53 protein-coding genes (1 of these 53 only partly in view) are annotated in these 54,714 nt (G+C 77.2%); 23 read left to right on the forward strand and 30 right to left on the reverse strand.

All coding sequences use genetic code 11. The annotated features are described in order from the left end of the window. The 3 genes in view from LQU92_RS05365 to LQU92_RS05375 are tightly spaced (at most 4 nt apart) and all read right to left on the reverse strand, a layout consistent with a single transcriptional unit that may run on beyond the window. On the reverse strand, window positions 1-714 hold the 5' portion of the coding sequence (locus LQU92_RS05365; protein ID WP_230778392.1) for a biotin carboxylase N-terminal domain-containing protein. 1,011 nt of this gene lie to the left of the window's left edge; the window shows 714 of its 1,725 coding nt (coding positions 1-714); its start codon is at window positions 712-714; its stop codon lies off the left edge, out of view. A 4-nt stretch (window positions 715-718) separates the two neighbouring features. Beyond that, window positions 719-2,278 carry a 5-oxoprolinase/urea amidolyase family protein gene (locus tag LQU92_RS05370; protein WP_308071583.1) on the reverse strand — a complete coding sequence of 520 codons (1,560 nt, stop codon included), beginning with the start codon at window positions 2,276-2,278 and terminating at the stop codon, window positions 719-721. Beyond that, complete coding sequence (locus LQU92_RS05375) at window positions 2,275-3,039, reverse strand: LamB/YcsF family protein (RefSeq protein WP_230778395.1); 765 nt, start codon at window positions 3,037-3,039, stop codon at window positions 2,275-2,277. Before LQU92_RS05375 ends, LQU92_RS05370 begins: the two co-directional genes overlap by 4 nt. 279 nt (window positions 3,040-3,318) lie before the next feature. Here LQU92_RS05375 and LQU92_RS05380 point away from each other — a divergent pair, with 279 nt between their 5' ends. Beyond that, a complete protein-coding gene (locus LQU92_RS05380) occupies window positions 3,319-4,203 on the forward strand; it encodes an ROK family protein (protein WP_230778410.1) in 885 nt (294 codons plus the stop codon). Window positions 4,204-4,222: 19 nt separating this feature from the next. Here the strand turns inward: LQU92_RS05380 and LQU92_RS05385 are convergent, their stop codons facing one another. Continuing rightward, window positions 4,223-5,449, reverse strand: coding sequence for an MFS transporter (locus tag LQU92_RS05385; protein ID WP_230778414.1), 1,227 nt, complete (start codon window positions 5,447-5,449; stop codon window positions 4,223-4,225). 397 nt (window positions 5,450-5,846) lie between these two features. Between LQU92_RS05385 and LQU92_RS05390 the strand changes: the two genes are divergently transcribed. From LQU92_RS05390 to LQU92_RS05405, 4 genes are all read left to right on the forward strand, one after another. Beyond that, window positions 5,847-6,161: a cytoplasmic protein gene (locus tag LQU92_RS05390; RefSeq protein WP_230778417.1), complete on the forward strand. Its 315-nt coding sequence runs from the start codon at window positions 5,847-5,849 to the stop codon at window positions 6,159-6,161. Window positions 6,162-6,283: 122 nt separating this feature from the next. Beyond that, window positions 6,284-6,604 carry a putative quinol monooxygenase gene (locus LQU92_RS05395; RefSeq protein ID WP_230778420.1) on the forward strand — a complete coding sequence of 107 codons (321 nt, stop codon included), beginning with the start codon at window positions 6,284-6,286 and terminating at the stop codon, window positions 6,602-6,604. Window positions 6,605-6,874: 270 nt separating this feature from the next. Beyond that, entirely contained in the window at window positions 6,875-8,416 is a 1,542-nt protein-coding gene (locus tag LQU92_RS05400) for an alpha/beta hydrolase (RefSeq protein ID WP_230778435.1), read from the forward strand. A gap of 238 nt (window positions 8,417-8,654) precedes the next feature. Next, window positions 8,655-9,308: a hypothetical protein gene (locus LQU92_RS05405; RefSeq protein ID WP_101850993.1), complete on the forward strand. Its 654-nt coding sequence runs from the start codon at window positions 8,655-8,657 to the stop codon at window positions 9,306-9,308. A gap of 127 nt (window positions 9,309-9,435) precedes the next feature. Here LQU92_RS05405 and LQU92_RS05410 read toward each other — a convergent pair whose 3' ends face one another. Continuing rightward, entirely contained in the window at window positions 9,436-10,413 is a 978-nt protein-coding gene (locus LQU92_RS05410) for an EamA family transporter (RefSeq protein ID WP_230778449.1), read from the reverse strand. Between the two features lie 84 nt (window positions 10,414-10,497). On the opposite strand from LQU92_RS05410, the gene LQU92_RS05415 reads away from it, so the two are divergent. Continuing rightward, the gene (locus tag LQU92_RS05415) at window positions 10,498-11,676 is read left to right on the forward strand and encodes a sorbosone dehydrogenase family protein (protein ID WP_230778466.1); all 1,179 of its coding nucleotides are present in this window, start codon (window positions 10,498-10,500) and stop codon (window positions 11,674-11,676) included. 69 nt (window positions 11,677-11,745) lie between these two features. On the opposite strand, the gene LQU92_RS05420 is transcribed toward LQU92_RS05415, so the two are convergent. The 6 genes from LQU92_RS05420 to LQU92_RS05445 form a co-directional block, all read right to left on the reverse strand. Then, the gene (locus LQU92_RS05420; protein WP_230778469.1) at window positions 11,746-12,042 is read right to left on the reverse strand and encodes a DUF1540 domain-containing protein; all 297 of its coding nucleotides are present in this window, start codon (window positions 12,040-12,042) and stop codon (window positions 11,746-11,748) included. Between the two features lie 128 nt (window positions 12,043-12,170). Further along, entirely contained in the window at window positions 12,171-13,211 is a 1,041-nt protein-coding gene (locus LQU92_RS05425; RefSeq protein WP_230778472.1) for a siderophore-interacting protein, read from the reverse strand. A 10-nt stretch (window positions 13,212-13,221) separates the two neighbouring features. Continuing rightward, window positions 13,222-14,130 (reverse strand): ABC transporter ATP-binding protein, encoded by a 909-nt coding sequence (locus tag LQU92_RS05430; RefSeq protein WP_230778477.1) that lies wholly within the window; start codon window positions 14,128-14,130, stop codon window positions 13,222-13,224. Then, the gene (locus LQU92_RS05435; RefSeq protein ID WP_230778480.1) at window positions 14,127-15,197 is read right to left on the reverse strand and encodes an iron chelate uptake ABC transporter family permease subunit; all 1,071 of its coding nucleotides are present in this window, start codon (window positions 15,195-15,197) and stop codon (window positions 14,127-14,129) included. Before LQU92_RS05435 ends, LQU92_RS05430 begins: the two co-directional genes overlap by 4 nt. Continuing rightward, window positions 15,194-16,279, reverse strand: a complete 1,086-nt coding sequence (locus LQU92_RS05440) for an iron ABC transporter permease (RefSeq protein ID WP_230778483.1) — start codon at window positions 16,277-16,279, stop codon at window positions 15,194-15,196. Before LQU92_RS05440 ends, LQU92_RS05435 begins: the two co-directional genes overlap by 4 nt. 13 nt (window positions 16,280-16,292) lie before the next feature. Then, entirely contained in the window at window positions 16,293-17,372 is a 1,080-nt protein-coding gene (locus tag LQU92_RS05445) for an iron-siderophore ABC transporter substrate-binding protein (protein WP_230778486.1), read from the reverse strand. Between the two features lie 229 nt (window positions 17,373-17,601). On the opposite strand from LQU92_RS05445, the gene LQU92_RS05450 reads away from it, so the two are divergent. From LQU92_RS05450 to LQU92_RS05470, 5 genes are all read left to right on the forward strand, one after another. Next, window positions 17,602-19,086, forward strand: coding sequence for a pyridoxal-dependent decarboxylase (locus LQU92_RS05450; protein WP_230778489.1), 1,485 nt, complete (start codon window positions 17,602-17,604; stop codon window positions 19,084-19,086). After that, window positions 19,086-20,384 carry a lysine N(6)-hydroxylase/L-ornithine N(5)-oxygenase family protein gene (locus tag LQU92_RS05455; protein ID WP_230778492.1) on the forward strand — a complete coding sequence of 433 codons (1,299 nt, stop codon included), beginning with the start codon at window positions 19,086-19,088 and terminating at the stop codon, window positions 20,382-20,384. The genes LQU92_RS05450 and LQU92_RS05455 overlap by 1 nt, the downstream gene beginning before the upstream one ends. Further along, window positions 20,381-22,819, forward strand: a complete 2,439-nt coding sequence (locus LQU92_RS05460) for a GNAT family N-acetyltransferase (RefSeq protein ID WP_230778495.1) — start codon at window positions 20,381-20,383, stop codon at window positions 22,817-22,819. The genes LQU92_RS05455 and LQU92_RS05460 overlap by 4 nt, the downstream gene beginning before the upstream one ends. A 64-nt stretch (window positions 22,820-22,883) precedes the next feature. Further along, complete coding sequence (locus LQU92_RS05465) at window positions 22,884-23,984, forward strand: hypothetical protein (RefSeq protein WP_230778500.1); 1,101 nt, start codon at window positions 22,884-22,886, stop codon at window positions 23,982-23,984. A 48-nt stretch (window positions 23,985-24,032) separates the two neighbouring features. Continuing rightward, the gene (locus LQU92_RS05470; protein ID WP_230778502.1) at window positions 24,033-25,040 is read left to right on the forward strand and encodes a DNA topoisomerase IB; all 1,008 of its coding nucleotides are present in this window, start codon (window positions 24,033-24,035) and stop codon (window positions 25,038-25,040) included. Window positions 25,041-25,089: 49 nt separating this feature from the next. Here the strand turns inward: LQU92_RS05470 and LQU92_RS05475 are convergent, their stop codons facing one another. Both LQU92_RS05475 and LQU92_RS05480 read right to left on the reverse strand, forming a co-directional pair. Then, window positions 25,090-26,325, reverse strand: a complete 1,236-nt coding sequence (locus tag LQU92_RS05475) for a VCBS repeat-containing protein (protein WP_101850985.1) — start codon at window positions 26,323-26,325, stop codon at window positions 25,090-25,092. A gap of 190 nt (window positions 26,326-26,515) precedes the next feature. After that, complete coding sequence (locus LQU92_RS05480) at window positions 26,516-26,755, reverse strand: PLDc N-terminal domain-containing protein (protein ID WP_058857875.1); 240 nt, start codon at window positions 26,753-26,755, stop codon at window positions 26,516-26,518. Window positions 26,756-26,870: 115 nt separating this feature from the next. Here LQU92_RS05480 and LQU92_RS05485 point away from each other — a divergent pair, with 115 nt between their 5' ends. Further along, window positions 26,871-27,659, forward strand: a complete 789-nt coding sequence (locus tag LQU92_RS05485) for a DUF6544 family protein (RefSeq protein WP_230778505.1) — start codon at window positions 26,871-26,873, stop codon at window positions 27,657-27,659. Between the two features lie 30 nt (window positions 27,660-27,689). Here the strand turns inward: LQU92_RS05485 and LQU92_RS05490 are convergent, their stop codons facing one another. From LQU92_RS05490 to LQU92_RS05500, 3 genes are all read right to left on the reverse strand, one after another. After that, on the reverse strand, window positions 27,690-28,226 hold the full coding sequence (locus tag LQU92_RS05490; RefSeq protein WP_101850983.1) for a flavodoxin domain-containing protein: 537 nt from the start codon (window positions 28,224-28,226) through the stop codon (window positions 27,690-27,692). 91 nt (window positions 28,227-28,317) lie between these two features. Beyond that, a complete protein-coding gene (locus LQU92_RS05495) occupies window positions 28,318-29,967 on the reverse strand; it encodes a DUF4389 domain-containing protein (RefSeq protein WP_230778507.1) in 1,650 nt (549 codons plus the stop codon). Window positions 29,968-30,046: 79 nt separating this feature from the next. Further along, window positions 30,047-31,045 carry a zinc-binding alcohol dehydrogenase family protein gene (locus LQU92_RS05500; RefSeq protein ID WP_230778510.1) on the reverse strand — a complete coding sequence of 333 codons (999 nt, stop codon included), beginning with the start codon at window positions 31,043-31,045 and terminating at the stop codon, window positions 30,047-30,049. 211 nt (window positions 31,046-31,256) lie between these two features. Here LQU92_RS05500 and LQU92_RS05505 point away from each other — a divergent pair, with 211 nt between their 5' ends. After that, entirely contained in the window at window positions 31,257-32,084 is an 828-nt protein-coding gene (locus tag LQU92_RS05505; protein WP_230778515.1) for a VOC family protein, read from the forward strand. Between the two features lie 125 nt (window positions 32,085-32,209). Here the strand turns inward: LQU92_RS05505 and LQU92_RS05510 are convergent, their stop codons facing one another. The 3 genes from LQU92_RS05510 to LQU92_RS05520 form a co-directional block, all read right to left on the reverse strand. Continuing rightward, the gene (locus LQU92_RS05510) at window positions 32,210-32,467 is read right to left on the reverse strand and encodes a hypothetical protein (RefSeq protein ID WP_101850980.1); all 258 of its coding nucleotides are present in this window, start codon (window positions 32,465-32,467) and stop codon (window positions 32,210-32,212) included. Between the two features lie 118 nt (window positions 32,468-32,585). Next, a complete protein-coding gene (locus LQU92_RS05515) occupies window positions 32,586-32,957 on the reverse strand; it encodes a CrcB family protein (RefSeq protein WP_101850979.1) in 372 nt (123 codons plus the stop codon). Beyond that, a complete protein-coding gene (locus LQU92_RS05520) occupies window positions 32,954-33,361 on the reverse strand; it encodes a CrcB family protein (protein ID WP_101850978.1) in 408 nt (135 codons plus the stop codon). The genes LQU92_RS05515 and LQU92_RS05520 overlap by 4 nt, the downstream gene beginning before the upstream one ends. Window positions 33,362-33,448: 87 nt before the next feature. Here LQU92_RS05520 and LQU92_RS05525 point away from each other — a divergent pair, with 87 nt between their 5' ends. Next, window positions 33,449-34,519: an FUSC family protein gene (locus tag LQU92_RS05525; protein ID WP_230778523.1), complete on the forward strand. Its 1,071-nt coding sequence runs from the start codon at window positions 33,449-33,451 to the stop codon at window positions 34,517-34,519. Window positions 34,520-34,534: 15 nt separating this feature from the next. Here LQU92_RS05525 and LQU92_RS05530 read toward each other — a convergent pair whose 3' ends face one another. After that, window positions 34,535-35,266 carry a GAF and ANTAR domain-containing protein gene (locus tag LQU92_RS05530; RefSeq protein WP_230778525.1) on the reverse strand — a complete coding sequence of 244 codons (732 nt, stop codon included), beginning with the start codon at window positions 35,264-35,266 and terminating at the stop codon, window positions 34,535-34,537. Window positions 35,267-35,375: 109 nt separating this feature from the next. Here LQU92_RS05530 and rlmC point away from each other — a divergent pair, with 109 nt between their 5' ends. After that, window positions 35,376-36,503, forward strand: a complete 1,128-nt coding sequence (gene rlmC / locus LQU92_RS05535) for a 23S rRNA (uracil(747)-C(5))-methyltransferase RlmC (RefSeq protein WP_230778527.1) — start codon at window positions 35,376-35,378, stop codon at window positions 36,501-36,503. Here rlmC and LQU92_RS05540 read toward each other — a convergent pair. Then, window positions 36,467-37,282: an ABC transporter ATP-binding protein gene (locus tag LQU92_RS05540; RefSeq protein ID WP_101850974.1), complete on the reverse strand. Its 816-nt coding sequence runs from the start codon at window positions 37,280-37,282 to the stop codon at window positions 36,467-36,469. The genes rlmC and LQU92_RS05540 overlap by 37 nt on opposite strands. 2 nt (window positions 37,283-37,284) lie before the next feature. Continuing rightward, on the reverse strand, window positions 37,285-38,391 hold the full coding sequence (locus LQU92_RS05545; protein WP_230778536.1) for an ABC transporter permease: 1,107 nt from the start codon (window positions 38,389-38,391) through the stop codon (window positions 37,285-37,287). A 246-nt stretch (window positions 38,392-38,637) separates the two neighbouring features. Here LQU92_RS05545 and LQU92_RS05550 point away from each other — a divergent pair, with 246 nt between their 5' ends. Beyond that, a complete protein-coding gene (locus LQU92_RS05550; RefSeq protein ID WP_230778545.1) occupies window positions 38,638-39,921 on the forward strand; it encodes a sensor histidine kinase in 1,284 nt (427 codons plus the stop codon). After that, the gene (locus tag LQU92_RS05555; RefSeq protein WP_230778547.1) at window positions 39,918-40,544 is read left to right on the forward strand and encodes a response regulator transcription factor; all 627 of its coding nucleotides are present in this window, start codon (window positions 39,918-39,920) and stop codon (window positions 40,542-40,544) included. The genes LQU92_RS05550 and LQU92_RS05555 overlap by 4 nt, the downstream gene beginning before the upstream one ends. Before the next feature lie 58 nt (window positions 40,545-40,602). Here the strand turns inward: LQU92_RS05555 and LQU92_RS05560 are convergent, their stop codons facing one another. From LQU92_RS05560 to LQU92_RS05580, 5 genes are all read right to left on the reverse strand, one after another. Beyond that, window positions 40,603-41,463 carry a hypothetical protein gene (locus LQU92_RS05560; RefSeq protein ID WP_230778550.1) on the reverse strand — a complete coding sequence of 287 codons (861 nt, stop codon included), beginning with the start codon at window positions 41,461-41,463 and terminating at the stop codon, window positions 40,603-40,605. A 316-nt stretch (window positions 41,464-41,779) separates the two neighbouring features. Further along, a complete protein-coding gene (locus LQU92_RS05565; protein ID WP_230778565.1) occupies window positions 41,780-43,189 on the reverse strand; it encodes an MBL fold metallo-hydrolase in 1,410 nt (469 codons plus the stop codon). 137 nt (window positions 43,190-43,326) lie between these two features. Then, the gene (locus tag LQU92_RS05570) at window positions 43,327-44,457 is read right to left on the reverse strand and encodes a glycosyltransferase family 1 protein (protein ID WP_230778566.1); all 1,131 of its coding nucleotides are present in this window, start codon (window positions 44,455-44,457) and stop codon (window positions 43,327-43,329) included. Between the two features lie 5 nt (window positions 44,458-44,462). Next, complete coding sequence (locus LQU92_RS05575; RefSeq protein WP_230778572.1) at window positions 44,463-45,674, reverse strand: NAD-dependent epimerase/dehydratase family protein; 1,212 nt, start codon at window positions 45,672-45,674, stop codon at window positions 44,463-44,465. Between the two features lie 53 nt (window positions 45,675-45,727). Next, window positions 45,728-46,489: a methyltransferase domain-containing protein gene (locus LQU92_RS05580; protein WP_230778575.1), complete on the reverse strand. Its 762-nt coding sequence runs from the start codon at window positions 46,487-46,489 to the stop codon at window positions 45,728-45,730. Between the two features lie 84 nt (window positions 46,490-46,573). Here LQU92_RS05580 and LQU92_RS05585 point away from each other — a divergent pair, with 84 nt between their 5' ends. Both LQU92_RS05585 and LQU92_RS05590 read left to right on the forward strand, forming a co-directional pair. After that, entirely contained in the window at window positions 46,574-46,948 is a 375-nt protein-coding gene (locus LQU92_RS05585; protein ID WP_230778577.1) for a hypothetical protein, read from the forward strand. 29 nt (window positions 46,949-46,977) lie between these two features. Next, window positions 46,978-47,769 carry a nitroreductase family protein gene (locus LQU92_RS05590; RefSeq protein ID WP_147050702.1) on the forward strand — a complete coding sequence of 264 codons (792 nt, stop codon included), beginning with the start codon at window positions 46,978-46,980 and terminating at the stop codon, window positions 47,767-47,769. 14 nt (window positions 47,770-47,783) lie between these two features. On the opposite strand, the gene LQU92_RS05595 is transcribed toward LQU92_RS05590, so the two are convergent. Next, window positions 47,784-48,455 carry a maleylpyruvate isomerase family mycothiol-dependent enzyme gene (locus tag LQU92_RS05595; protein ID WP_230778580.1) on the reverse strand — a complete coding sequence of 224 codons (672 nt, stop codon included), beginning with the start codon at window positions 48,453-48,455 and terminating at the stop codon, window positions 47,784-47,786. A gap of 278 nt (window positions 48,456-48,733) precedes the next feature. Between LQU92_RS05595 and LQU92_RS05600 the strand changes: the two genes are divergently transcribed. Both LQU92_RS05600 and LQU92_RS05605 read left to right on the forward strand, forming a co-directional pair. Then, window positions 48,734-49,795: a permease prefix domain 1-containing protein gene (locus LQU92_RS05600; RefSeq protein WP_230778583.1), complete on the forward strand. Its 1,062-nt coding sequence runs from the start codon at window positions 48,734-48,736 to the stop codon at window positions 49,793-49,795. A gap of 297 nt (window positions 49,796-50,092) precedes the next feature. Next, window positions 50,093-50,596: an Lrp/AsnC family transcriptional regulator gene (locus LQU92_RS05605; RefSeq protein WP_101850963.1), complete on the forward strand. Its 504-nt coding sequence runs from the start codon at window positions 50,093-50,095 to the stop codon at window positions 50,594-50,596. Between the two features lie 9 nt (window positions 50,597-50,605). On the opposite strand, the gene ilvD is transcribed toward LQU92_RS05605, so the two are convergent. Then, window positions 50,606-52,297, reverse strand: a complete 1,692-nt coding sequence (ilvD, locus tag LQU92_RS05610) for a dihydroxy-acid dehydratase (protein WP_230778585.1) — start codon at window positions 52,295-52,297, stop codon at window positions 50,606-50,608. A 200-nt stretch (window positions 52,298-52,497) separates the two neighbouring features. On the opposite strand from ilvD, the gene LQU92_RS05615 reads away from it, so the two are divergent. Then, complete coding sequence (locus LQU92_RS05615; RefSeq protein WP_230778589.1) at window positions 52,498-53,397, forward strand: SDR family oxidoreductase; 900 nt, start codon at window positions 52,498-52,500, stop codon at window positions 53,395-53,397. A 68-nt stretch (window positions 53,398-53,465) separates the two neighbouring features. Next, window positions 53,466-53,888, forward strand: a complete 423-nt coding sequence (locus tag LQU92_RS05620; RefSeq protein ID WP_101850961.1) for a ChaB family protein — start codon at window positions 53,466-53,468, stop codon at window positions 53,886-53,888. 19 nt (window positions 53,889-53,907) lie between these two features. Here the strand turns inward: LQU92_RS05620 and LQU92_RS05625 are convergent, their stop codons facing one another. Next, window positions 53,908-54,660, reverse strand: coding sequence for a TSUP family transporter (locus LQU92_RS05625; RefSeq protein ID WP_101850960.1), 753 nt, complete (start codon window positions 54,658-54,660; stop codon window positions 53,908-53,910). Between the last annotated feature and the right edge of the window lie 54 nt (window positions 54,661-54,714).

Here is a 54,714-nt window from a genome sequence, read left to right on the forward strand (position 1 = left end):
GACGAGCTTCTGGTGGCGCCGCTGCAGGGAGCAGTCGCGGGTGCCGAGCACGACCACCTGGCCGTGGGCGTCGGCGAGCACCTGGGCCTCGACGTGGCGGGGGCGGTCGAGGAAGCGCTCGAGGAAGCACTCCTCGCGGCCGAAGGCGCCGCGGGCCTCGCGGGCGGCCGCGGCGAAGGCCTCCTCGACCTCCTCGAGCTCGCGCACCACGCGCATCCCGCGCCCGCCGCCGCCGTGGGCGGCCTTGACGATCACCGGCAGCCCGTGCTCCTCGGCGAAGGCCCGCGCCTCCTCGGGGGTGCCCACGGGCCCGTCGGTGCCGGGCACCAGCGGGGCCCCGACCCGGCGGGCGAGCTCGCGGGCGGCGACCTTGTCCCCGAGCAGCGCGATGGTCTCCGGGGAGGGGCCGATCCAGGTCAGCCCGGCCTCCTGCACGGCCCGGGCGAAGCCGGCGTTCTCGGAGAGGAAGCCGTAGCCGGGGTGCACGGCGTCGGCCCCGGCCCGGCGGGCGACCGCCAGCAGCTTCTCGGCGTCGAGGTAGGTCTCGGCGGGGGAGGAGCCCTCGAGGGAGTGCGCCTCGTCGGCGAGCTCCACGTGGGGGGCGTCGGCGTCGGGGTCGGCGTAGACGGCCACGGAGGCCAGGCCGGCCTCGGCGCACGCGTGGACCACGCGCACGGCGATCTCCCCGCGGTTGGCGATCAGGACTTTGCGCACGGTGTCACTCCTGTGGGTTCTCGGTCAGGTCGGGCGCCGGGTGGCGGGTGAAGCGCAGCCGCGCGCCCGGGGGCAGCTGGGCGAGCAGGGACAGGTCCTCGGGGTGGACCGTGCCGAGCACGGGGTAGCCCCCGGTGGTCGGGTGGTCGCGCAGGAACACCACGGGGGTCCCCGAGGGCGGGACCTGGACGCTGCCCGGGACGGCGCCCTCGCTGGGCAGCTCGCCGGTGCGGGCCCGCTCCAGCGGCGTCCCGCGCAGACGGGCGCCCACGCGGTCGGAGTCGGGGCTGAGCTCCCACTCCTGGTCGAAGAACGCCTCGCGGGAGGCCGGGGTGAACCAGTCCTCGCGCGGGCCGGGGACCACGCGCAGCACGGGCTCGCGCGAGGGCCCGGGCACCGGGACGGGCTCCTGCACGGCCGTGCCCGGGTCCGGGCCCACCGGCAGGAGGTCCCCGGCGGCCAGCGGCGCGGGGCCGAGGCCGGCCAGGACGTCGGTGGAGCGGCTGCCGAGCACGGGGGCCACGGCGATCCCGCCGCGCACGGCCACGTAGACCCGGGCGCCGGCCGCGACCGGGCCGACGACGAGCTGCTCGCCGTCGCGCAGCGCGAAGGGCACCCCGGGCTCCGGGGCCCACCCGGCCACCCCGGGCACCTCCAGCGGGGCCGGGGCGCCCGTGACGGCCACGACCTGGTCGCCGGAGGCGCTCAGGCGCAGCCGGCCCAGCAGGTTCTCCAGCACGGCGGCGTCCGCGGGGTTGCCGACGAGGCGGTTGGCGGCCGCGGCCGCGACGTCGTCGAGGGCCCCGGAGGGCGAGACGCCCAGGGCGGCGGAGCCGGGCCGGCCGCGGTCCTCGACGAGGCTCTGCAGGCCGGGCTCGTCCACGACCAGCCCGGGTCCCGCCGGGCGCGCCCCCGGCGCCGGGGCGGGGGAGAGCCGCACGAGCTCGCGCACCGGCCGGTAGCGGACCCGATCGCCGGGGCGCAGCAGGGCCGGCTCCTCCCGGTCCAGGTCGAACAGCACCGCGTCGGTGCGCCCGATCAGCTGCCAGCCGCCGGGGGAGCGGCGCGGGTAGACGGCGGAGAACCGCCCGGCCAGGGCCACGGCGCCGGCGGGGACGGCGGTGCGGGGGCTCTCCCGCCGCGGGACGTCGAGGGTCCCGGCCTCGCCGAGGCAGTAGAAGAACCCGGGGGCGAACCCGGCGAAGGCCGCGGTCCACTCCTGCCCGGAGTGGGCCCGCACGACCCCCTCGGCGCCGAGGCCGGTGAGCTCGCCGACGGCCTCGAGGTCCTCGCCGTCGTAGACCACGTCCACGTCCACGGTCCGCGGCTCGGCGGACGCCTCCGCCCCGGGGGCGACCGCCCGGGCGGCGGCCACGATCCGGCGCAGGGCTGCGGGCGAGCTCGCGCGCACGACGACGGTCTCCGCACCCGCCGCGCAGTCCACCAGTCCGGGCAGCCCGGCCCCGGCGAGGGCGGCCCGCAGCGCCACGGCGTCGTGCAGGCCGGCGCACTCGAGCAGGGCGGCGCGCGGGCCCATGGGGCGCACCCGGCGCGGGGTGCTCACAGGAAGCTGCCGAGCTCGACGCCGGCCTCCTGCAGGGCCGCCCGCACGCGCTCGGCGATGGCGACGGCCCCGGGGGTGTCCCCGTGCACGCAGACGCTCTGGGCGTCCACCGCCACGAGCGAGCCGTCGGCGGCCTCCACGACGCCCTCGAGGGCCATGCGCACCACCCGCTCGGCGACGGCCTGCGGGTCGTGCAGCACCGCCCCGGGCTCGGTGCGCGGGACGAGGGTCGCCTGCGGGGTGTAACCGCGGTCGGCGAAGGCCTCCCGGACGGTGCGCAGCCCCGCCTCCCGGGCCCGGCGCTCGATCTCCGAGCCCGGCAGCACGAGCAGCGCCAGCTCCGGGTCCACGTCCCGGACCGCGTCCACGACCGCGGCCGCGTGATCCTCGTGGTGGACGATCGCGTTGTAGAGGGCCCCGTGCGGCTTGACGTAGCCGACCTCGGTCCCGGAGGCGCGGGCGAGGGCCTGCAGCGCCCCGATCTGGTAGACGAGCTGGTCGGCGAGCTCGGTGCGCGGCACGGCGATGAAGCGGCGGCCGAAGCCCTTGAGGTCGTCGTAGGAGACCTGCGCGCCGACGGCCACGCCGTGCTCGGCCGCGGCCGTGCAGGTGCGGCGGGCCACCGTCGGGTCGCCGGCGTGGAAGCCGCAGGCCACGTTCGCGCTGGTCACCACGCTCAGGATGGCCTCGTCGCCGTCCATGGACCAGGCGGCGAGGGACTCGCCGCAGTCCGCGTTCAGGTCGATCCGGGGGGCGGGCATGATGTGCTCCTTCTCACGTCGGTCTCCCCAGGATGCCTCGTCCGGGCGGATTGTTCAACAATTTTCGCGGAGCGGTCCTCGCGGGGAGTTCGCGGGAGCCCGGAGCCCGGCCCCTGGGGGCGGCGGTGCGGCCCGGCCCCGCCGCCGTGGGGCATCCTGGTCGTGCCGCCCGGGCGCACCGCCCGCGGCGGCCGTCCCGCCCCGGAGGAGCACCATGGCCCGCCCCGCCCGCCCCGCGCACGCCGTCCGCCCCGGTCCGCCGCCCGCCGGGGGCCGGGCGTGATCGCCGGGATCGAGACCGGCGGCACCAAGGTGCTGTGCGCGCTCGCCGAGCCCTCGGCGCCCGCGCGCCCGGTGCGATCGGCCCGCATCCCCACGACCTCCCCGGAGCAGACCCTCGGGCGGGTGCGGGCGTTCCTGGCCGAGCACGCCGGCGAGCGGCTCGAGGCGGTGGGCCTGGCCTCCTTCGGGCCCGTGCGCACGGACCCGCGCGACCCGCGCCGCGGGTCGATCGCCGCGACGCCCAAGCCCGGGTGGAGCGGCACCGACCTGCTGGCCGGCCTGGGTCTGGGGGCCGTGCCCACGGCCGTGGTCAGCGACGTCACCGGTGCGGCGGTCGGCGAGCACCGGCTCGGCGCGGGCCGGGGCGTGCGCGACCTCGCCTACGTCACGGTCGGCACCGGCGTGGGACTGGGGCTGCTCGTGGACGGGCGGCCCCTGTCGGAGCGGGCCCACCCGGAGGCGGGGCACCTGCTCGTGCGCCGGCACCCGCAGGACCGCTTCCCGGGATCGTGCCGCTTCCACGGCGACTGCCTCGAGGGCCTCGCGGCCGGTCCCGCCGTGGCCGCGCGCTGGGGCCGGCCGGCCGAGGACCTCGGCCCCCACCGGGAGCGGGCGGTCGAGCTCGGCGCCTGGTACGCCGCCCAGCTGCTGGCCGCCGTGACCTGGACGGTGATGCCCGAGCGGATCGTGCTGGGCGGGGGCGTGGCCGGCGCCGAGGGCCTGCTCGGGGCGTCGCGGGAGCGCCTGGCCGGCCTCGTGGGCGGGGCGCTCGAGGGCCACCCCGCGGGGGACCCGGGCAGCGGCTACGTGGTCCCGCCCGGGCTCGGGCCCGACTCCGGGGTGCTGGGCGCCCTGGCGCTGGCCCGCGACCTGCTGGACTGAGGACTCCCCTCCGGCCCGGTCACTCGCGCACGTACCGGGGGCGCCCGGCCTGCCAGCCGAAGACCGCCGCGAGGACCCCGACGACCGCGAACATGACGCCCGCGGCCGCGAAGCCACCGGTCAGGGCGAGCAGCTGGCCCACGAAGAAGGTCCCGGAGGAGCCCAGGCCGTAGCCCACGCCCTGCATCATCCCGGACAGCCGCACCGCCATGGCCGCGCTGCGGGTGCGCAGGGCGATCATGGTCAGCGCCACGGCCGTGAGGCCGCCCTGGCCGAGCCCGAGCAGGCCCGTCCACACCCAGACCATCGACAGCGGGCCGAAGATCGAGAGCACGAAGCCCCCGCCGGCCATGAGGCCCAGCGCCGCGTTGAGCACCCGCTGATCGCGCAGCCGCACCGCCAGGGGCGGGGCCACGAGCGAACCGGTCATCTGCAGCACGATCGAGACGGCCACGATCAGCCCCGCGGCGGCGCCGTCGACCCCGCGGTCGCGCAGGATCGGGGCGAGCCAGGCGAAGACGCTGAAGGACATCATCGCCTGGAAGACCATGAACAGGGTGACCTGCCAGGCCACCGGCGACCGCCACGGGCTGGGCCCGCCGGGAGCGGGCGGGGCCGACGCGGCCGAGCGGTGGCGCCGGGCCACCGGCACGAGCAGCACCACGACCAGCGCGGCCGGCACCGCCCACAGCGCCAGGGAGGGCCGCCACGAGCCGGTGGCCTGCAGGAGCGGGTAGGTCAGGCCCGCCCCGAGGGCGGCCGAGGCGCAGATCGCCGTGGTGTACAGCCCGCTCATCAGGCCCAGACGGTGGGTGAAGTCGCGCTTGACGATCGAGGGCAGCAGCACGTTGCCCAGTGCGATCGCCGCGCCGCAGGCCACCGTGCCGATCAGCAGCAGCGGCACGGCGCTGCCTCCCGGCAGGGGCAGGCCGCGGGTCAGCAGGCCGAGGGTCAGCAGCGCCATGGCGCCCAGCAGCACGTTCTCCGCCCCGAAGCGGCGGGCGAGCCGGGGCGCCAGCGGCGCGAAGAGCCCCAGCAGGGTGACCGGGGCCGTGGTCAGCAGCGTGACCGCCCAGGCGGGCAGGTCCGCGGCGGCGGTGATCTCCGGCAGGATCGCGGAGAAGCTCGAGAAGACGGTCCGCAGGTTCAGCCCGACCAGGACCACGCACACGCCCAGGTACAGCAGGGCCCGCCGGGACGGGCCGGAGGGGCCCTCGGCGGGCGTGTCGGGGCGCGGGCTTCGCACGGTCTGACCTCCTCGGGACGGGCGGGTGCGGCGGGACGGGGGCGTCGTCGTCCCGGGCGCAGTTCAGGCTACTGCCCCCGGGTCCCGCGCCCGCGCTCCGGGCCCGCCCGCCCCGTCGTGTTCCGGCCACCGGTGCGCCACCGGGACGCGCGTCCCCGTGCCGGACCGGCGGCGACGACGGAGCCGGTGCCGCCGCCCGCCCGCGCGACCGCCCGGACCGCCCTGCGATGGAGCCGGCCGCGGCACCGTGGTCACGAGGGGACCCGCCGGGCCGGGGTCGTGGGTGATCCCGGGCGGGCGCAGGGGCGTTGCCGGGCCGGTGCCCGCGGAGTACGCTCCGGCGCACCACGCCGGTCCCGGCGCGCGGAAGCAGGAGACGTCCTCCCGGGAGAAGACCATGGAACAGGACCCCACCACGACCGATCCCCGGCTCTACACGGTGATCTTCGAGAACGAGCGCGTGCGGGTGCTGGAGTACCGGGACCGTCCCGGTGACCGGACCCATGAGCACCACCACGGCGACAGCGTGATGGTCACGCTCAGCGCCTTCCGGCGGGAGCTCACCGTCGAGGGCGCCACGCGCGCGGTCGAGCTGCCCGCCCACCACGTGCAGTGGCTGCCGGCCCAGGACCACGTCGGGCACAACGTCGGCGACACGGACACGCACGTGCTGTTCGTCGAGCTGAAGCCGCCGGCACCGACCGGGGGCTGAGGCCTGCGGCCCCGGCCGTATCGGCCCGCGAGAGACCGCCTTGGCGCGCGGCCCCGCGGGCGGGAAGAATCGCCGGGAGGCCGGGAACCGCCCGGCGTGAACTGCGGAGGAACGGAGCAGGGATGATCTTCATCGTCGTCAAGTTCAAGGTGAAGCCGGAGTGGGCCGACCGCTGGGTCGAGTTCAGCCGCGAGTTCACCGAGGCCACCCGCGCCGAGCCGGGCAACCTGTGGTTCGACTGGTCCCGCAGCGTGGAGGACCCCCACGAGTTCGTGCTCGTCGAGGCCTTCACCGACGACGGCGCGGGCCCCCACGTCAGCACCGAGCACTTCGCGAAGTTCACCGCGGAGGCGCCCCAGGCCCTCGTGGAGACCCCGCAGATCATCAGCCGGCAGATCGACGGCCAGGGCTGGGACCGGATGGGCGAGATCACCGTCCCCTGAGCGGCCCTCCACAGCGCTCCGGACCCCTGCTCCGCACGCGGCGCGGGGGTCCGGCCGTCCGACGGCGACACATCCTTGACCCCTCTGTGCGGCCTTCCTAGCCTGAAGTCCCTCGTCAGACCCCGTTCTCTCGCGGACGGCCGGGTCCGGGGCGCCGGGAGCGCCGGACGCCCGGCCCTCCGCGCGGCCGGTGGGGCACCGGCACCGGCACGCCCTCGCGGGCGGCCCCGCTCCGCTCCCGGGACGTCCGAGCGAAAGACCTGGTGCCCCGTGCTCTCCTCCCCGACCGTGCCCGACCGTGCCCGCCGCGGGACCCGAAGAGCGGCGGCCGCGCTGGTCGTGGCCGCGCTGCTCGCGGCCGGCCCCGCCGTCGCCGCCCCCGTCCCCGTCGTGCCCGCCCAGGAGCAGGTCCCGCCGGGCCTGGAGCCCTACTACGCCCAGGAGCTCGCCTGGACGGCGTGCGGTGCCGCGGCGGAGTGCGCCCGGCTGGACGTTCCCCTCGACCACGACCTCCCGGCCGCCGGACAGATCGAGCTGGCCGTCACGCGCGTGCCGGCCACGGACGGGGCGGCCGAGCAGGGCGCCCTCGTCGTGAACTTCGGCGGGCCCGGCGGTCCGGCGGCCGGCCGGGTCGAGCAGTGGGCGGCGGGGCTGCCGCCGCAGGTGCGCGCCGGCTACGACGTGGTGGGCGTCGACCCCCGCGGCGTGGGGGCCTCCACCCCCGTGGAGTGCATCGACGACGCCGCGTGGGACGCCCGGCGGGCCACGACGATCGACCGGGACACCCCGGAGGGGCTCGCGCAGGCCCGCGCCGCGGCCGAGCAGTTCGCCGCCGCGTGCGCGGCGGCCACGGGGCCGCTGCTGGGCGAGGTCGACACCGCGAGCGCCGCCCGGGACATGGACGTCCTGCGGGCGGTCCTGGGGCAGGCGGAGCTCGACTACCTCGGCTACTCCTACGGCACCTTCCTCGGCGCGGTCTACGCCGACCTGTTCCCCGAGCGCACCGGGCGGTTCGTCCTCGACGCGGCCATGGACCCGACCATCGACCAGGAGCGGTGGACCCTGGACCAGGCGGCCGGCTTCGAGCGCTCCCTGCGGGTGTTCGTGGAGTCCTGCCTCCCGCAGGACGGGTGCCCCTTCGAGGGCACGGTCGAGGAGGGGCTGGCCGAGATCGAGGGCCTGCTGCGGCAGGCGGAGGCCCAGCCGCTGCCGACCCTGGACGGCCGCCCCCTCACGGTGGACGACACCAGGAGTGCGGTGATCCTGCCCATGTACAACCAGACGATCTGGTGGTTCCTCGTCCAGGCGCTCAAGCTCGCCCTCGACCACGGCGACGGCACCGGGCTGATGGTCCTGGCGGACCTCTCCCACGGCCGGCAGCCCGACGGCACCTACGCGGACAACAGCGGCGAGGCCTTCCGGGCCGTCACCTGCCTCGACTTCCCGGCCGATGCCGACCCGGCGGCCATGGCGGCGATGGACGCCCGGCTGCAGGAGGTCTCGCCCACGCTGGGCGACTGGTCCAGCCACGGCGCGGTGGAGTGCGAGCCCTGGCCGTACGAGACCGTGCGGGAGCCCGCGCCCATCGACGCCGCGGGGGCCGGGCCGATCCTCGTGGTCGGGGGCACGGGGGACCCCGCCACCCCGTATGCGTGGTCGCAGGCCCTGGCCGCCCAGCTCGAGGGCGGGCACCTGCTGACCCGGGTGGGGGAGGGTCACGGCTCCTACCTGCGGGGCAACCGGTGCATCGACGAGACGGTGACCGCCCACCTGCTCGAGGGGGTGCTGCCCGCGCAGGAGCGGATCTGCTGACCGGAGCCGGCGCGCCGGCCCGGCCACTCGGGGGAAGGACGGCCCCGGGCCCCGCTGCGGGTCCGGGGCCGGCCCGGTCCTGGGCCGGTGCAGAACGGGCCGGCGGCCGCGGCGGGCCGGGCGTCACGCAGCTTCACGGCGCCGCGGCCGCCCGCGCCCTCGCCTAGGGTGGCGGCGTGGACCGCGGCCGCCGTGGCCACCCTCCGCACCCCCGTCCGCCCCTGCCCGAAGGCGACCCATGACTGCCGCTCCCGCCCCGCCCGTCCGCCCCGCCCGCACCGGTGGCCGGCTGCGGCGGACCCTGAGCGCGTCCGCCGTGGTGGCGTTCGTGGTCACCGGGATCCTGACCCTCTTCGGCGGGGCGACCAGCGCGGTGCGCGCCGCCGCGGGCGAGGCCGACCTGTGGCTGCCCGCCGCCCCCGCCGACGCGCCCCCGGTGGCCCGCCTGAGCCCGCGGCTGAGCTCGGACGGCTACAGCCTCGTGCACGTGGGGGTCAGCGGGGTCAGTCCGGAGAGCCTCGCGGTCCACACGGCCGTGCTGCTGACCGGCTACGTCCTGATCGCCGGGGTCGCCTTCTTCCTGGCCTACCTGTCCTGGCGGTTCTGGACGGCCCGGCCCCTGGCCCGCGGCGTCGTCGTCGGCCTGGGGATCTGCTCGGGGGCGCTGATGACCTTCTCCGCGGCGGCGCCGCTGCTGTTCACGCTCGCCCACCGGCAGATCTTCGCGGAGCTGGCGGTGGACCTCGCCGCGGCGCCCTTCAGCGCGGTCGACACCTTCGGCCTCGACGACGCCGTGCTGTTCTTCGCCGGGCTGTCCCTGGGCCTGCTGGCCCTGGCCCTGGCCGCCGTCCGCTCCCTGGTGGAGGGCGGGGACGGGCCCGCCCGCCCGTAGCCCCGGACCGCCGCGGCCGCGGATGAGGCGGCCGGTACGGAAGAGGTCCTCCGTACCGGCCCAGCCGCCGGGATAGCGGGAAGCTCCGGCGACTCCCGCCCATCCTACGGACAGTGCGTGTCCCGGATCACCCCTTCCGCCCCGGGTGCGGGGCGGGGCCGCCGCCCGCCCCGCGGCGGGGCGCGGCGGGCTCGCCCGGCGGGCCCGTGCGTGACGACCCGTGACGGCGGCGCAGCCCGGGCGGGGCGGGCAGCTGCCCGGCCAGGGCCGCCAGCACGGCGAGCCCGAACCCGGCCGCCTGCAGCGGGGTGAGGGCCTCGCCCAGCACGGCCCACCCCAGCACCGCGGCCGTGACGGGGGTCAGCGGCATCAGCAGCGTCAGGCTCGTGGACGGCAGCCGCCGACCCGCGTGGAACCACGCCGCGTAGGCGATCGCCCCGCCGGGCACGGCCAGCCAGGCGTACCCCGCCGCCGCCGGCAGGTCCAGGACGAAGGGGCCGGTGTCCACGAGCGGGACCAGCGGCAGGATCATCAGCCCGCCCAGGGTCAGCTGCCACCCGGTGGCCGCGATCCCGCCCAGCCCCTCGGGCAGGCCCCACCGGCGGGTCAGGACCACCCCGGCGGCCATCACGGCGGTGCCCGCCACCGCGGCCGCCAGCCCGAGGGGGTCCAGCACCACCGGGCCCCCGAGCACGGCCACGGCCACCCCGGCCACGGCCGCCACCGCCCACAGCAGGCGGGGCAGGGGCGTGCGCTGCCGGAACGCCGTCCACAGCAGGGCCGCGGCCACGAGCGGCTGGGCGGAGCCGACGACGGCGGCGAGCCCGCCCGGCAGCCGGTAGGCGCCCAGGAACAGCAGCGGGAAGAACGCCCCGAAGTTCAGCAGCGCCAGCACCGCCAGCCGGCCCCACCACGCGGCCGGTGGCAGCTGCCGGGTCAGCGCGAGCAGCAGCAGCCCGGCCGGCAGGGCCCGCAGCAGGGAGGCCGTCATCGGCCGGTCCGGGGGCAGCAGCTCCGTGGTGACCACGTAGGTGGTGCCCCACACCACCGGGGCCAGCGCCCCCAGGAGGACCAGTCGTGCCCGGCCCGTGGTGCCCGCGTCCATGCGCGCCTCCTTCCCGGCGGCCGGCCGGACGGCGTGCGCCCCCGGCCGGTGTGCCCACCGGGGAACCAGGATAGATTGACCGCCATGGACACCGGCCGAGTCCCCGCCGTCCGCCGGGCGGTCACGACCGCCGCGACCGCCGCCCTGCTGCTCGCGGGCTGCGCGGCGGGACCGGCCCCGGGCGGCGCGCCGTCGTCGGCCCCCTGGGCGGGACCGGCGCCCGCGCTGGAGGTCGAGGCGGTGGTCGAGGACCTCGAGCTCGCCTGGGACGTGGCGCCGCTGCCGGGCGGCGGCGTGCTGGTCACCGAGCGCGGCGGGCGGCTGCTGGTCCACGACGACCGCGGCACCCGGGAGGTCGCCGCCGACCTCGGCGACCTGTTCGTCGGCAGCGAGGCCGGGCTGATGGGCCTCGCCCTCGCCCCGGACTTCGAGCGCTCCCGCGAGCTGTTCCTCTGCCACGCCGCCCAGGAGGACGGCCGGCCCCGGGACGTCCGCGTCACCCGCTGGCGGCTGGCCGGGGACGCCTCCGCCGCCGAGCGCACCGGCACGGTCGTGGACGGGATCCCGCTGAGCTCCGGGCGGCACAGCGGGTGCCGGCTGCTCGTGGCCCCCGACGGCACGCTCGTGGTCGGCACCGGCGACGCCGCGCAGGCGGGCAACCCGCAGGACCCGGACTCGCTCGGCGGCAAGACCCTGCGGGTGGCCCTCGACGGCTCCGTGCCCGCGGACAACCCCTTCGCCGACCGCGCCGGGGACGCCGCCCTCCTGCACACCCTGGGCCACCGCAACGTGCAGGGGCTCGCGGTCCAGCCGGGCACGGGCACGCTGTGGTCGGCCGAGCACGGCCCGGACGTCGACGACGAGGTCAACGTCCTCGTCCCCGGCGGCAACTACGGCTGGGACCCCGGCCCGGGCTACGACGAGTCGGTGCCGATGACCGACCGGGAGGCGTTCCCGGACGCGATCGGGGCGGCCTGGTCCTCCGGGCGGCCCACACGCGCCACGAGCGGCGCCGTGTTCCTCGAGGGCGAGCAGTGGGGGGCCTGGGACGGGGCGCTCGCGGTCGCCGAGCTGAAGAACACCGGTGTGGCCGTCCACCGGGTCGAGGGACGGGAGATCACGGGCACCGCCCGGATGGCCGAGCTCGAGGACGCGTGGGGCCGGCTGCGCTCCCTGGCCCTCGACGCCGACGGCGCCCTGTGGGTCACGACCTCGAACGGTGAGGGCGACGCGGTCCTGCGGGTCGTGCCCCGGGCCGGCTGAGCACGCCGCAGGACACGGGCCGGGGCCGCCCCGGTGCGGGGCGGCCCCGGCCCGCGGTGCCGGCGGGGCTCAGGCGGCCCGGTAGGTGAGGCAGTCGGCCTCGTCCGCGCCGGCGCCGATCCTGACGTCGTGGGCGGTGCACATCAGGTGCTCGTTGTGCGTGCACTCGGAGCGCTGGCACGCGCCGACCTCGGCGTGGAGCGTGGGCAGCCCGCCGCCCTTGCCCAGCGGGATGAAGGTGCCGCAGTGGGCGTGGCCCGACGAGCCGGCGACGGTGATGGCGTGGGCGGTGCACTCGTGGTCGTGGTTGTAGGAGCACTGGCCGACGCTGCAGTCGGAGACGGGCGCGAACTCGGTGGTGGCCATGGCGGTTCCTCCTGGTGGTGGCCCGGGGCCGGACGGGGTGCCGGCCCCTGCGTGTCTTCCAGGATGCGCCCGGTCGGCGCCGGGGAATAGCGAATTTTTCCGTGCCCGAACGCCCGCCTCCTCGGGCCTCAGGACTCGGCCTGGCCCCGGCGCCAGTAGCCCATGAAGGAGACGTGCTCCTTGGGGATCCCCGCGGCGTCCACGCACAGCCGCCGCAGCGCGCGGACCGTCCCGGACTCCCCGGCGAGGAAGACGTACGGGGCGTCCTCGCGCACGGGGGCGGCCACCGACCACGCCCGCGGCTCGGCCGGGTCCTCGGCCAGGGCCAGCGCCCGGGTGCGCTCGGGGCGGCGTCCGGCGAGGACCTCGCTCACGGACCGGCCGGGCAGCCCGAGCAGGTCGGCCAGCCGGCCGGCGGCGCGGTGCCCGTGCCCGGCGGGCCCGTCCGCCCCGCCGGCGCGGGGCAGCACGTGCAGCCGCACGTCGGGCAGCTCGGCGGGCAGTCGGTGGGCCCGGGCGTCCTCGGGGTGCGGGACCTCGAGCACCACGTCGAGGCGCGGCCGGGCCCCCTCGGCGCGCTGCCCGCCGACCTCCTCGGCGAACTCCTCCGCGACCGACATCAGCGCCGGCGCCGCCGTCTCGTCGCCCACGGCCAGCACCCGCCGGGCCCCGCCGTGGTCCCAGGCCGCCCAGGGGCGCTCCTGCGGGCCCGGGCCCAGCAGGTAGACGCGCTCCCCGCCCGTGGCGGCGGCGGCCCACCGGCTGCCCGGGCCCTCCTGGCCGTGGCCCTCGTGGACGACCACGTCGATCACCAGCTCGGGGACGACCATCCCGCAGAACGTGGTGCGCCGCACCCCGCGCACCGTGTAGGTGCGCATCCAGCCGCGCTCCTCGGCGGGCCGGGCGAACCAGCCCTCCCGCAGGCCCCGCGAGAGATCGGCGCGCTGCGGCTCCCGCCCGGGCGGGGGCACGAGCAGCTTGATGTAGGCGTCCCGGCACCGGGTCCGCTCGCCCGCGCCCAGCAGGGCCGGGGACAGGCGGGCGAGCTCCGGGCCGGCCAGGCCGATCCTGCGGAACGAGGGGCACAGCTGCTCCACGGAGGTCACCACCGCCTCGACGCACAGCACGGGCTCGGCGGCGGGGGCCTCGGGGGTCTCCAGGACGGTCACGGTCGGCTCCTCAGGCTCGGACGGACAGGACGGGGGCGGTGGCCGCGGCGGGGGAGGACCCCTCGCGGGCGCGGCCGCGGGGCAGGACGACCGGGCGCCCGCCCACGGGGTCGGCGGCGACGTCGGCCTCCAGGCCGAAGACCTCCGCCAGCAGCTCGGGGGTGAGCACCTCGGCGGGCGAGCCCACGGCCACGATGCGCCCGGCGGCCATGGCCACCAGTCGGTCGGCCACGCGGGCGGCCAGGTTCAGCTCGTGCAGGACGGCGACGACGGTCGCCCGGCCGGTCCCGCCGGGACGCCGGAGACCGCTCAGCATGTCCAGCAGGTCCACCTGGTGGGCGAGGTCGAGGTAGGAGGTCGGCTCGTCGAGCAGCATGGTGCGGGCCTGCTGGGCCAGGGTCAGCGCGATCCACACCCGCTGCCGCTGCCCGCCGGAGAGCTCCTCGACCGGCCGATGGGCCAGGGCGGTGAGCTCGGTGAGCGCCATGGCCCGGTCCACGGCCGCGTCGTCGTCGGGGGAGGGGGCGCCCCACCACCGCCGGTGGGGGTGGCGGCCGCGCTCGACGAGCTCGGCGACGGTCAGCCCCTCCGGGACCACCGGCGCCTGCGGGAGCAGGCTCACGGAGCGGGCGTACTCGCGGGCCGGCCACGAGCGCAGCTCCCGGCCGTCGGCCTCGAGGGTCCCCGCGGTGGGGCGCAGCTGGCGGGAGAGGCCCTTGAGCAGGGTGGTCTTGCCGCACCCGTTGGCGCCGATCAGCACGGTCGTGCACCCGTGGGGGACCTCGAGGTCGACCTCCCGCACCACGGCGCGGTCGCCGTAGCCGAGGCTCAGTCCCCGCGCCCGGAAGGCCGGGACCCCGGCCTGCGGGTCCTCGACGGCCCGCAGCTCCGCCCGGGCGTGCGTCCGGTCTCGTCTCATCCCACGCTCTCCTTCCGCTGCTTCACGAGCAGCCACAGCATCACGGGCGCGCCGATCGCGCCCGTGACCACACCGGCGGGCAGGTCGGTGCGGGCGAGCAGGTCCGCCCCCAGCCCGTCGGCGGCCACCACGACCACGGCGCCCACGAGCGCGCACGCGAGGATCGAGGTCCGCCCCCGGGTGAGGGCGGTCGCGATCGGGGTGGAGACCAGCGCCACGAAGGCCAGCGGCCCCGTGGCCGCGGTCGCCACGGCGGCCAGCAGCACGCCGGTGACCAGGGCGAGCCCGCGCACGGCCGCCGGGCGCGCGCCCAGCCCCGCGGCCAGCTCGGGGCCCAGCTCGGCCGGCTCCAGCGCCCGGTGGGCGGCCAGGGCCACGGGCACGAGCAGCAGCAGGCAGGTCCCCAGGACCGCGATCCGCTCCCACGTGGCCGCGTTGAGCGACCCTGCCGTCCACACCGCGGCGTCCTGGGCGGAGTTCAGGGACAGGCGCACGAGCAGCGCGGCCGTGAGGGCCTGGCACAGGGCGGCCACCCCGATGCCCGCGAGCAGGAAGCGCTCACCGACGATCCCGGCCCCGCCCCGGACCCGCACCGAGGCGGCGCCGATCAGGGCCGCGGCCAGCAGGGCCCCCGCCAGGGCGGTCCACGACACGGCGGCCCCGCGCAGCCCCCACAGGGCGGTGCCGGCCACCGCGCCCGTGGCGGCCCCGTAGGTGATGCCCAGCACGTCCGGGCTGGCCAGCGGGTTGCGCAGCACGCGGCGGAACAGCGCCCCGGAGCAGCCCAGGGCGGCCCCGGCGAGGGCGCCCAGCACGGCGCGGGGCAGCTTCTCCTGGAGCACGATGAAGCTCGCCCCCGGGATCTGCGCCCCGCCCAGGATCGCCACGAAGTCGGGGACGGTCACGGTGTAGCGGCCCAGCAGCACGCGCACGGCCAGCACGGCCAGCAGCGCGAGGACGAGCAGGGCCACGGCCCGGCGGGCGCGGCGGACCCGGGCGCGGCGCAGGCCGGCCACCCCCTGCGGGGCGGCGGGCGGTGCGGGGGCGGCCTCCAGGACGGTGCTCACAGGCTCGTGCTCCGTCCCCGGCGCAGCAGCACCAGCAGCACGGGCACCCCGAGCACCACGGTGGTCACGCCCACGTGGATCTCCTGCGGCGGGGCGACCACGCGGCCGACGACGTCGGCCAGCAGCAGCAGGACGGGGCCGAGGACCGCGCTGAAGGCGACGATCCACCGGTAGTCCCCGCCGAGCAGCCGGCGCACCGCGTGGGGGACCATGAGCCCCACGAAGGCGATGGGCCCCGCCAGGGCGGTCGCCGCCCCGGAGAGCAGCACGACCCCCGTGAACACGAGGGTGCGCTGCAGGCCCAGGCGCACGCCGAGGCCGTGGGCGAGCTCCTCGCCCAGGGCCATGGCGTTGAGCCCGGAGGAGCCGGCGAGCACCAGGAGCAGCCCGGCCGCCACGAGGGGGGCGGCGCCGGCGAGGTCGGTGGTCTCGGCCCGGGCCACCGAGCCGATGCTCCAGAAGCGGAAGCGGTCCAGGACCGCGGGCAGGGCGAGCACCGCGGACGTGGTCAGCGCGGTGAACCCGGCGCTGACCGCGGCCCCGGACAGGACGAGCCCGGCCGGGGTCGGGGCCGAGCCGCCGATCCGGGAGACCCCGAAGACGAGCACCGCCGCCACGGTCGAGCCCAGCAGCGCGGACAGCGTCAGCTGCCACGTGGCCGTGGCCCCGAGGGCGCCGATGGCCAGGACCGCTCCGGCCGCCGCGCCCGCGGTGAGCCCCAGCAGGCCCGGGTCGCCCAGCGGGTTGCGGCTGACCCCCTGCATCCCGGCCCCGGCCACGGCCAGCGCCGCCCCGGCCAGCAGAGCGGTGAGGGTGCGGGGGATCCGGCTGTGCACCACCGCGGCGTCGATGCCGGTGCCGGCGGGCACCTGCGCCCCGCCGTCGAGCAGGGCCCCCGGCAGGGCCGCGAGCACGGAGACGACCGTAGCCGGGTCCACCGCCCGGGCGCCCCAGAACAGGGAGGCCGTGCAGGAGGCCAGGAGCAGCGCCGCGGCGGCGAGCAGGGCGGCGCCCCGGTGCCGGCGGGCGGCGCGGGGGGCCTGGGGGCTCCCTGCGGGGGGCGCGGTGGCGGTCGCGGTCACGAGGGGAGCGGGCTCACTCGCCGCCGGCCGTGCGGGCGGCCTCGGCGATGTCGGGGACCACGTTCTCGAGCGCCCACGGGATGCTCAGCGGCGAGGCGGCCGAGACGGAGAGCACCTCCTGCTCGTCGGTCTGCAGCACGAGGGCGTCGTCCGCCACCGCCGGGATGCTGCTCAGCAGCGGGTCGGACTCGATGTCCTCGCGCACGTCCTCGCCGGCGGCCCAGCTGACGAAGACGTCGGAGACGAGGTCGTCGGCGTTCTCGGGGGACCAGGTCACGTAGAACTCGTCCTCCTTGCCCTCGGCCGCCCCGGTGACGGCCTCGGCCTGGACCATGCCCAGGGAGGTCAGCAGCTTCGGGCGGTTGTCGACCTCGGTGTAGGCGATGATCGGGTCGGCCGCGGAGGGGTCCAGCGTGCCGTAGACGAAGGAGGTGCCCTCGAGCTCGGGGTACTGTTCGGCGGTCTCGGCGATCTGCTGCTCGACGTCCTCGACGATCTCCCGGGCCCGCTCCTCGCGGCCCAGGGCCTGGCCGATGAGCTCGGTGGAGTCCTGCCAGGAGGTGCCGTACGCGACCGCGTCCTCGGGGTAGGCGACCACGGGGGCGATCTCGGAGAGCTTGTCGTAGTCCTCCCGGGTCAGCCCGGAGTAGGCGCCGAGGATGACGTCGGGGTCCAGGGCGGCGATGGCCTCGAAGTTGATCCCGTCCGTCTCGGAGTAGGTCTGGGGGGCCTCGGCCCCGGACTCCTCGAGCGCGGCGTCGAACCAGTCGGTGGACCCGGCCTCGTTGGCGCCGAAGTCGGTGGTCGGCACGCCGACGGGCACCACGCCGAGGGCGGTCGCGACGTCGTGGTTGACCCAGGACACCGTGGCCACCCGCTCTGGGGCCTCCTCGATCGTGGTCTCCCCGTAGACGTGCTCCACGGTGCGGGGGAACTCCCCGGTCGCGCCCTCGGCGGCGGAGCCGGAGCTCCCGGCGCTCCCGCCGCCGGCGGGGCCGGTCGAGCAGCCGGCGAGCAGGAGGGCGCCGGCGGTGAGGAGCACGGCGGGGACGGCGCGCGGCGAGCGCCGGGCGCGGAGGGGGGAAGAGGCCACGGGGCACCCTTTCGGACGGGGACGGCGGGGCCGTCGGCAACGGATCGTGCTGCGGCGGCGCACCGTCCCGGGGGCCGGGCGAAGGTTTGCCTTACCGAAGCGTCGCCCTCACCCTAGGGTGTGAGCGGGAGAATACGCAACACGGCCATGATGTAATCGTCGCCGAAATGTGATTAGGTGAGCCTCGCCTAAGTCCGGGCACCTTCCCGACCCCCCCTGCGAGGAGCTCATGCACGACTTCCTGCTCAGCCGGAGCACCCCCGGCCAGTACGCCCGCGCCCTGCACTCGACCGTCGACACGGTGGCCGTGCACCTCGCCGGCACCCGCGCCCCGCGCTCCGACGCCGGCCCCGCCGAGCTCGAGCAGCTCGTGGCGGCCGTGGACCTCGACCGCCCGCTCGGGGACCTCGAGGCGGTGCTCGAGGAGACCCGCGCGCTCTACCTCGACCACGCCGTGCACTTCCACGACCCCGGCTACATGGCCCACCTCAACTGCCCGGTCGCGATCCCCGCGGTGGCCGCCGAGGCCTTCACCGCCGCCACCAACACCGCCGTGGAGAGCTGGGACCAGAGCACGGTCGCGACCCTCGTGGAACAGCGGCTCGTGGACTGGACCGCCGACCGGATCGGCTTCCCGACCGCGGACGGGCCCGACGGGGTGTTCACCTCCGGCGGCACCCAGTCCAACCTCCAGGCCCTGTTCACCGCCCGCGAGGAGCGCCTGGCCCGCCCGCACCCGCGGGCCCGCCAGGACCGGCTGGGCCGGCTGCGGGTGCTGGCCGGGGAGCACGCGCACTTCAGCGTCGCCCGCGCCGCCCACCTGCTGGGCCTGCCCCGCGACGCCGTCGTGGCCGTGCCCGCCCGCCGGGACGGGTGCCTGGACCCCGTGGCCCTCGAGCGGGCCCTGCGCGAGGCCGCCGCCGCCGGGGACGAGGTCATGGCGGTCGTGGCGACCGCCGGCAGCACCGACCTCGGGCTGATCGACCCGCTGCCCGCGGTCGCCGACGCCTGCCGGGCCCACGGTGCGTGGCTGCACGTGGACGCCGCCTACGGCGGCGGACTGCTGGTCTCCCCGTCCCACCGGGGCCTGCTCGACGGGATCGAGCGGGCCGACTCCGTGACCGTGGACTTCCACAAGTCCTGGTTCCAGCCCGTGGCCGCCTCGGCGCTGCTGCTGCGCGAGGGCCGCCACCTGGGGCTGTCCACGTGGAGCGCGGAGTACCTCAACCCCCGCCACGCCGTGCGTCCCAACCTCGTGGACAAGTCCCTGCAGACCACCCGCCGCTTCGACGCCCTGAAGCTGTGGATGACCCTGCGCACCGTCGGCGCCGAGGCCCTCGGCCGGAGCCTGGACCTGGCCGTGGATCTCGCCCGGGAGGCCGCCGCCGCGGTCGCCGCCGCCCCGGACATGGAGCTGCTGGGCGAACCGGCGCTGTCCACCGTCCTCTTCCGCCACCGGCCCCCCGGCACCGACGAGGCCGAGGCCGACCGGCTCGTGGAGACCGTGCGCACCGCCCTGTTCGACACCGGCCGGGCCGTGGTCGCCTCGACCGTGGTCGGCGGGCGCCGCTGGCTCAAGCTCACCCTGCTCAACCCGCGCACCGACCTCGCCGACGTCGAGCACGTGCTCGGACTGGTCCGCGAGGCCGCCCGGGGGGCAGCCCGCGAGGACGCCCGCGAGCAGGCGTCCCTGAGCGCGGCGGGGACCCGCTGATGGGCGCGGCGACCGGGCGCGTCCACGACCTGCTGGGCATCGGCATCGGGCCGTTCAACCTGGGCCTGGCCTGCCTCGCCGAGCCGCTCGCGGACCTCGACGCCGTCTTCCTCGACGCCCGGGAGGGCTTCGACTGGCACCCCGGGCTGATGCTCGAGGACGCCACGATCCAGGTCCCCTTCCTCGCCGACCTCGTCAGCCTGGCCGACCCCACCTCCCCCTACTCCTTCCTCAACCACCTCAAGCAGGCCGGGCGGCTCTACCCCTTCTACATCCGCGAGGACTTCAACCCCCTGCGCGCCGAGTACAGCGCCTACTGCCGGTGGGCGAGCGAGCAGCTGGACAGCCTGCACTGGGGGCGGGAGGTCGTCGCCGTCGAGCGCGGTCCCGCCGGGGACCACTACACGGTCACGGCCCGGACCCGCACGGGCACCGAGCGATGGCGCACCCGCCGGCTCGTGCTCGGGGTGGGCACCGTCCCCTCCGTGCCCGCGTGCGTGGACCCCGGGCTCGAGCCGGTGCTGCACACCGGCGACTACCTGCACCGGCGCGAGGAGCTGCTCGCGCAGGAGTCCGTCACCGTGCTCGGCAGCGGCCAGTCCGCCGCGGAGGTCTACCGCGACCTGCTCGAGCGGGCCGGGGCGGGCGGGCCGCGGGTCGACTGGATCACCCGCTCCCCGCGCTTCTTCCCCATGGAGTACACGAAGCTGACCCTCGAGCTGACCTCCCCCGAGTACGTCGACCACTTCCACGGCCTCGACCCCGCCCGCCGCGACCGGCTCAACCGGGAGCACACGAGCCTGTACAAGGGGATCAGCGCGGAGCTCGTCGACGGGATCCACGAGCTGCTCTACCGCCGCTCGGTGCACGGCCACCCCGCCGGGCTGCTCACCACGTCCACGACCCTCACCGGCGCCGCCCGCGACGACGACGGGCTCGTCCTCGAGCTGCACGACGACGAGCTGGGCCGGTCCTGGCGCCACCGCACCGGGGCGCTCGTGCTCGGCACCGGCTACCGGGCCGAGGTGCCCGCCTTCCTCGACCCGGTCCGCGACGAGATCGCCTGGGACGCCGCCGGCCGCTACGACGTCTCCCGCGAGTACGCGATCGACCGGGACCGCCGCCGCATCTGGGTGCAGAACGCCGAGGTGCACACCCACGGGCTGACCGCCCCCGACCTCGGCATGGGCGCCTACCGCAACAGCGTCATCCTCCGGGCCGTCACCGGCCGGGAGGTCTACCCCGTCGAGTCCGCCATCGCCTTCCAGACCTTCGGCATCCCCCAGGAGACCGCATGACCACCACCGCCCCCGACACCACCGCCCGGCCGGCCCCGGCCGGAGGCGGGACCGCCGCCCCGGTCCGCCTCGCGACCCCCGGCGGGATCCTCACCCTCGCCCCGGCCGTGCCCGACGCCCCCACCGTCGAGCTCCTCCACGCCTGGCTCACCCACCCCCGCTCCGCCCACTGGGGGATGCTCGACGCCGACGCCGACCGGGTCCGCCGCGACCTCGAGGAGCTCGCCGCCGCCCCGCACGCGGGAGCCCGGCTCGCCCGCCTCGACGGCGTGCCGATCGGGCTCGTGGAGACCTACGACCCGGCCCACGTGCTCCTCGCCGGCCGCTACGCGCACCGGGAGGGCGACGCCGGGATGCACCTGCTGCTCGCCCCGGCCCGCACCCCCGTGCCGGGCACGAGCGCCGCCCTGATGGCCGGGGTCCTGCGCCTGCTCCTGGACCGGGAGGGCGCCCGCCGCGTCGTCGTCGAGCCCGACGCGCGCAACGAGGCCGTCCACCGGCTCAACGCCCGCGCGGGCTTCACCGTCCACGGGCCGCTCGAGCTGCCCGGCAAGACCGCCCTGCTCGCCACCTGCACCCGCGCGCAGTTCGAGGCCTCCGAGCTCGGGTCCGCCGCCCGGCTGCTGCCCGACCCGCCCCCGGCCGGCGAGCCCGCCCACCTGGGCCGCCACCCGATGCGCGCCGCCCACCGCCACCTGTGCTGCAAGGCGCTCGCCGAGTTCGCCCACGAGCGCCTCCTGCACCCCGCACCCCTGGGCGGGGACGCCTGGGAGGTCGCCACCGCGGACGGGCGGGTGCGCTACCGCTTCCGCGCCCGCCGCACCGCCCTCGAGCACTGGGTCGTCGACGAGGGCTCGCTGGGGCGCACGGTCGACGGCGCGGCCGCCGAGCCCGACGCCCAGGAGCTGGTCACCGAGCTCGCCCCGGCCCTCGGCATCCCGCCCGCACTGCTGGGGACCTACCTCGAGGAGATCGCGAGCACCCTCGCCTCGGCCGCCTACAAGCTCGTCCACCGCACCCGGCCCGCCCACGCCCTGGCCCGGGCCGGCTTCCAGGAGGTCGAGGCCGCCATGACCGAGGGCCACCCCGGCTTCGTGGCCAACAACGGCCGGATCGGGCTCGGGGTCACCGAGCACGACCGCTGGTCCCCCGAGGCCGCCCGGCCCGTCGAGCTCGTGTGGCTCGCCGCCCGCTGGTCCCTCAGCCGCCTGGACACGGTCGCCGGGCTCGACGAGGCGGACCTGGTCGAGGCCGAGCTCGACCCGGCGGTGCGGGCGCGCTTCCGGGCCCGGCTCGAGGGCCTCGGCCTGGACCCGGCGGACTACCGGTGGCTGCCCGTGCACCCCCACCAGTGGGAGCACCGGGTCACCGTGACCTTCGCCCCCGACCTCGCCCGCCGGGACCTCGTGCTGCTGGGCACGACCGGCGACGCGCACCTGGCCCAGCAGTCGATCCGTACGTTCTTCAACGCGACCCGCCCCGAGCGCCACTACGTCAAGACCGCCCTGGCGGTGCAGAACATGGGCTTCCTGCGCGGGCTGTCCCCGCGGTACATGCGCGACACCCCGGCGGTCAACGACTGGGTGGCCGCGACCGTGGCCGCCGACCCGGTGCTCGCCGCGAGCCGGTTCACCGTGCTGCGGGAGGTCGCCGCGGTCGGCTACACCGGCGACGCCTACCACCGGGCCGCCGCGGCCGGTCACGGCGAGGAGGGCCCGCACACCAGGATGCTCGCGGCGCTGTGGCGGGAGAGCCCCGTGCCCCGCCTCGGCCCGGGGGAGCGGCCGGCGACCCTGGCCTCCCTGCTGCACGTGGACGCCGCCGGCGGGTCGGTCGCCGCCGAGCACGTGCGCGCCTCCGGGCTGGCCCCGGCCGCGTGGGTGCGCCGCCTGCTCGACGCCTACCTCGCCCCGGTGGCCCGGTGCCTGCTCGCCCACGACCTCGTGTTCATGCCCCACGGGGAGAACGTGGTGCTCGTGCTCGAGGGCCACGTCCCGGCCCGGGTGATCATGAAGGACATCGGCGAGGAGGTCGCGGTCGTCTCGGACCGGCCGCTGCCGGCGGGGATCGAGCGGATCCGCCACGTCGTGGACGCCCCCACCGCGGCCCTGTCCGTGCACACCGACGTCTTCGACGGCGTCCTGCGCCACCTCGCCGGGATCCTCGAGGACCAGGGGCTGCTGCCGGCCCCGCAGTTCTGGGCGCAGGCCGGGGCGTGCCTGCGGGCGCTGCTGGAGCAGGACCCCGCCACGGCGCAGCGCTACCCGCTGCTGGCCCCCCGCTTCCGGCACTCCTGCCTGAACCGGCTGCAGCTGCGCAACACCCTGCAGATGGTCGACCTCACCGACCAGGCCTCCTCCCTGCAGTACGCCGGGGAGCTCGACAACCCCGTGGCCGGGCCCGCCGGGGGCGGTCCGGACGGGGCCGGCGCGTGAGGACCCGGTGGGGCCACCGGGGCCGGAAGTGGCGCCCCCGGCCCCGGTGGACCACCATGGAGCGGTGCCCGACCACCGCAGCCCGCACCCCACCGACACCCCGGCCGGCGACCAGGCCCCCGAGCTGCTGGTCGGCCTCGTGGTCTCGCCGCAGGTCGCGGCCCTGCTCCCCCAGGACCTCCCCGCCGTCCTGACCGGGCTGCTGGGACGGCGCCACCCCGGCGTCGTCTGGCGGGTCCGGGCCGTCGAGGACCGGCTGGCCGTGCCGCCGGCCGACGGTCTGGACCTGCTCGAGGCCGCCCGCGACCGGATGCTCGACGAGGACTGGGACCTCGTCGTCGCCCTCACCGACGTCCCGCTCAAGGACGGGCGCACCCCGGTGCTCACCCAGCTCAGCCCCGTGCACGGGGTGGGCCTGGTCGCCGTTCCGGCCCTGGGCGCGGTGCACGTGGGGCAGAAGGCCCGGGACGCGACCGTGCGCGTGGTCGGCGAGCTGCTCGGCCACGACCCCGACGACGAGCAGCAGGAGGAGCTCGTGCGCCGGGCCCGCCAGCGCGCCGAGGACCTCGGGGAGCACCCGGAGGACAACGCCGTGCAGTTCACCGCCCGCGTGCTGGGCGGCAACGTGCGGCTGCTGCTGGGGATGATCCGCGCCAACCGCCCCTGGACGCTGGTCGTGCGGCTGTCCCGCCTGCTCGCCGTCGCGGCCGCCACCGGCGTGCTCACCCTCGTGGCCTCGGACCTGTGGCTGCTGGCCGTCGAGTACGGGCCGTGGCGGCTCGGGCTGCTCACCGCGCTGGCGGTCGGGGCCGTGACCGGGGCGCTGGTGGTCGGGGCCCGGCTGTGGGAGCGCCCCCGCCGCCGCGCCGAGCGGGAGCAGGTGGCCCTGTTCAACCTCGCGACCGCGGCGACCGTCGCGATCGGGGTGGTCGTGTTCTACCTCGCCGTCTTCGCACTGTCCTGGCTCGGGGCGGTGCTGCTCGTGGACCGGGACGTCTTCGCCGCGGTCGTCGCCGAGCCCGTGGGCGCCGCCGAGTACGTGCGCCTGGCCTGGCTCACGGCGACCCTCGCGACGGTCGGCGGCGCCCTGGGCGCCGGGCTCGAGGACGACGACGTCGTGCGCGCCGCGGCCTACACCCGCTCCGGCGAGACCGACCCGCAGTAGACTGACGGTCCCCGGGTCCTCCCGGTCCCCTCCTCCCGGAAGGACGCCATGGCCGCCGCCCCGCAGCGCCCCGCGACGCCCCGCCGCCCGCGCCTGCGGCGCAGCAACTGCCACCGCCCCGGCATCACCCGCCGCGGCCACGGGCGCGGCTTCGCCTACGCCCGTGCCGACGGCACGAAGGTCACGGACCGGGAGGAGCTCGACCGGATCCGGGCGCTGGCGATCCCGCCGGCGTGGCGCGACGTGTGGATCAGCCCGCACCCCAACGGCCACATCCAGGCCACCGGGGTCGACGACGCCGGACGGCGCCAGTACCTCTACCACCCCCGCTGGCGGGAGCTGAAGGACCGGGAGAAGTTCGACCGGGTCCTGGACCTCGGCGACGCCCTGCCCCGGGCGCGCCCGGTCGTCACCCGGCTGCTGCGCTCGGCCGAGCCCACGGAGGAGCGGGCCTGCGCCGCGGCCTTCCGGCTCGTCGACGCCGCCGCCCTGCGCGTGGGCACCGAGGAGTACGCCCAGACCAACGGCTCCTACGGGGTGACCACCATGCTCGTCGAGCACGTGCGCACGGACGGGGACGAGGTCCACCTGGACTTCCCCGGCAAGAGCGGCCACCACTGGTCGCTGAGCCTGCGGGACGCCGACCTCGCCGCGGCGCTCGCGCCCCTGCTCGAGCGCGACCCGCAGGAGACGGCCCTGGCCTCCCTGGACGCCGAGGGGAGGTGGGTGCCCCTGACCAGCGCCCGCCTCAACGACTTCGTGCGGGAGCGGTGCGGGCCCGACTTCACGGCCAAGGACCTGCGCACCTGGCAGGGCACGGTCACCGCCGCGCTGGCCCTGGCCGCCCGGGCCGACACCCGGCCCTCGCACAGCGCCCGGAAGAAGGCGGTCGCCGCGGCCGTGCGCGAGGTCGCCGAGCACCTGGGCAACACCCCCGCGATCGCCCGGAAGTCCTACGTCGACCCCCGGGTCGTGGACCGCTTCCTCGACGGCGAGACCATCGACGCCGCCACCTACCCGGCCGCCGAGCGGGGCCTGCGGGCGTTCCTCACCTGAGCCGGGGCCCCGGTCCGCCGTCCGCTCCGGACGGCGGACCGGGGCCGGGTCAGAGCAGCCCGACGTAGGTGGCGGAGAACCCGAAGCCGACGACGTCGTCGCGGCCGTCGCCGTTGACGTCGCCCAGCAGGCGCGGGTACCGGTCCGGGGTCCACCCGGCGCCGTAGCCGAACTCCGGGGTCAGCAGCTGCGGGCCGACGAGGAAGTTGTCGTCCCCGAAGGCCCCGTAGGTGCCGGCGTGGCCGAAGCCGACCACGTCGGCGATCCCGTCGCCGTTGACGTCGGCCGTGCCCCGGGGATGGCGGTCGACGCGCCAGCCCTGGGCGGTCCCGAGGTCGGCCAGCTCCAGGCTGACGGGGAAGAACGTCGGCTCCCCGGCCTGGTGGGCGCGGGAGTAGGCCGCGTACGTCCCGGCCCGGCCGAAGCCGATGAGATCGGCCCGTCCGTCGCCGTTGGCGTCGGCGACCGCCCGCGGGTGCTGGTCGACGCGCCAGCCCTGGGCCCAGCCGAAGTCGCGGACCTCCAGCGCGGGCTGGGTGAACGTGTCGCCCAGCACCGAGAAGTAGGAGACGTAGGTCCCCGCGTCCCCGAAGCCGACGATGTCCGCCGTGCCGTTGCCGTCCACGTCGGCCAGCAGCCGCGGGTTCTTCTCCACCCGCCACCCGCGGTCCCAGCCGTAGCTGTCGATCCGCTTGCCGGTGCCGTCGAAGGTGCGGTCGGTGCGGCCGTGGGAGACGGTCACCCCCGAGTACCCGAAGCCGACGATGTCCGCCGTGCCGTTGCCGGAGAGGTCGGCCAGCGCACGCACGTGCTGGTCGGTGCGCCAGCCCTGGTTCCGGCCGAACTCCCGCAGCTTCAGCTGCGGGGCGGTGAAGCCGCCGCCGGGCTGGGCGTAGGAGACGACCACCCCGGCGTCGCCGAAGCCCACGAGGTCGTCGCGGCCGTCGCCGTCGACGTCGGCCACGTGCCGCGGGTGCCGGTCGACCCGCCACCCCTGGTTCCAGCCGAAGTCGCGGACCGCCAGGGCCGGGGCGGTGAACGTGCCGTCGGCCCGGCCCCAGCCGACCCAGACGCCGGCGTCGCCGAAGCCGACCACGTCGGCGCGGCCGTCGCCGTTGAGGTCGCCGAGCGCGCGCGGGTGCCGCTCGACGCGCCACCCGTCGCGGTAGGAGAGGAAGGGCTGCGCGGTCGCGGCCTGGGCCGGGCCGGCGACCGCGATCCCGGTCGCGGCCAGCAGCGCGGCCGAGGCGCCGGTGAGCAGCCGGGTGAGCATCGAGCGTGACATGACAGGTCCCCCCAGACCTCCGAGTGCCGATCGGGCACAGGACCGGCGCCGTGCGCGGGGCGTGCCCCGGACGTCCGGTGGGGTCAGGGGCGGCTCCGTGGTGAACGGAAGCAAATCCTGATGCTCACAGTGTAGGACCGTCCCGTCCCGCGCACCAGGGACGGGACCCAGCCGTCCCCGGACGGTCGGCTCAGCGGCGCACGCCGCGGGCGAAGTAGAGCACCGGGCCCACGAAGTTCACGGCGATGACCGCCGCCCAGGCGGCCTTGCGGCCGTTGACCTGCGCGGCCGGGCGCAGGGCCAGGTCGGTCCAGGCGGTCACGGCCAGCGAGACCTGCACCGAGGCCAGCACGAGCAGCGCCGTCCGCTGGGCGTCGGTGAGCTCGTCCCACCGCTTCGTCCGGCAGCTGCGGTCGGGGGTGCGCGTCATGGTCGTCTCCTCGGGCTCGGGCGGGGCCGCGGTCCTGGAGCGGCCCCGGGATCCCATGGTGGAATGGGCGCCCGCACCGGTCAACGGCGCGCGTCGCGCCGGGCAGGAGAGAGCCGTGGACGTGTTTCCCCGAGGACGTGCGGCGGCCGTGCCGCGCTCCGTGCCGCGCGCGGCGCGGGACCGGTGGGCCGGGCTCCTGCCGACGACGGTGCCACCGCCCGCCGACCGCGCCCGCCTGGCCGCCCTGCCCGAGCCGGCGCGGCGGTGGCTGGAGCACGCCGTGCCGCCGGGCACGCCCGCGTGGACGACCGCGGAGGTGGTGATGACCGGGCGGATCCGGCTGGGCGGGCGCTGGCGGCGCTTCCGGGCCCGGCAGCTGCTCGCCCCGGGGCGCGGCTTCGTCTGGGCCGCCCGCACCCGCGTGCTGGGGCTGCCGGTCACCGGCTTCGACGCCTGGGGCCCCGAGGGCGGGGAGCTGCGCTGGCGTGTCCTCGGGCTCGTGCCCGTCGTCACGGGCCGCGGGACGGACGTCGACCGCAGCGCGGCGGGACGCCTGGCCGGGGAGTCGGTCACGGTGCCCACCGCCTGCCTGGGCGCGGTGTGGTCGGCGGGCCCGGACCCGGACACCGCGGTGCTGTCCTGGGACCTCGGCGGGCAGCGGGAGGACTGCACGCTCCGGGTCGACCCCGGGGGCCGGCTCACGGAGCTGCGGATGCAGCGCTGGGGCGACCCGGACGGCACCGGCTTCGCCCGCCGGGCCTTCGGGGCGGACTTCACCGGGGAGGTCGTCGCCGGCGGCGTGCGGCTGCCCGAGCGGCTGTGGGCGGGCTGGGACCGGGGCACCGCCCGGCAGGCCGGGGGCGAGTTCTTCCGGGCGCGGATCGAGGGCGTGATCCTGCGCTGACCCGTTCCCCGGCCCCGGGGGGCGGGACGCTCAGGACCGTCCGGGGGCGTCCTGGTGCTCGGCGGTCAGCTCCCCGGCGATCTGCCCGGCCCAGGACGCGACGGCGTCCCAGTCGCGGTGGTCGCCGAAGCGCACGCCCAGCACCCGGGCGACCCGGCCCACCGCGCCCGGGAACTGCTCGGGGCGGGCCAGCCCGGAGAACAGCCGGTGGCCGCGGGGGCGGACGAGGTCGCGCAGGGCCGCCGCCATCCGCCGGTCCTGGGCCCTGTGCGCCGCCCCGCGCACGGGCCGGGGCAGCGCCGCGGACATGCCCGCGCTGAACAGCCACACCGGGCGGGCCCGCAGGGCGTCCCGGTGGCGCTGCACGAACGCGGTGGCCTCCGGCAGCCACGCCTGGTTGTGGATCGCGCTCCCGAGCACGGCCGCGTCGTAGCCGCCGGGGTCCGGGTCCGCTGCGATCGGCACGACGTCGACCGTGCAGCCCCGGGACTCCAGGACCTCGCCGATCCGGCGGGCGATCCCCGTGGTCGAGCCGTGGGCGCTGGCGCACGCGACGAGAACGCGCATTCCTGCCACCTCCTCCGGTGTGCTCCCAGGGTAGGGCCCCCGGCCCCGGAGGCGCGCTCCCGGCGGCTCCGTGACGCCGGGTCCCCGCGGTTCAGGCCCAGGGCGGGGGCGGTGCCCCCGGGTCGGACCGGGCCGGGGGCGGCGGACCCTGCTCCGGCGGGGGCGGGGAGGGCGCCCGGCCCGGCTCGGGCGGCTCGGCGGCCGGGCGGGTGGCCGGCCCGGGCGGCGCCGGCTCCACCGGGCCCTGGTCGAGCCGGAAGGGCGGGTACTCGTCGCGCAGCAGCAGCACGTAGGCCGCGACCCGGTAGACCCAGCGGTTGATCCCCACCACGAGGGCGAAGAGCTCCTCCCGGTAGTGGCCGGTGAACAGCAGCGCCACGGCCGCGACCAGCACGAGCAGGCCCAGCAGGGACGGGCTCCAGGAGCCCGTGGTGGTCACGACGTCCCCCTCCGCGTCCCGGGCCGTGGTCGTCCCGCCCGTCCCGCCGGTGAGCACGGCCAGGACCAGCAGGTGCGGGATCGCGAGCAACCACCACTTCACGAGCACCAGCCCGCGGGAGAGCCGTTCGGGGCGGGCCACCGCCAGGTCCGCCGGGTAGGGGGCGGAGGCGAGGGTGAACGGCGGATACCGGTCGGTGCCCAGCGCCGAGTAGGCGTAGAAGCCCACCCGCCAGCTCCAGCGCAGCACGCCGACCGCGAAGGCGAACCACGGCCGGGGGTAGCGGCCGGTGAACAGGACCGTGAGCCCCGCCGCGACCGTGGTGACGACCAGCGCCGGCCACAGCACGGCCAGCACGAGGACGTGGGGAACCACCAGCAGCCACTTCACCAGCCACAGCCACCGCGACAGTCCCCGGTCCAGGTGGCCGGTGAGCGCGACCGGGTACGGCGCCCGGTCGGGCGCCTCGGCCCGGGCCGCCCCGGGGCCGGTCCCGGGCGGGGGAGCTGCCGGGGCGGAGGGGCCGCCGCGGCCGCGCGGCCGGGCCCGGGTCAGCTCCGGGTCGGCGTCGCGGCCCAGGCCCGCGGCCCCGAGCAGCAGCAGGGGCAGGCCGAGCACGAGCGCGACCGCCCCGCCCACCAGCGGCCCGGTGGACAGCGGGCCGAGCAGGTCGGAGCGGGCCCCGGCCTGCAGGTCCACCCACACGGGGGCCGAGGCGTCGGCGTTCATCACGACCAGGCTCCACCGGCCCGGGCGCAGCTCGAAGGCGACCTCCCGGGTCCCGGTGCCCTGGTCGGAGACCGCCCAGAACGGCTGCTCGCCGGGGCGCTCCGGGGTGCGCTCGCCGACGGGGGCCTCCTGCTGGTCGTCGTCGCGGGTGTCCTCGCCGAGCTCGGCGCGGGGCACGCCCTCGAGGTAGCGCTCGACGTCGGCGGTGGGGGCCACGCCCACGAACAGCTCCTGTGCCGGGTCCACCGCGCCGGCGCGCACCTGCACGGCGGCGAGCTGGTCGTCCGGGTCGAGGAACGGCAGCTCGGGCAGCGGCGCGCCGCCGGTGTCCAGCTGCGCGGGCGGGCTCGTGAGGGCGCGCCCGACGGTCTGGTGGCGCTCGGTGCCGCCGGTCAGCCACCGGCCGTCGTCCTGGGCCGCCGCGGCCCCGGCCAGCACGAGCCCCAGCACCAGGGAGCCCGCGCCGAGGACGGTCAGGACGGTGCCGAGCACCAGCAGCACCCACTGGCCCGGCCGGGCCCGCGGCGGCGGCCGGTGCGGGGCGGTCGGTGCGGGGACGGGACGGTCGGTCATGGGATCCCCCGGTGGGCTCGGGCCCGGCCGCGGCCGGGCGTCGGGTGCGGCGCCGGCGCGGGACCGGTGCCGCGGGGCGTCAGACCCGCAGGACGGCGGCGCCCGTCAGCCGGTCCGCGGCGAGGTCGGCGAGCGCGCGGTCGGCGTGCTCGAGGCGGTAGGGGACGGTCGTGGGCCGCAGCCGCAGCCGCGCGGCCAGGCGCAGGAACTCCTCGCCGTCCCGGCGGGTGTTCGCCGTGACGCTGCGCAACCGGCGCTCCTGGAAGAGCTCGGCGGCGTAGTCGAGCGCAGGGATCGTGCTGAGGTGGATGCCGGCCACGGCGAGGGTCCCGCCGCGGTCGAGCGCCCGCAGCGCCGGCGGCACGAGCTCCCCGGCCGGGGCGAAGAGCACGGCGGCGTCGAGCAGCCGCGGCGGCGGGTCGGCGGCACCGCCCACGGAGGCGGCGCCCAGCTCGCGGGCCAGCTCGCGCGCCCGCTCGGAGCGGGTCAGCACGTGCACCTCGGCGCCCTGGTGGACCGCGACCTGCGCGGCCAGGTGCGCCGAGGCCCCGAACCCGTAGATCCCCAGCCGGCCGCCGGGCGGCAGCTCCGCCAGCTTCAGCGCCCGCCAGCCGATGATGCCCGCGCACAGCAGCGGCGCGGCCGCGACGTCGTCGAACACCTCGGGCAGCCGGTAGGCGAAGGCCTCGGGGACGACCGTGCGCTCCGCGTAGCCGCCGTCGGCGTCCCACCCGGTGAAGCGCGGGGCGGTGCACAGGTTCTCCCGGCCGCGGCGGCAGAAGCGGCAGCGCCCGCAGGTGTGCCGCAGCCACGCGGCGCCCACGCGCTCGCCCCGGCGGAAGCGGGTGCAGCCGGGGCCCAGGCCCACGACCTCACCGACGATCTCGTGGCCGGGGACCACCCCGGGGCGGTGCAGCGGCAGGTCCCCCTCGGCCAGGTGCAGGTCGGTGCGGCAGACCCCGCACGCGCGCACCCGCAGGAGCAGCTCGCCGGGCCCGGGGACGGGGTCCGGGCAGCGGCCGAAGCGCAGCGGCCCGCCCTCGACGGGCCCGGGCTCCTCGATCCACCAAGCACGCATGGCCGCCCGTCCGTCCCCCGTGGTCGGGGCGCGGCCGCGGCCGCGGCCCCTCGTCTGCCTCCGAGTGTAGGAACGCCCCCGGGCCCCCGGAAGAGCGCCCGCAATGTTAATCCCCGCCCCGCCGGCCGGGGTGTTCCCAACGGCGGGCCGGGCGGGGACCATGGGGGCACGGCCGGGCGGCCCGCGCGCGGCACGAGGGAAGGTGCGGACCGTGGCAGAGCGCGTCGACCGGTGGCCCCCGGGGGCCCCGTGCTGGGCAGACCTCATGGTCTCGGACCTGGACCGGTCCCAGGACTTCTACGCCGCCGTGCTGGGGTGGCGGTTCACGCCCTCCGACCCCGCCTTCGGGGGCTACTGCAACGCGCTCGTGGCCGGGGAGCCCGTGGCGGGGCTCTCCCCGGGGCTGCCGGGGGCGGAGGACGACCCGCACGCCTGGGCGGTCTACCTCGCCTCCGACGACCTCGCGGCCACCGGGCGGGCGGCCGTCGCCGCCGGGGCCCGCCCGGTGCTCGAGCCGGTGCAGGTCGGGGACTTCGGGTCGATGGGCGTGTGGGCGGACCCGACCGGGGCCGCGTTCGGGGTCTGGCAGCCGGGGCGGCACACCGGGTTCAGCGTGGTCGGCGGGCACGGGACGGTGGCCTGGTGCGAGCTGATGACCCGCGACCAGCGGGCCGCCGAGCGGTTCTACGCCGCGGTCTTCGGCTACGCCTACCAGGAGCTGGGCACCCGGCACGAGGCGTACGCGGCCTTCACGGTCCCCGGCTCCGAGCGCGGCGGCGGGATCGGGGTGCCCGCCCCGGACGTGGACCCCCTGCGGGAGGCGCCCCCGATGTGGTGGGTGTGCTTCGAGGTCGACGACGCCGAGACCGCCGCCGAGGCCGTCGTCGCCGCGGGCGGGTCGCTGCTGGGCGAGCCGGAGGAGTTCGGCTACGGCGAGTTGGTCCTCGTCGCCGGCCCCGACGGGGAGCGCTTCGCCATGACGGGACCCCGCTCCGAGGACTGGGACGACCACTCCTGGAGCCGGGGGCTGCGCCGCTGACGCGCCGCCCCGGGCGGCGGGGGTCAGCGGCGCACGGGAGCGGGCGGCGCGGGGCCCGGACGCGTGCGGACCGGGGCGCCGCCGGCACGGCGGCGCCCCGGTCCGGGCGGATCAGCGGTGGGGGCTCAGAACATGCCCACCACGGCGCCGACGAACCACAGCAGGACGAACAGCGCCACGAGACCCACGATCACGCCGATCCAGACCTTGCCCTTGGCGGAGTCGCCCGGGCGGTCGACGTCGAGATCGGGGTTGTCCGGGCCGACGCCCACCCCGGCGTCCGGCGGGGTGTCGCCCGCGTAGCTGCGCCCGTCCTGCTCGTCGAGGGCCTTGCGGGCCTTCTCGGGGTCGTGGCGGGCGTCCTCGGGATTGATCTCGGCCATGGTTGTCCTCGCTCTCTGCGGGCGTTCGCACGCCGGGTCGGTGTCCGGCCACAGTAGCAAGCCTGCTGGTGATTACCCAGGGCCCGGCCGGTCCGGCGCCCGGCCGCGCGGCGGCGGTTCAGCGCAGCGCCGCGGCGGCGGTCAGGCCCGCGGCGGCGGCGGCGAGGGTGAGTGCGGCCGTGCCCGCGGCGTTGAGCGCGGCCCGGCGCACCCGGCCCTGCCGGGCGAGGCGGACCGTGTCGGTCATGGCCGTGGAGAACGTCGTGTACCCGCCGCAGAACCCGGCCACCGCCGCCGTGGCCGCCGTGCCGCCGAGGGCGCCGGCCAGTGCGGCGCCCGCGAGCAGGCCCGCCAGCAGGGAGCCGGTGACGTTGACCACGACCGTGCCCACGGGGAACGTCCCGCCCCACCGCTGCCGCACGGCACCGTCGACCGTGAACCGGGCCACCGCCCCCAGCCCGCCCAGCAGGCACACCAGCAGCGCCGTCACGGCCGCCCCCGTCCCGCGAGCAGCACCCCGGCCAGGCAGGCCGCGAACCCGCCCGTCACGGACAGGACGAGATAGCCCAGCGCCTGGCCGGGGGCGCCGCCGGCCAGCAGCCGCTCGGTCTCCAGGGCGAGGGCGGAGAAGGTCGTGAACCCGCCCAGGGCGCCCGTGCCCAGGCCCAGCCGCAGCAGCTCCCGGCGGGGCGTCTCCGCGCCGCGGCGGGCGAGGGCCTCCAGCAGCAGCCCGAGGAGGAAGGCGCCCAGCAGGTTCGCCGCGAGGGTCGCCACCGGCCACCCGGCGGCCGGCGGCAGCGCCAGCGCCAGCCCGTGGCGGGCGCCCGTGCCGGCGGCCCCGCCCGCGCCCACGGCGAGGATCAGCAGCGGTCTCCGGTGCGGCGGTCGGGGCACGGGTCCTCCTGGCGGGTGCGGGCCGCGGCGGCCGGGTGCGCACGGCGGGCGGGACGATCCTACCGGCGGGTCCGTATCATCGGTCGGATGCACACCATCCGCTGGCCCCGGGTCCTGCTCGCCGTCAAGGCCGCCCTGGCCGTGTCCCTGTCCTGGGTCGTGGCCCAGCGCATGCCGGGCGTCATCGACCAGTACCCCTACTACGCCCCGCTCGGGGCCATCTGCGCCATGTACCCGACCGTCATGGGCTCGGTGCGCACGGGGCTGCAGACCCTCGCCGGGCTGGCCCTCGGGATCCTGCTCGCCGCCGGGGTGCTGCTCGTGGGCGACCCCAACCTGCTGACCATCGGCGTGGCCGTGGGCCTGGGCGTGCTCCTGTCCGGGATCCGCCGCCTCGGCGCGGGCGCCGACTACGTCCCCGCGGGGGCGGTGTTCGTGCTCATCATCGGCGGCCAGGACGCGGAGAACTACTCGATGGGCTACCTCGTCCAGATGGCGGTCGGCGTGGGCATCGGGCTGCTCGTCAACGTGACGGTCCTGCCGCCGCTGGACTTCCGCAGCGCCCGGCTGCAGCTGAACCGGCTGCAGGGCGCCGTCGTCGACTACCTCGAGGACGTGGCCGGGGAGCTCGAGAGCCCCGGGGCGAGCGGCGGGCGCGACTGGGAGCAGCGCAACCACGACCTCGTGCGGCTCACCGGCGAGGTGCGCGAGGCCGTCGACGAGTCCGCGCTCACCGCCCGGGGCAACCCCCGGGCGGTGCTGCGCCGCCGGCGCCGCGGGCTCGACCCCGGCTACCGGCCGCTGAACGTCCTCGACCGCCTGGTCTTCCACGTGCGCGGGTTCACGGACGTGCTGCGGGCCCTGCACGATCCCGACCGGCGCGACTGGCGGATCTCCGAGGAGGTCGCGGACCGGCTGGCCGAGGCCGTGCGCGCCGCCGCGTCGTGCGTGCGGGCGTGGTCGGACGGCGAGGACCCCGGGGAGGGCGCGGCGTCCGTGCGCTCCCGGCTCGACCGGCTCTTCGACGGACCCGTCGACCCGACCGACCAGGAGGGGAGGCTCGTGCTGGCCGCGGCGCAGGACCTGCGGCGGCTCGTGGACGTCCTCGCCCCGCCCACCGCCCCCGAGGCCGGCAGCACCCGGGCCGGGGCCCGCTGACGGGCCCGCCCCGGCTCAGGTCTCGAAGTGCGTCGCGGCCGGCCCCCGGCCCACCGTGGCCACGAGGTCGGCGGCGAGGTCGCTCAGCTTGACGTTGCGGTGGCTCGAGGCGGCCTTGAGGATCTCCACCGCCCGCTCCTGGGAGCAGCGGTTTTGGCCCATCACGATGCCCACGGCGAGGTCGATCGGGGTGCGCGAGCGCATCGCCGCCCGCAGGTCCTCCCGCTCCTCCCGGTGCCGGGCCAGCCGCACCGCGAGCCGCAGGCCCTTCGAGGCCAGCAGCACCTCGCGCTGCACCGTCCGCACGGTGTCGTCGTCGAAGGCCCCCGGGCGCTCCGCGTAGACGTTGAAGCCCGCCTGCGCCTCGTCCCCCAGCTCGAACGGGACCCCGAGCACGGCGCGCACGCCGACCTTCCCGGCGGCCTCGGCATAGGCCGGCCACCGGCCGTCGGTGCGCAGGTCCGGCACGTGCACCGTGCGCCGCTCCCGCACCGCGGTGAGGCAGGGGCCCTCCCCGAAGCCGTACTGCACCTCGTCCAGCAGTGCGGCCTCCGGACTGGAGGAGGCCACGGTGGTGCCGCGCCGGTGGCGGATCAGCGTCACCGCGCAGTGGCTCTGCCCGCCGCCCGAGAAGGCGGCGGCCATCGTGCGGGTGAACTCCTCGAGGAAGCCCGCGATGTCCTCGCTCTCCAGCAGCAGGTCCTGGAGCCGTTCCGCGGGCGCGGGGCCCGCCGCGTGCTCGGTCATGTCCCGTCCGATCCTCGGTCGTTCCCGGCGGGGGCCCGCCGGGCGCCGGGGCACTCCCGCCGCGGCGCCCCGCCACTCTAGCAAGGGCCCCCGCGTAGACTCGGGGGCCATGCAGTGCGACTACCACGACGCCGGGGCGTGCCGCTCCTGCACCCTCATGGGGCGACCCCACGACGAGCAGCTGGCCGGCAAGCAGGAGCACTGCCGCGGGCTGATCGGCGAGCGCCCGGGCCTCGAGTGGCTGCCCCCGGTGGCCGGCCCGGAGTCCGGGTTCCGCAACAAGGCGAAGATGGTCGTGGGCGGCACCGCGGACGGGCCGACCCTCGGCATCCTCGACGAGCAGGGCCGGGGCGTGGACCTGCGCCGCTGCGGGATCGCCGCCCCCGGGCTGACCGCCGCGCTGCCCGCGCTCGCCGCGTTCGTGACCCGGGCCTCCCTCGTGCCCTACGACGTGCCGGCCCGGCGCGGGGAGCTCAAGCACCTGATCCTCACCGAGTCCCCCGCGGGGGAGCTCATGCTGCGCTTCGTGCTGCGCTCCACCGAGTCCGTGGTGCGCATCCGCAAGCACCTGCCCGCGCTGCGGGAACAGCTGCCGCGGCTGGCCGTGGTCTCCGTCAACCTCCAGCCGGAGCACAAGGCGGTGCTCGAGGGCCCCGAGGAGATCGTGCTCACCGAGCGGCAGACCCTGCCGATGGCCCTCGGCGACGTGGTGCTGCACCTGCGCCCGCGCAGCTTCTTCCAGACCAACACGGCGGTGGCCGCCGCCCTCTACCGGCAGGCCCGCGAGTGGGCCGACGAGCTGGACCCGGCAACGGTGTGGGACCTCTACTGCGGCGTGGGGGGCTTCGCGCTGCACGTGGCCGCCCCGGGGCGCACGGTCACCGGGATCGAGACCAGCGCCGAGGCCGTGGCCTCCGCGCGGCTCAGCGCCCGCGAGGCCGGGCTGACGGGGGTGGACTTCGCCGCCGGGGACGCCACGGCCTTCGCCCTGGCCGCGCGGGAGGCGCCCGAGCTCGTGGTCGTCAACCCGCCGCGGCGCGGGATCGGGCCGCGGCTGGCCGGGTGGCTGGAGTCCTCCGGGACGGCGCACGTGGTCTACTCCAGCTGCAACGCCGTCACCCTGGCCCGAGACCTCGCCGCGATGCCCTCCCTCGTGCCGCGCCGGGCACGGGTGCTGGACATGTTCCCGCAGACCCGCCACTACGAGGTGATGGTGCTGCTCGAGCGCGCCGCCTGATCCCCGTCCGGGCCCCGGTCCGCCGGGGCCGGTCCGAGCCGCAGCCGGCCGTCGAGCACCGTCGCGCAGCGGTCGGCCAGCGGGACGAGGCCGGGGTCGTGGGTGACCAGCACCGTGGCCGTGCCGAAGCGCCGGGTCGCGGCCACGAGCAGCTCGGTGATCTCCCGCGCGCGCTCCCGGTCCAGGGCCGCGGTCGGCTCGTCGGCCAGCAGCACCCGCGGCCGGGCCATCAGCGCCCGGGCGATGTTCACGCGCTGGCGCTGCCCGCCGGAGAGCTGGTGCGGGCGCCGGCCCGCCGCGGCGGACAGGCCCACGAGCTCCAGCAGCCCGGCCGCCCGCTCCCGGGCGCCGGCGAGCCGTGCGCCGCGGGCCCCGCGCACGTGGGCGGTGAGCACGAGCTGCTCCAGGGCGGTCAGGGACGGCAGCAGATTGGGCTGCTGGAAGACCACCCCGATCCGCGTGCGGCGCACCCGGGCCAGCTCCGGCTCGGGCAGGCCGGTCAGCTCCTGGCCGTCCAGGCGCACGGAGCCCGCGGTGGGCCGCACGAGGGCGGCGGCGACGGCGAGCAGGGAGGACTTGCCCGAGCCCGAGGGCCCGACCAGCGCGGTGACCGTTCCCGCCCGTGCGGTGAGGTCCACGCCGTCGAGGGCCCGGACCGTGCGCGGGCGCCCGGCGGCGTCCGTGCCGTCGGGGTGCAGCAGGTCCACCCCCGCGAGCTCGAGGGCCGGGGGACGGGCGCCGGCGGGCGCGGCGGACGGGGGAGCGGGTGCGGGAACCATGGTCAGTTGCCTCCGAGGGCGAGCAGGGGATCGACGGACGAGACGCGGCGGGTCGCGAGCAGGGCACCGGCCCCGCCGAGGACGACCACGCCGAGGGCCGGGAGCAGGACGGTGGCGGGCCCCGTGGCGAAGGGCACCGCGGTGCCGGCGGCGAGACCGGTCAGCCCGCCGGCGAGCGCGCCGGCGAGCGCGCCGAGCACGAGCACCGCGGCGGCCTGGGCCAGGGCGTCGCGCATCAGGTAGCCGCGGGAGGCGCCCAGCGCCCGCAGCACCGCGACGTCGCGGGTGCGCTGGAGCGTCCACACGGTGAGGAAGGACACGACCACCAGCGCGGAGATCCCGTAGAGGAAGCCCTGCATCGTCAGCAGCGACCCGCGCTCCGAGGCGTAGGCGGGCAGCGCGGCGAACGCCCCCCGGGTGTCGGTGGTGACCGTCCCCGCCGCCGCGTCCGCGGCGGCGGTGGCCTGCGCGTCCGGCGGGTCCCCGGCGGCGGGCAGGGCCAGCGCGGTGGCCGCGGCGTCCCCGCCCAGGTGCGCGATCGCGGGCAGGTCGGCGACGGCGGCCCACACGACGGGCAGGTGGCTGTGGTGGACGTCCTCGGTCACGCCCGCGACCCGCAGCGCGGCGGAGGACAGGCGCACGGTGTCCCCGGGGCCCACCCCGAGGTCCTCGGCCACCGTCGCGCTGAGCACGGCCTGGCCGGGGCCCGGTCGGGAACGGCCCTCGAGGGCCCGGAGGCCGGGGGCCAGGCCGGTGTCCTCCTCCAGGGCGAGGACGGCGACCGCGGCGGCGGAGCCGCCGGCCTCGGCGCGGGTCTGGGCCGCGCCGAGGCGCTCGACGGCGGGGGCCCCGGCCGTGCGCGCCCAGGTGCGGGTCTGCTCGGCGGTGAGCGCGGAGTCGGTGAAGGAGGCCTCCCCGGAGCCGTCGGCCGGGGCGTCGAGCACGATGCGGGCGGCCTCCAGGCGCTCGAGGCCCGAGGTGTTCTGCCGGCCCAGGCCCTCGGTGAGGCCGGTGAGCAGGACGAGCAGCAGGGTGACGAGGGCGACCGCCCCGCCGACGAGGGCGAAGCGCCCCCGGGCGAAGAGGAGGTCGCGGAGGGACAGGTACACGGGTGCTCCTGGGTGCTGGTGCGTGCGGTGGTCGTGGACGGGCGGCGCCCGTGCTCCCAGCCTGCTCCCGCGGCCCTGTCCGCCCATCGCCCGCACGGTCGGTCCGCCGGCGCCGTCCGGTGGGCTCCCGGATCGACCGAACGGTTGATCCGGCACCGGGGCGGCGCCCGTAGCATGGCCGGGAGCTCCCCGGTCGGCCCGGTCCCGCCGGGCCGCCGGAGGGCACCGGGAGCCGGAGGAGGCAGCGTGCAGGAGGACCGCTCGACGACCGCCCTGCTGCGTGCCCTGCGCGTCACGCTGCACGTCGGCTTCGCCGGGCTGCTCCTGCTGGGGGTGCTGCGGGTCCTGCTGGAGTCCCGGGCGGGCCAGGCCCCGCCGGGCGGGCCCCTGCCGGTGCTGGGCCTGGCGGCCGTCCTCGCCCTGACCTACCTCGCGGGGACGGTGGTGGAGAGCCGCGCCGCCACCGGGCGCTCGGCGCGGGACCCGCGCCGGCTCGCGCTGCCCTGGCTCGCGGCGATCACCCTCCTGTGGGGCGCGCTGACGCTGTTCAGCCCGGACTTCTCCTGGGTGGTCTTCCCCCTCTTCTTCGTCTACCTCGTCCTGCTGCCGCGGGCGGCCGCGCTGCCGGTCGTCGCGGGGCTCACCGCCGTGGTCGCGCTCGCCCAGTACCTGCACGCGGGTCCCGGCGCGTTCGCGCCGGCCATGGCGGTGGGGCCGGTGGTCGGGGCGGTCTCCGCCGTCGTCGCCGGACGCGTCTACCGCGCGCTCTACCGCGAGGCCGAGCGGCACCGCCGGACCGTGCGCGCGCTCGAGTCCGCCCGGTGGGAGCTGGCCCGGCGGGAGCGGGAGGCCGGACGGGCGGGGGAGCGCGAGCGCCTCGCCCGGGAGATCCACGACACCCTCGCCCAGGGGCTGGCCTCGATCGTGCTGATGTCCCGCGCCGCGCGGGACTCCCTCGCCGCCCGGGACGAGGAGCTCACCGGCCGGCGGCTGGGCGTCATCGAGGCCACCGCGGCGCAGAACCTGGCCGAGGCCCGCCGCTTCGTGCGCGACCTCGGCTCCCCGGCCCTGGACCCGGGGCTGCCCGCGGCACTGGCCGAGCTGTGCGCGGCCACCGCCGAGCGGGCCCGGGCCGCCGGGGGCGAGCTGGAGTGCCGGTTCCGCGCCGAGGGCGAGCCGCCCGTGCTGGGCCCCGAGCAGAGCGCGGTGCTGCTGCGGGCGGCGCAGTCGTGCCTGGCCAACGTCGCCGAGCACGCCGGGGCCCGCACCGCCGTGGTCACCCTGGCCGGCTGGCCGGACGCCGTCTCCCTCGACGTCCACGACGACGGCCGCGGGTTCGACCCCGCGCGGCCGCCGGGTCGCCGCGCCGGCGGCCACGGCTTCGGCCTCGCCGGGCTGGACGCCCGGGTCCGGGAGCTGGGCGGCGGGCTGACCGTCGAGTCCGCCCCCGGCGGGGGCACCGTGGTGGGGGTGCGGCTGCCGCTGGCGCCCGCCGCAGGGCGGCCGGCGGAGCGGGGACGGGCGCGGTGACGGGCGTGCGGGTGCTGCTGGTCGACGACCACCCCGTGGTCCGGGCCGGACTGCGCGCCGTGCTCGAGGGCGCCGGCGGGGTCACGGTCGTCGCCGAGGCCGCCGACGGCGCGGAGGCGCTCGCGGTCCTCGCCGGCGCGCACCCGCCCGTGGACGCGGTCGTCATGGACCTGCAGATGGGCTCCGGCATGGACGGGATCGAGGCCACCCGCCGGATCACGGCCGCCGGCGGGCCGCCGGTGCTGGTCCTGACCACCTACGACACGGAGGCGGACGTCGTCGCCGCCATGACGGCAGGCGCCACCGGCTACCTGCTCAAGGACGCCCCGCCCGAGGCCGTGCGCGAGGCCGTGCAGGCTGCCGCGGCCGGGCGCCCGGTGCTCTCGCCCGCGGTCACCGCCCGGCTCGTGCACCGGCTGGGCGCCCCGGCCACGGCCCTGACCGCCCGGGAGATCGAGATCCTGCGGCGGCTGGCCACCGGGGCGACCAACCGCGAGCTGGCCCGGGCCCTGTTCATCTCCGAGGCCACGGTCAAGACCCACCTCGTGCACATCTACGACAAGCTCGGGGTCGACAACCGCACCCGGGCGGTCGACCGCGCCCGCGCCGAGCGGATCATCTGAGGCCCCGCCCGCCCCGTCGTCCGGCCGGGCGGACGACGACGGGCCGGGTGCGGGCCGGTCAGGCGCGGACCCGCCGGCGCACGAGGACGGTCGCGGCGGCCGCGAGCAGCAGACCGCCCGCACCGGTGAGCAGGAGCGGGGTCCCCGAGGACCGCGCGTCGGCGGCCGTCTGGACGTCGAAGCCGGGGTTGACGCCTGCGGGGGCGGCCGCGGTCTCCTCGACCGGGGCGGCGACCACCGGCGCGGCCTCGACCGGAGCGGCCACGGGTGCGGCCTCGACCGGGGCGGCCACGGGCGGCTCCACGGCCGGGGCGGGCGCCGCCGGGGCCGGTGCGGCCGGGACGGGTGCGGCCGGGGCGGCCCCGCAGGCCAGTGCGGCCTGCTCGAGCAGCCCCGCCAGCTGCGCGGCCGTGGCCTGGTCGATGCCCAGCTGGGCGAGCAGGCCGTCGAGGACCACGGTGGACTCGGTCACCGCCTGCTGTGCGGCGGCGGGGTCCACGCCCTCGAGCGCGGTGCCCAGCTGGGCGTCGAGCTCGGCCAGGCTGGCCTCGGCGGCCGCGACGGCCGCCGGGTCCCCGGACTCCTGAGCCAGCGCCAGCTGCTGGGCGGCCTGCTCCAGCTCCTGCAGGCTCGGCCCGCCGGCGCCGCCGACCAGGGCGGCGTACCGGGCCTCGGCGGCGGCGACGGCCTCGGCGGAGAGCTCCACCTGCGCCAGGGCCTCCGGGGTGATGCCGGTGCCGGCCACGGCCGTCTCGAAGGCGGCGGTGGCCTCGGGGCAGGCGGGCGCCCCCGGGGCGGCCGAGGCCGCGGGGGCCCCCGCGACGAGGCTCCCGGCCAGCAGGGCGGCCGTGGTGGAGGCGGTGGTCCAGCGGCGCGCCGTGCGGCGGGCGGGGCGTGGCTCGGGGGTGGCAGTCGTCATCGCGTCCGGATCTCCGATCGTCGTGCCCTGCGGGCGCTTCCCGCGGGGGCCGTGCCAGCGCGCGGGCGGGCCGGGCTCCTCCGGGCGGAGGGGACGGGGCCGTCCCGCGTGGTCCCCGGGGCGTGCGCGGGCCCGTGGAGCTGCCTGGAGCCCGGACGGGGCCGGAGGACCGCTGCTGGGCTCAAGCTACGCACCCGTAGGTGCCACTGACCAGCACCAGTTGTGCGGACAGGGCGCGGACGCGCGGCAGCCCCGGCCGCGGGTGCGGCCGGGGCTGCCGGTCGGGGTGCGGGCGGCGGGGTGCCCGCCGGCCCGGTCAGCGCACGGAGGCGGTCTCCAGGGCGCCCTGGCGGGCCAGCCAGCCCGCGTAGCTGCCGTCGAGCTCGACCACGTCGAAGCCCTCGTGGCGCAGCGTCGAGGCGACCACGGAGCTGCGCATGCCGCTCTGGCAGTAGGTCACGATCGTGCCCTCGGCCGGGAGGCCGTCCAGGTTCCACAGGACCCGGCCGCCGTGCAGCTGGGTGGCGCCGGGGACGGCGCCCGCGGCGTGCTCGCTCTTGGCGCGCACGTCGAGCAGCAGGGCCTTCTCGAAGGACTCCACCTCCTCGGGCCGGACCAGTCGCGGGGTCTCCTGCGGCAGGCCCTCGAGGCCGGTCACGTAGCCGGCCACGGCGTCGATGCCCACGCGGACCAGGTGGTCCCAGTACTCCTGGGCGGCCTCCTGGCCGTCGGCCAGCAGCACGAGCGGGCGGGCGTCGCGCTCCGGGTCCACGGCCCAGGCGGCGTAGGTCGCCACGGAGCCGCCGGCCGGGACGTTCAGGGCGCCGGCCACGGTGCCCTCGTGCACCGCCGCGGCGGAGCGGGTGTCCACGAAGGTCACGGTCCCGGCCTCGAGGTCGGCGGCGACCTGCTCGGCGGGCAGCTCCTGCAGCGGGGCGCGCTCGCCCATCACGGCCGGGCCCTGCCGGTTCTGCCGCTTCATGCGGCCGAAGTAGAACGGGGCGTCCGGCTGGCCCTCGAGCAGCTCGTCGATGAAGCCCTGCTCGTCGCCGGAGGCGACGTAGTGGCCCCACCAGGAGTACAGGCGCTCGTAGCCCACGGTGGTCGAGGGGATGGCGCCCAGGGCCTTGCCGCAGGCGGAGCCGGCGCCGTGGCCCGGGTAGACCTGGACGTGGTCGGGCAGGGTCAGGAACTTCTCCCGGAGGCTGCGGAACATCTGCTGGGCGCCCAGGAAGCGGGTGTCCACGCCGCCGGCCGCCTCGTCGAGCAGGTCCGGGCGGCCGAGGTCGCCGGAGAAGACGAAGTCGCCGGTGAGCATGTAGCCGGGCTGGTCGCTGAACGCGCCGTCGGTCACGAGGAAGGACAGGTGCTCCGGGGTGTGCCCGGGGGTGTGCACCGCCTCGACCACGATGTTGCCGATGCGGATCTCGTCGCCGTCGTGCAGGCGCTCGGCCTCGAACTCGTACTGCCAGTCCGGCCCGCCCTCGGCGGAGACGTGCATGGTGGCGCCGGTGGCGGCGGCCAGCTCGCGGGTGCCGGAGAAGTAGTCGGCGTGGATGTGGGTCTCGGTGACGGCCGTGATGCGCATGCCGTTCTTGGCCGCGAGGTCCAGGTAGACCTGGATGTCGCGGCGGGGGTCGACCACGACCGCCTCGGCCTTGCGCTGGCAGCCGATGAAGTAGCTCGCCTGGGCCAGGTCCTCGTCGTAGATGCGCTCGAGCAGCATGGTTGTCTCCTTCGCGGTGGTGCGGGGTTCTCGGTGCTCCCGGAGGGGTTCCCCCGGTCGCTTCGAGTCCTACGGTAATACCCCCTAGGGTATGACACAAGTACCCCCTGGGGTATCTCTTGCGGGTGGTCCCGGACTCAGCGCCGCAGCGGCCCGTGCCGCTCGACCGCCGACCGGTAGTGACCCACGAGGGTCTCGGTCGCGGCGCGCCAGTCCAGCGTCAGGGCCTCCGCACGGCCGGCGGCGCCCATCCTCGCCCGCAGCCCGTCGTCGTCGAGCAGCCGGGCGAGCGCGGCCGTCAGCTCCTGCGGCCGTCCCGGGTCCACCAGCAGCCCCGTCCGCCCGTCGTCGACGGCGAAGGGGATCCCGCCCGCCCGGGCGCCCACCACGGGCACCCCGCTGGCCAGGGACTCCAGGGCCACGAGGCCGAGGGTCTCGGTCGTCGAGGGGAACGCGAGGACGTCCGCGCTGGCGTAGGCGGCCGCGAGCTCCTCCCCGGCCAGGGGGCCGGTGAAGACGACCGGCAGGCCGGCGAAGGCCCGTTCCAGGGCCGCCCGGTGCGGGCCGGTGCCCACGAGGGCGAGCCGGGTCCCCGGCAGCCGCCGCAGGGGCTCGCGCAGCGCCTCGAGGTTCTTCTCGCGCGAGAGCCGGCCCACCGCGAGCACGAGCCGCTCCCGCGGGTGCCCGCCGGTCAGTCGCTCGCGCACCGCCGGGCGGGCCCGGTCCGGGCGGAACAGGACGGTGTCCACGCCCTTGGGCCACAGGAGGGGCTCGCGCACCCCCAGGGCGGCGGCCCGCTCGAGCATCGGCGCGGAGGTGCACAGGTTGACCTGCGCCGCATTGTGCGTCGTGCGGATCCACCGCTCGGCGGTCCCGCGCAGGGCCCCGAGCCCCAGGGCGTCCATGTACTGGGGGACGTCCGTGTGGAAGGACGCGAGCAGCGGCAGCCGCCGGCGCCGGGCCGAGAGCACGCCCCAGGCGCCGAACCACACCGGGTTCACCGCGTGCACCACGTCGGGGCGGAAGGCCGTGACGGCCCGCTCCGCGCGCGGTCCGGGCAGCCCGGCCCGCAGGTCCGGGTACCAGGGGAACGCCAGCGAGGGGGCCCGGACCACCGGGTGCGGACCCCAGTGCCGCGGCGGGCGTCCCGGGGTGAGCACGAGCACCTCGTGGCCGAGCTCCCCGAGCTGCTCCAGGGTGCGCAGCAGGCGGGTGACGACCCCGTCCACGTGGGGGGCGAAGACGTCCGTGTAGAGCGCGACCCGCATCCGGTTCAGGCGCCGACGCGCGCGGCGGGACGCCGGGCGGGCAGGCCGGGGCTGCGGTGCCGGTTCCACACGGCGGTCGCCGGGATCCGCCGGGGGTCCACGCGGTCGGCGTGGCGCACCGCCGTCTGCTCGATCTCCAGCAGCAGGCCCGCCGAGAGCGTGGTCGGCTCCAGGCCCAGGTCCAGGAACGCGTCGTTGACCACGTGCAGGTCGTTCTCCGCCGCCTCCTGGCGCGGGTTGGGCACGAACTCCACCTCGGCGCCGGTCAGCTCCGCCACGAGGCGGGCGAGGTCGCGGACCCGGTGGGTCTCGGTCATCTGGTTGAAGATCTTCACCCGGTCCCCGGCCGCCGGCGGATGGGCCAGGGCCAGCTCCACGCACCGGACCGTGTCCTGGAGGTGGATGAACGCCCGGGTCTGCCCGCCCGTGCCGTGCACGGTCAGGGGGTGGCCCACCGCGGCCTGGACGAGGAAGCGGTTGAGCACGGTCCCGTAGTCGCCGTCGTAGTCGAAGCGGTTGACGAGCCGGTCGTCGAGGGCGGTCTCGGCCGTGGCGGTGCCCCACACGATGCCCTGGTGGAGGTCGGTGACGCGCACGCCGTCGTTCCTGGCGTAGAACGCGAACAGCGTCTGGTCCAGGACCTTCGTCATGTGGTAGACCGACCCCGGGCTGGCGGGGTAGAGGATCTGCTGCGCCACGGGGCCGTCCGGGCCGTGCACCTCGACGTCGAGGTAGCCCTCCGGGATGCGCATCCCCGCCGTGCCGTACCCGTAGACGCCCATGGTCCCGAGGTGGACCACGTGCACGTCCAGGCCCGACTCCACCACGGCGGCGAGCACGTTGTGGGTGGCGTTGACGTTGTTGTCCACGGTGTAGCGCTTGTGCCCGGGCGAGCGCATCGAGTACGGGGCGGCGCGCTGCTCGGCGAAGTGGACCAGGGCGTCCGGGCGCTCGGTGACGAGCAGGTCCACGAACGCCTCGTAGTCGCGCGAGAGGTCCAGGTGCGCGAAGCCGATCCGCCGCCCGGTCCGCTCCGCCCACGCCGCGCGGCGCTCGTCGAGGGAGCGCACCGGGGTGAGGGACTCCGTGCCCAGCTCCCGGTCCACGGCCCGGCGGGAGAGGTCGTCGACGACGAGCACCTCGTGGCCGCGCGCGGACAGGTGCAGGGTGGTGGGCCAGCCGCAGAAGCCGTCGCCGCCCAGGATCGCGATCTTCATCCGTGCTCCGTTCCGGGAGGCGCGGGACGCCTCCCCTGGTGGTGGTTCGGTGTTCAGGGTGCGGGGTCCGCGTGACCGGCAGGTGAACGGGTGCGGACCAGCTGCTGGTGGGCGTAGGAGCCGGGGGCCACCGTCCAGCCCGGCCCGGCCAGGCCGGCCAGCTCGGCGGGGGAGTAGGCCCGGCGCAGGGAGCGCATCCCGTCCGTGCGCAGGAACGACCCGGGCGCCAGCGGCAGCACGCCCACCGACCACAGCCGGTGGGCGGCGGCGCTGCGCACCAGGTCGTTGTGCACCACGAGCCGGCGGGCCAGCCGCTCGGAGTCCGCCAGCAGCGCCCGCAGCGCCGGCGGGTCCAGGTGGTGCAGCAGGTGGTTGGAGACCACCACGTCGAAGCGCTCGCTCGCCTCGACCAGCTGCGCGCTCGTGACGGCCCGGAAGGACGGGGGCGCCAGCCGCGGCCGTCCCGCGGCCCACCGGGCCGTGGCCCGCTCCGCCCAGTCCTGGGCGCGCTCGTCGGGGTCCGCCCCGGTCACGCGCAGGGACACGCCGTCGCGGGCCGCCCAGGCCGTGAGCGCGCGGGCGAGGTCGCCCCCGCCGCAGCCCACGTCCAGGACGCTCAGCCGGCCCTCCCGGGCCGCCAGGGGCAGCAGCGTCCGGCGCCAGGTGCGCGCCCAGCCCGCGACCAGCCGGTTGACCAGGCCGAAGCGCGCGTACGTGCGGTGCAGCGCGGCGAGGTCGCAGGCGGGGTCGTCCATCAGCTCGGCGAGCTCGGCGTCGCGCCGCGAGAAGTCGGGGCGGGCCCTGCGTGTCGACATGGTCCCATCCTGGACCAGGGCGCCGGGTGCGTGCTCGATAGACTGGCCGCCTCCGGACCCGGAGCCGTCGGAGGGAGGGCACGCATGGGGGACGCCGTGCGCACGGCCGCACCGGCCTGGATCGGGGCCGCCGCGGGCTGCTGGGCGGCCAACGCCGCCCTGGGAGCCGGCGTCGCGCTCGGGCTCGTGCACACCGGCCGGTTCCGCTGGGTCCACCACGCGCTCTACACCACGACGACGACGGCGACCGCCGCCGCGACCGCCGCCTGCGCCCTCTCCGCCGCGCCGCGGGCCCGCCGCGCCGCCCTGGTGCTCGCCCCCGCGCTCGTGCCGCTGGCGGTCCTGCCCCGCGCCGGGACCCCGGCCCAGGGGCACCCCCGCCGGCACGCGCTGCTCGCCCTCTGCGCCGCCCCCTGCTACGCGGCCGCGCTCGCGGCCGCCCGGCCCGCCCGCCCGTGACCACCCGCCCCGACCGAACCGGAGACCCCATGGAGTTCCTCGACGTCGTCTTCCGCCGCCGCACCACCAACGGCCCGTTCCTGCCCGGGGCGGTCGATCCCGAGCACCAGCGGCTGCTGCTGCGGGCGGCCGCCGCGGCCCCGTCCCAGTTCAACAGCCAGCCCTGGCGGTTCGTGGTGGTCGAGGACCGGGCGAGCATCGAGCGGATCGCGCGGATCAGCGGGGAGTCCATGACCCAGGTGATGGCGGAGGGCACGTTCTTCGACCGGTACAAGCGCTACTTCCGCTTCAGCGCCCAGGAGATGGAGGAGCAGCGCTTCGGGATGCTCTTCGACCGGCTGCCCGCGGTGCTGCGCCCGTTCACGAAGAAGGCGTTCACCCCGGGCGGGCAGGCCCTGATGAACCGGCTGCGGGTCCCGCAGACCCTGGGCGCCGAGAACCGGAAGCTCGTCGCGGGCTCCCCGATGCTGCTCGGCGTGATGCTCGACCGCCGCGAGTACCGGCCCGGGGAGCTGTCCGGGTTCTACTCGCTGTTCTCCATGGGTGCGGCGATGGAGAACCTGTGGCTGACCACGGTGGAGCTGGGCATGGGCATCCAGTTCGTGTCCTTCCCCATGGAGGCCCCCGAGCGGTGGGCGGAGATCGTCGAGCTGCTGCAGGTGCCCGAGGACCTCGAGCTGATGGCCGTCTACCGCCTGGGCTACGTCCCCGAGGAGCAGCGCCGGCCGGCGATCGACTGGTCCTCGCGGGAGCGGCGGCGGATCTCCCAGTACGTCTTCCGGGAGACCTGCGCGAGCCCGCAGGAGGGCTGGGACGACTGAGCCGGTCGCGGGTCTCAGGCCCCGCCCGGACCCGCGCCGAGCCGTCCGTCCAGTCTCTCCCGCAGCACCGTGGCCCCGTCCCCGGTCAGCTCAGCGAGCCGGGCCGTGCGGCCGGTGAGCAGGAGCAGCAGCGCGGCCACCGGCCCCCGCACCTCGGGGCCCTCGCCCACGGCCCACGGGGCATCCGTGGCGGCGAGGCGCAGGCCCTCGAGCGGGAGATCGGCGAAGACCTTGCTCCGGAGCCCGCCCAGGCTGCGCCACACGCGCTGCGCGGCCACGGCGGCGGCCTCCACGGGCACCGTGAGATCAAGGCCCAGCGGGAGCGCGATGTCCTGCCCGTGCACGAGGACGTCGATGAGGGTCTCCTGTGCGGTGAGCCCCACGTTGTGCCGGCGCGAGCCGACGGACGCGCGCAGCCGGTCCACCAGCTCCCGCGGAGGGAGGGCGGCCCGCTCCCGCGCCGACTCCCGGATCATCCGGTTCACCCCGCCGGGGTGGCGCAGCGCCGAGCGCAGCGCCTGGGCCGGGCCCATCTGCTGGAGGGTCAGGTGGGCCGCGACATCGCGCACGGTCCAGCCCGCGCACAGGGAGGGCCGCGCCCACTGCTCCGGTGTGAGCCGCTCGAGCAGCTCCGCCGTGCGCAGGCGCTGGTCGTCGATCGCCGCCCACAGCTCGTTCTCGTCCATGTCGCCGCCCCGTTCTCCTCCGCGGCCCGGTCGCCGGGCCGTGGCCGGAGTCTATGCCCGGGAGGCGTGGTGGACGAGGGACCGGACCGGGCCCCGACGTCCCGTCGGTCGTGCCGCGGTGGAGCGACCGCCGCACAGCCCGCCCGGCGAGGTGCGTCACCCACTAGGGTGGGCGCACGGACGCCGACCGGCGCCGGAGCGCGGACGCCCTCGCCGCCGGTCCGCGACCACCGCCGCCGGTGCCCGGGCGCCGGCCCCGAGACCGCCGAGGACCGGCCATGACCGAGACGCCCACCGGAACGCTGACCGAGACCTGGCTCGAGGAGGTCGCCCGCCGCCTGCCCGCCCGTGTCCGGGGCGACGTCGTGGACGGGCTGCGCACCGCCGTCGCGGACCGCATCCACGACGCCGCCGCGCGAGGGGTGCCGGCGTCCGAGGCCGAGCGGCGCGCCCTGGAGGAGCTCGGCGATCCCGCCCGGCTCGCCGAGGACCACGCCCCGGGCCCGCGCCACCTCATCGGTCCCGCGCACTACCACGAGTTCCTCGAGCTGCTGCGCGTGCTCGTCCCGGTGCTCGCCGGGGTCTTCGGCGGGCTGTCGCTGCTCGGCACGCTGTTCGCCGAGGCCGGCCGGCAGGACCCCGTCGCCTACGCCGCGCTCGCCCTCGCCTCCTCGCTCGGGTCGGCGCTGCAGGGGGCGCTGATGGGAGCGGGCGCCGCCGTCGTCGTCTTCGCGGTCGTCGAGCGCGTGGAGTCCACCCGGACGGCGGGGCGTGCGGCGGGCGCGGACGCACCGGCGGAGGCGGCCGGCAGCCGGCGGTCCGGGGTGGAGGAGGAGCCGGCCCGCTGGACGGTCGAGCAGCTGCCGCCGCCGCGCCCGCCGCGCGACGTCACCGTGGGGGAGCTGGTGTGGAGCTCACTCGGCCTGGCCCTCGCCTTCGCCGCGCCCTTCCTGCTCTCCCGCCCGCTGTTCGCCCACGGGCCGCTGGCGGGGGAGCCGCTGCTGGCTCCGGGCCTGTGGTGGCCCTGGGTGCCGCTCTACCTGGGGCTGGTCGCGGTCTCGTGGGGGTGGGAGCTGCTGCGCTTCCTCCGCCGTCGCTGGTCGTGGGGCCTGTGGGCGGTCAATGCCGCGGTCGACCTCGCGATGGCCGCGCTGCTGGTCACGGTCCTGCGCACCGAGTCCGTGGTGAACCCCGTCCTGCGCGAGCGCGGCTGGGTGGGCGAGGGATTCGCGGCGGCCGGTGTCGTGCTCGTCGTGGTGATCACGGTCTGGGACCTTGTGGCGACCTTCCTGGCCTGCCGGCACTCGCTCGCGCGGCGGCGCGGCGCCGGAGGCGGCTGAGCCCCCGGCGCAGGAGCCCGGCCCGGACGTGTCAGGCCCGGACGTGCTCGGCCCGCGGGAGCTCCGGGGAGCTCCCGCGGGCCGGGAGGGGGCCGTGCCGTCCCGGGGTGCCGGGCGGACGCGGGCGCCGGTCCCCTCGTAGGGGCCCGGCGCCGGCCGGGGTGCGCCGCTCCTCGTGGGGAGACGCTCCGTGTGCACACCAGAGAACACCGGGTTCGACACCCTGCGCAAACGTCTAGTCTGGAACTGATCAGATCGACCAGTTCGCGCCGCGGCGCGGGACGGGAAGTGGTCAGCATGACGAACGACCGGCTCGACGCCACCGACCGCAGGATCCTGGCCGCCCTCGACGAGGACCCGCGGATGACGGTGCTCGCCCTGGCCCAGCGCACGGGTTTGGCCCGCGGCACCATCCACGCCCGCCTCGAGCGCTTCCGCGCCGGGGACGCCCTGCGCCGGCACAGCACCCGGGTGACGCCCGCGGCCCTCGGGTACGGGATGGCCGCGAGCGTGGCCGTGGAGCTGGACCAGCACCAGCTCGAGGCCGCGGTCGCCGGGCTGGAGGCCATCCCCGAGGTGATCGAGGTCTTCGCCCCGGCCGGGCAGACCGACCTGCTGTGCCGGGTCGTGGCCCGCGACCCCGACGACCTCTACCGGGTCTCCGAGGAGATCCGGCTGTGCCCGGGGATCCTGCGCACCTCCACGAGCATGTTCCTGCGCACCGTCATCCCCTACCGGATCGCCCCGCTGATGGACCGGGACCCCGGACCGGAGGGGCGGGGCGGTCCGGGCGGGCGGTGACCGGGGCGCTCAGACGGTGACCGCGCCCAGGGAGGCGGAGCGCACGAGCTTGACGTACTTGCCCAGCACCCCGCCCGCGTACTGCGGCGGCAGCGGCGACCAGCCGGTGCGCCGGGCGGCGAGCTCCTCCGCGTCGACCAGCAGCTCCAGGCTCCTGGCGGCGAGGTCCACACGGATCCGGTCGCCGTCGCGCACGAACGCGACCGGCCCGGCGTCGACCGCCTCGGGGGCGATGTGGCCGATGCACAGCCCCGTCGTCCCGCCGGAGAACCGCCCGTCCGTCAGCAGCAGCACGTCCTTGCCCAGGCCCGCACCCTTGATCGCGCCGGTGATCGCGAGCATCTCCCGCATCCCGGGCCCGCCCTTGGGGCCCTCGTAGCGGATCACCACGACGTCGCCGGCGGTGATCCCGCCCCGGCCCAGGGCGTCCATCGCGGCCTGCTCGCGCTCGAAGACCCGGGCCGGGCCCTCGAAGACCTCGGCGTCGAAGCCGGCGGACTTCACCACGGCCCCCTCCGGGGCCAGCGACCCGTGCAGGACCGTGATCCCGCCGGTGCGGTGGATGGGGTTGTCCAGGGCGCGGATGACCGTCCCGTCGAGGGGGTCGGGGTCCAGGGCGGCGAGGTTCTCGGCGACGGTGCGGCCCGTCACGGTCAGGGCGTCCCCGTGCAGCAGCCCGGCGTCGAGCAGGGCCTTCATGACCACCGGGATCCCGCCGTGGCGGTCGACGTCGTTCATCACGTACCGGCCGAAGGGCTTGAGGTCGGCGAGGTGGGGCACGCGGTCGCCGATCCGGTTGAAGTCGTCGAGGGAGAGCTCCACCTCCGCCTCGTGGGCGATCGCGAGCAGGTGCAGCACGGCGTTGGTGGAGCCGCCGAGGGCCATGAGCACGGTGATCGCGTTCTCGAAGGCCTCCCGGGTCAGCACGTCCCGGGCCGTGATCCCCCGCCGCAGCAGCTCCACGACCGCCTCCCCGGAGCGGTGGGCGAACTGGTCGCGGCGCCGGTCGGCCGAGGGCGGGGCGGCGGAGCCGGGCAGGCTCATGCCCAGGGCCTCGGCCACGGAGGCCATCGTGTTCGCGGTGTACATCCCGCCGCACGCGCCCTCGCCGGGGCAGATGGCCCGCTCGATCCGGTCCAGGTCCTGCCGGCCCATCAGCCCGGCCTTGCAGGCGCCCACGGCCTCGAACGCGTCGATGAGCGTGACGTCCTTCTCGGTGCCGTCGGTGAGCTTCACCCACCCCGGGGCGATCGTCCCGGCGTAGAGGAAGACCGCGGCGAGGTCCAGGCGGGCGGCGGCCATGAGCATCCCGGGCAGGGACTTGTCGCAGCCGGCCAGCAGCACCGAGCCGTCCAGGCGCTCGGCCTGCATCACGGTCTCCACCGAGTCGGCGATGACCTCGCGCGAGACCAGCGAGAAGTGCATGCCCCGATGGCCCATCGAGATCCCGTCCGAGACGGAGATCGTGCCGAACTCCAGGGGGTAGCCGCCGCCGGCGTGCACGCCCTCCTTGCACCCCTGGGCCAGCCGGTCCAGGGACAGGTTGCACGGGGTGATCTCGTTCCACGAGCTGGCGATGCCGATCTGCGGCTTCTCCCAGTCGTCGTCGCCCATCCCCACCGCGCGCAGCATGCCGCGGCTGGCGGTCGCGTCGATGCCGTCGGTGACCTGGCGGCTGCGGGGCTTCATGTCGGGGCTCATGCGGTCCTCCGGGGTCGGGGCGTGCGGCGGGGTGTCCGGCGAGCCTATCGACGGGCTCGCGGGGCGTCGACCCCCGCGCCCGGGGGCGGCTGCCGCCGTGCCCGGGGCCTCCGCCGCCGGGCGCGGGGGAGACAAGCGCGGCCAGGGCTCCTAGGCTGGAGGAGAGCAACGATAAGCACCCTGATCGAAGGAGTTCCGCGATGCCCGAGTCCCCCGTCTCCCAGCACGCCCGTGCGATGACCGACGAGGGCGGGATGCCCGGGCAGCAGCAGCGCCCGCCCGGGCTCACCGCGGCGATGGACCCGGTGCCCGACCACGGGGAGTCCTCGTGGCAGGGCCGCGGCCGGCTGGAGGGGCTCAGGGCCCTGATCACCGGCGGGGACTCCGGCATCGGCCGGGCCGTGGCGATCGCCTTCGCCCGCGAGGGCGCCGACGTCGCGATCAACCACCTGCCCGAGGAGCAGGAGGACGCCCAGGACGTGGTCGGGTGGATCGAGAAGGCGGGGCGCACGGCCGTGCTGGCCCCCGGCGACCTGCGCGAGGAGCGGGTCTGCCAGGAGGTCGTCGACCGCGCGGTCGAGGGCCTCGGCGGGCTCAACGTGGTCGTCAACAACGCGGGCTACCACTGGGCCCGCGGCGAGCCGGGGCTCGAGGGCCTGCGCACCGAGGACCTCGAGCGGGCCGTGCGCACCAACCTCTACGGCACCCTGTGGGTCAGCCGGGCGGCGCTGCCCCACCTCGGCCGCGGGGACTGCATCATCAACACCACCTCGGTCCAGGCCTACGACCCCTCCGTGACGATGATCGACTACGCCGCGACCAAGGCCGCCCTCAACAACGTCACCGCCAACCTCGCCGCCGAGCTCGGCCCGCGCGGGATCCGCGTCAACGCCGTGGCCCCCGGCCCGGTGTGGACGCCGCTGCAGCCGGCCACGAAGGAGCCGGAGGCGGTCGCGGCCATGGGCAGGGACACCCCGCTGGGCCGCATCGCCCAGCCGGCCGAGCTCGCGGGCGCCTACGTCTTCCTCGCCTCCCCGGAGGAGGCCAGCTACGTCAGCGGTTCGGTGCTGGGGGTCACCGGCGGCACGCCGGTCTTCTGAGCCGCCGCGCCGCCGGTGCGGCGGGATCCCGCACCGGCCGAAGCTCCCCGCACGGAAAGGAACGGATCATGGCCAGGACAGGGAAGAACGACCACGCGAAGAAGAGCGAGCTGCCCTCGACCCTGCAGCGCTCGGCGCAGCAGGCGCAGGACACCTTCGCCAAGACCTACGACTCCGCGCTCGAGCAGTACGGCGACGAGGAGCGCGCCGCGCGCACGGCCTTCGCGTCCCTGAAGCACACGCACGAGAAGGTCGGCGACCACTGGGAGGTCAAGCAGGAGAGCGGGCCCTCCGACGAGCACGCCGAGGGCGGCCGGGACGACCCCGCACCGACCGCCGGGGGCGTGGACGCGAACGCCTCGAAGCAGCACCTCTACGAGCTGGCCCAGCGGCTGCGGGTCGAGGGCCGGTCCTACATGACCAAGAAGGAGCTCGTCGAGGCGATCCGCAAGGCCAACGACGCCGCCACGCGGCGGGCCCGCGGGAACTGAGCCGCGGCGTCGGTGCCGCTCAGGCCACCCCGAGCAGGCCCCGCACGAGGGTGACGGTGCCCCCGACCCCGGCGAGCACGAGCGCGAGCGTGCGCGCCGCCGAGGTCGGCACGCGCCGGGCCAGCACCCCGCCGAGCAGGACGCCGAGCACGACCACGGCGACGACGCCGGGCGCGATCCACCACGGCGGCACCCCGCCGGGCCCGGCCGCCCCCAGCAGCGTCTTGGTCAGCACCGACAGCGCGCCCATGGTCATGAACACCGGCTGCAGGGTCGCGGCGAAGGAGCGGTGGTCCCAGCGGGCCAGCCGGGAGTGGATGACCATCACCGGCGCGGCCACCCCCGCCGTCGTGTTGAAGAAGCCCCCGATCGCGCCGGCGAGCACCGTGGGCAGCCGCCCGGGCCACTCCGGCAGCCGGGGCAGGCCGAAGGTCGTCGCGAGCGCCGCCAGCACCACCGCCCCGATCACCACCTGCAGCCACGCCGCGGGCAGCTCCCGGACCAGCAGCGCCGCCGGCACCGCCCCCACGGCCGCGGCCGGGGCGATCAGCGCGTAGCGGCGCCAGTCCACGTCGCGGCGCACCGAGAGCATGATGAGGAAGCCGGAGACCGTCGTCGTCGCGTTGGTCACGAGCACCCCCGAGGCCGGGCCGATCAGCAGCGCCAGGGTCGGGGCGACGACCAGGCCCACCCCGGTCCCGGACACGCGCTGGAGGACCGTGCCCACGAGCACGGCCAGGGCGGCGACGACGACGAGTTCCACGGGCCCCATTGTGCGCCACCGCCCGTGCGCCGGGAGCGGACGCCCCCCGCCCCCGTTGGCGCC

The sequence above is a fragment of the Kocuria sp. LUK genome (assembly GCF_021012935.1).
GTDB lineage: Bacteria > Actinomycetota > Actinomycetes > Actinomycetales > Micrococcaceae > Kocuria > Kocuria flava.

Excerpts from the sequence above, each read along its gene's own strand:
- LQU92_RS05430 (WP_230778477.1), bottom strand. The coding sequence starts at position 14,130 with ATGAGACGAGACCGGACGCACGCCCGGGCGGAGCTGCGGGCCGTCGAG.
- LQU92_RS05510 (WP_101850980.1), bottom strand. The coding sequence starts at position 32,467 with ATGGCCGAGATCAATCCCGAGGACGCCCGCCACGACCCCGAGAAGGCC.
- LQU92_RS05405 (WP_101850993.1), top strand. The coding sequence starts at position 8,655 with ATGACTGCCGCTCCCGCCCCGCCCGTCCGCCCCGCCCGCACCGGTGGC.
- LQU92_RS05390 (WP_230778417.1), top strand. The coding sequence starts at position 5,847 with ATGGAACAGGACCCCACCACGACCGATCCCCGGCTCTACACGGTGATC.
- LQU92_RS05575 (WP_230778572.1), bottom strand. The coding sequence starts at position 45,674 with ATGAAGATCGCGATCCTGGGCGGCGACGGCTTCTGCGGCTGGCCCACC.
- LQU92_RS05605 (WP_101850963.1), top strand. The coding sequence starts at position 50,093 with ATGACGAACGACCGGCTCGACGCCACCGACCGCAGGATCCTGGCCGCC.
- LQU92_RS05585 (WP_230778577.1), top strand. The coding sequence starts at position 46,574 with ATGGGGGACGCCGTGCGCACGGCCGCACCGGCCTGGATCGGGGCCGCC.
- LQU92_RS05500 (WP_230778510.1), bottom strand. The coding sequence starts at position 31,045 with ATGCGTGCTTGGTGGATCGAGGAGCCCGGGCCCGTCGAGGGCGGGCCG.
- LQU92_RS05395 (WP_230778420.1), top strand. The coding sequence starts at position 6,284 with ATGATCTTCATCGTCGTCAAGTTCAAGGTGAAGCCGGAGTGGGCCGAC.
- LQU92_RS05580 (WP_230778575.1), bottom strand. The coding sequence starts at position 46,489 with ATGTCGACACGCAGGGCCCGCCCCGACTTCTCGCGGCGCGACGCCGAG.
- LQU92_RS05375 (WP_230778395.1), bottom strand. The coding sequence starts at position 3,039 with ATGCCCGCCCCCCGGATCGACCTGAACGCGGACTGCGGCGAGTCCCTC.
- LQU92_RS05570 (WP_230778566.1), bottom strand. The coding sequence starts at position 44,457 with ATGCGGGTCGCGCTCTACACGGACGTCTTCGCCCCCCACGTGGACGGG.
- LQU92_RS05590 (WP_147050702.1), top strand. The coding sequence starts at position 46,978 with ATGGAGTTCCTCGACGTCGTCTTCCGCCGCCGCACCACCAACGGCCCG.
- LQU92_RS05470 (WP_230778502.1), top strand. The coding sequence starts at position 24,033 with ATGGCCGCCGCCCCGCAGCGCCCCGCGACGCCCCGCCGCCCGCGCCTG.
- LQU92_RS05475 (WP_101850985.1), bottom strand. The coding sequence starts at position 26,325 with ATGTCACGCTCGATGCTCACCCGGCTGCTCACCGGCGCCTCGGCCGCG.
- LQU92_RS05415 (WP_230778466.1), top strand. The coding sequence starts at position 10,498 with ATGGACACCGGCCGAGTCCCCGCCGTCCGCCGGGCGGTCACGACCGCC.
- LQU92_RS05495 (WP_230778507.1), bottom strand. The coding sequence starts at position 29,967 with ATGACCGACCGTCCCGTCCCCGCACCGACCGCCCCGCACCGGCCGCCG.
- LQU92_RS05595 (WP_230778580.1), bottom strand. The coding sequence starts at position 48,455 with ATGGACGAGAACGAGCTGTGGGCGGCGATCGACGACCAGCGCCTGCGC.
- LQU92_RS05600 (WP_230778583.1), top strand. The coding sequence starts at position 48,734 with ATGACCGAGACGCCCACCGGAACGCTGACCGAGACCTGGCTCGAGGAG.
- LQU92_RS05460 (WP_230778495.1), top strand. The coding sequence starts at position 20,381 with ATGACCACCACCGCCCCCGACACCACCGCCCGGCCGGCCCCGGCCGGA.
- LQU92_RS05540 (WP_101850974.1), bottom strand. The coding sequence starts at position 37,282 with ATGGTTCCCGCACCCGCTCCCCCGTCCGCCGCGCCCGCCGGCGCCCGT.
- LQU92_RS05490 (WP_101850983.1), bottom strand. The coding sequence starts at position 28,226 with ATGCGCGTTCTCGTCGCGTGCGCCAGCGCCCACGGCTCGACCACGGGG.
- LQU92_RS05620 (WP_101850961.1), top strand. The coding sequence starts at position 53,466 with ATGGCCAGGACAGGGAAGAACGACCACGCGAAGAAGAGCGAGCTGCCC.
- LQU92_RS05560 (WP_230778550.1), bottom strand. The coding sequence starts at position 41,463 with ATGACGACTGCCACCCCCGAGCCACGCCCCGCCCGCCGCACGGCGCGC.
- LQU92_RS05480 (WP_058857875.1), bottom strand. The coding sequence starts at position 26,755 with ATGACGCGCACCCCCGACCGCAGCTGCCGGACGAAGCGGTGGGACGAG.
- rlmC (WP_230778527.1), top strand. The coding sequence starts at position 35,376 with ATGCAGTGCGACTACCACGACGCCGGGGCGTGCCGCTCCTGCACCCTC.
- LQU92_RS05420 (WP_230778469.1), bottom strand. The coding sequence starts at position 12,042 with ATGGCCACCACCGAGTTCGCGCCCGTCTCCGACTGCAGCGTCGGCCAG.
- LQU92_RS05625 (WP_101850960.1), bottom strand. The coding sequence starts at position 54,660 with ATGGGGCCCGTGGAACTCGTCGTCGTCGCCGCCCTGGCCGTGCTCGTG.
- LQU92_RS05410 (WP_230778449.1), bottom strand. The coding sequence starts at position 10,413 with ATGGACGCGGGCACCACGGGCCGGGCACGACTGGTCCTCCTGGGGGCG.
- LQU92_RS05455 (WP_230778492.1), top strand. The coding sequence starts at position 19,086 with ATGGGCGCGGCGACCGGGCGCGTCCACGACCTGCTGGGCATCGGCATC.
- ilvD (WP_230778585.1), bottom strand. The coding sequence starts at position 52,297 with ATGAGCCCCGACATGAAGCCCCGCAGCCGCCAGGTCACCGACGGCATC.
- LQU92_RS05525 (WP_230778523.1), top strand. The coding sequence starts at position 33,449 with ATGCACACCATCCGCTGGCCCCGGGTCCTGCTCGCCGTCAAGGCCGCC.
- LQU92_RS05530 (WP_230778525.1), bottom strand. The coding sequence starts at position 35,266 with ATGACCGAGCACGCGGCGGGCCCCGCGCCCGCGGAACGGCTCCAGGAC.
- LQU92_RS05615 (WP_230778589.1), top strand. The coding sequence starts at position 52,498 with ATGCCCGAGTCCCCCGTCTCCCAGCACGCCCGTGCGATGACCGACGAG.
- LQU92_RS05565 (WP_230778565.1), bottom strand. The coding sequence starts at position 43,189 with ATGCTGCTCGAGCGCATCTACGACGAGGACCTGGCCCAGGCGAGCTAC.
- LQU92_RS05450 (WP_230778489.1), top strand. The coding sequence starts at position 17,602 with ATGCACGACTTCCTGCTCAGCCGGAGCACCCCCGGCCAGTACGCCCGC.